Below are 57,054 nucleotides of genomic sequence, written 5' to 3'. Positions count from 1 at the left end.
TCCGTATTCACCAAAGGCATCACCGGGAATCACCACCAGACCGGCCTCGTCGATCAGGCGATTGCAGAATTCATCGGAGCACATATTGGCTCCTTTCATATTCGCAAAAGCATAGAAGGTTCCCTTAGGCGCTACACAGCTGATCCCTTTTATGGCATTAAGGCCGTCAACAATCATCCTGCGCCGTCTCGTATACTCTCCCAGCATAAAATCAACAACAGCCTGATCCCCTGTCAGCGCCTCAACAGCTCCCCACTGAGCAGGAACATTGGTACAGGAAGCTTCCAGCTCATGCAGCTTATTGCAGTATTTGATGATTTTAGCGTCTGACATGACATAACCGACGCGCCAGCCGGTCATAGCATAGGACTTTGAGAAGCTGTTGACCGTAATGGTCCTTTCCTTCATTCCCGGCAGAGAGGCCAGACTGACATGCTCGTTTCCGTCATATACCAGCTTCTCGTACACCTCGTCCGACATAACATAAAAATCACGCTCTTTTGCCAAAGCTGCAATTTCCTTCAGAAGCTGCAGATCAGCCATGCCGCCTGTCGGATTACAAGGGGTATTGAGAATCAGCAGCTTTGTCCTTGGCGTCACCGCCTTCCTCAGGTTCTCGATATTATACATGAACCCATCCTCTTCGAGCATCGGGACGACCACCGGCACCGCGTGCAGCAGTTTGACCAGAGACGGATACGGGGACCAATAGGGTCCGGGGACAAGCACCTCATCTCCCGGCTCTATGATTGCCTGCATCGACAGCCAGATCGCCTCTGTTCCTCCGTTCGCAACCATGATCTCTGTTTGGGGATCATAATATATATGATTGTCTCTCTGCATTTTATCCGAGATTGCTTTGCGAAGTTCAAAAATTCCTGCATTTGCAACATAATGTGTATGTCCCGCCTCCAGCGCCTTTTCCGCGGCAGCAATAATATTGGGAGCCGTATCAAAATTGGGTTCACCCAGTACAAATTTTACAAGCCCCTCTTTTCCGTCCACCTTGTTAAATACTGTTCTGATCTTAGAATTAGGGGCCGACAAAACATACGGATTTAAACTAGTAGCCATTGTGCTTACCTCTTTCTTTTAATAATATAATCAGCATCCCAGATATGCCGCGCGAATCGAGGGATCATGCAGCAGATCCTTTGCGCTGCCATCCTTGACGATAGTGCCTGTTTCCAGAACGTATGCTCTGTCCGCATTTTTAAGGGCGATATTTGCGTTCTGCTCCACCAGTAAAATCGTTGTCCCCCGTCTGTTAATGCGTTTGATGACTTCAAAGATCTCCTCCACCACAAGCGGCGCCAGTCCCATGGAAGGCTCGTCCAGGAGCATAGTCTTTCCATGGGTCATGATCCCCCTGGCAATTGCCAGCATCTGCTGCTCTCCGCCGGAAAGTGTTCCGCCAAGCTGTCCTGATCTTTCCTTAAGGCGGGGAAAAATGTCAAAGCAGTCCTCCAGATCTGCCTTAACCTCTCCGGTATCCTTTCGGAGATGAGCCCCCATTATCAGGTTATCGTATACGGTCAGATTCGAAAAGATCCTCCGCCCCTCGGGGATATGTACGATTCCCTGCTCCACGATCTTATGGGCCGGCAGCTTTGTAAGATCGGCGCCGCCGTACAGGATTGAGCCTTCCTTTGCCTTTTCCAGCCCGGAAATCGCACGGAGCATGGTCGTCTTTCCCGCGCCGTTCGCTCCGATCAGCGTCACGATCTCGCCCTCGTGTACTTCAAAGCTTACGCCCCTGACAGCATTGACACTGCCATATGATACATGGAGATTCTGGATTGATAAATCACTCATCCTCGTCCGCACCTCCTTTCCCGAGATATGCTTCAATTACCTTGGGATTGCCCTGAATCTCTTCCGGCGTCCCTTCTGCAATAGTCTCTCCAAAATCCAGTACCAGAATCCTGTCCGCGATCTTCATTACCATGCTCATGTGGTGCTCGATCAGCAGGATCGATACGTCGTACATTTTCCGAACCTTTGCGATGATGCCCATTACCTCCTCAATCTCCGTCGGATTCATGCCGGCCGCTGGTTCGTCCAAAAGTAGTATTTTAGGCTTCCCCGCCAAAGCACGGATAATTTCCAGTTTTCGCTGCTCGCCATAAGGCAGGTTCTTTGCCTGAAGACCTGCCACATCCTCCATCTCAAATAGCTTAAGAAGTTCCGTGGCTTCCTCATTGATCTGCTTTTCGGCCAGCTTATACTTTTTTGTTCGGAACAGCGCCTCAAAAAAGGAATATTTTGCTTCCCGCTTCATTGCGATCCGTATGTTTTCCATTACGCTCAGGCTGCTGAACAGCCGGATATTCTGGAAGGTCCTGGACAGCCCCATTTCATTGATCTCATAGGGCATTTTCCCCACCATGGAGATATCGTCCAGCGCCAGTTCTCCCTCCGTGGGCAGATACATCCCCGTGAGCATATTAAAGGTCGTCGTCTTACCGGCTCCGTTGGGGCCGATGATAGCCACCAATTCCCCGGATTCCATTGTGAGGTTGAAATCCTTTACAGCCTGTAAGCCGCCAAAGCGTATTCCCAAATGCTTCGCTTCCAGCTTGCTCATGATTTCGCCTCCTCTTTTTTTCTTTTAAGCCTCCTGCGTATCCATTTCCCCAGCTTGGAATCTGTCGCTTCGATGGTTTCCAGATTAAGGAATTTAAATTCCCTTCCTCCAAACAGTCCGTAAGGCTTCCAGATAATAATATAGAGCAGGAGCAGCGCGTATATAACGAGACGCCAGTCGTTCAAAAATCTCAGAAGCTCCGGCAGGATCGTCAGCACTACCGCGCCAAAGATGGAACCGCTGATGGTTCCTACACCGCCCGCATACAGGTAAACAATATAATCTGTCGACTTCGCGGCGGAGAAATTATCCGGCTGGATAAACTGGATCAAATGAGCGTAGAGGCCGCCGGCCACCCCTGCCATGAACGCCGCAAACACAAAAGCCAGCACTTTATAATTCCGGCAGTTAACGCCCATCGCCTCCGCGGCTATATCATTTTCCCTGACCGCAAGGCAGCTGCGCCCAAAAGAGGACTTGATAAAATTCCGGCTGGCATATATGGCGATCAAAAGGATGACAAACACCCAGGTAAAATTTGTTAATTTAGGAATACCGCTGAATCCCAGAGCGCCGCCTGTATAATCGACCACCCGCCATACCGCGCGGATGATCTCGCCAAAGCCCAGTGTAACGATGGCAAGATAGTCGCCTTTTACTTTCAGAGTGGGCATGGCGATGATAAAACCAAAGACCGCCGCAATGATTCCTCCTGCTATGACAGCCGCCAGCAAGATAAGGTTGTCCGTGAGCGCCGTTCTCTCCAGCACCTGAAAAGCCAGCCTTGTAACAATCGCGCTTATGTAAGCTCCTATGGACATAAAACCCGCGTGACCCATGGAAAACTGTCCCGTGATTCCGATGACCAGATTCAGGCTGATCGTCATGATAACGTTAATGCCGGCAATGGTGATCACCTGGAACAGATAAGCATTGATGACGCCCATTTTATTCAGGCCTGCAATGACCAAGTAAATAAGCAGAAATATAAAATATTCCGGCTTAAATATTTTTCGTACTGTTTTCATCCTGTTCCTCCTATACCTTTTCTCTGGCTGCCTTGCCGCCCAGCAAGCCTGTCGGTTTGTAGAGAAGAACCAGGATCAGGATAACAAAACACAAGCCGTAAGAAATACTTGCCGCAAAGGACTGTAAAAACACCTCCATAATACCGATGATCAAGCCTCCCAGCATGGCTCCCTTAATGTTGCCGATTCCTCCGATAACAGCTGAAATAAACGCTTTATTTCCAATCGTACCTGCCATATACACATAGATGGTCGGGTACAGGCTCCCGTACAAAATACCACAGATAGCCGCCAAAGCCGCTCCAAGAGAAAACGTAATGGAAATGACCCGGTTTACGTTGATCCCCATAAGCGAAGAAGCGTCTTTGTCCACAGATACCGCCTGCATCTGTTTCCCAAAATCCGAATGGTAGCACAGACGCTGCATAAACAGAAGCAGCAGCGCCGCAATCGCGATCACAATGATCTGAACCGATGAAATCTGATATCCCCCTATATTTACATTTACCTTAGGCAGCAGAGTCGGAAAATTTTTCGGCAGCGCTCCGACTCCGGGCAGGCAGCGCATTAAATTCTCAATAAAAAGCTGAACGCCGATCGCCGCCACCAGAGAAGCCACAGTCGTTCTGCCCCGCAGGGGTTTATATGCGAAGCGTTCTATTACAAAACCTACCCCCGCGCCGAAAAGCAGCGTTGCGATCATGATCAGCGGAACAAGTACGGCCATACTGCCGGAGCCGCCGAACCATTGAAACAGGAAATATGCCGCAAAAGCGCCGAGCATCATCAAATCCGCATGTGCCAGATTGATCATTCTGATGATACCAAAAACTAGTGTGTAGCCCATCGCCAGCAGCGCGTACAAGCTGCCCAGCTGCAAGCCGTAAATTAAAAGCTGAAACACATGGCCCATAAACATCACCCCTAATAGACTTAGACATTTTTTAAGTTAGGTGCCGGCACAAATGCCGGCGCCTAACCTAATCAACAGGAATCCTTCCGTTTTGTATGATAAAGCCTTCCCCTACGGCTGAACGCTTGTCACATAGTGTCCGACGCCGTCTTCATACTTCATGATGACTGCCGCCTTGTTGGGGTTGCCTCCCTCGTCAAAGGTAACTTTTCCAGAGGGAAGATTGAGGTCTGTGGCAGCGATATTGTCACGAAGCTCTTCCTCGCTGTAGGAAGTGAGATTTTCCAGACCGTTGATGACAATCTTCAAAGCTTCATACGCCAGGGTTGCATGCGCCGCAGGCTTATATCCGTTTACCTCTTCAAATTCCTTCACCCAAGCCTGCGCCACCTCGTTATCGCTTTCCGCGCTGAAGCAGGAGATATAGTAGGAGCCTTCCAGAGCCTCCGCACCGGCCGTCTCGGGAACTGTTGTAACATCCCAGGAATCGGGCCCCATCATGGTGGCGGTGATCCCCATGGCATCCGCCTGTTGAATCTGAAGCGGGATCTCGCTGGCCTGATTGGGCAGCCATAAGAGATCGGGCGTCTTTGCGTTAATATTCGAAAGCTGTGCATTGAAATCTTTGACATCTGAGCCGGCATAGGTTTCCACTGCCACTACCTCGCCGCCAAGAGCTTCAAAATTCTCCTTAAAGGATTCCATCAGGCCCGTTGCATAAGCGTCCGCATTGGAGTAGAGAACGGCTGCCGTTTTTGCGCCCAGCTCATTATAAGCATAGGTCGCCGCCACCTGGCCCTGGAAAGGGTCTATGTAACAAGCGCGGAAAATATAGTCGCCGATCTGAGTGACCTTTTCATTGGTCGCAAAGGTGGAGATGACCGGAATTCCCGCTTCCTGTGCCAGAGGCGCCCCCGCCAGAGTCAGGGAACTCTCATCAGGACCGACAATTGCCACCGCATTCAGGTCATTGATACACTTGGAGTAAGCATTGGCAGTCACATCGGCCTTGGAATCCGTATCCACAAACTCAACATTCACTTTGACCTGTTTGCCCATGATGGTGATACAGCCGTCTGTTGCCTCAAGCTCTTTCTGGATCACCGCCCAGGCATCCTTTTTGTACTGGCCTGCCTGTGCATTCTCACCGGACATGCTCGCCACAAAGCCAATGGTGATTTCATCGGGTACCTGGGAATTATCTTCCGAAGCGGCTTTCGTCTCTCCGCTCTGGGTTCCCGTTTCCTTTGCATCCGCAGGCTTTTCCTCTTTTTTGCCGCAGCCGGCCAACATACCGATCGTCATAGCAGCCGCCAGCAGAAGCGCGCACATTTTCTTCATTGTTTCTTCCTCCTTTTTAATCGTTGTTATTTTGTATGACATATGACATAGTACAATATTATCAGCTTTGTCTGTCTTTGTCAATCTTGATTCCAACATTTTGTACATTTAGGCCTCTCAAATATACAGGTTACAGGACATTTTACCCAAAATAAAGAAAGCCGCCGCAAGCCATTCATCCTAGGATTCTGGCTGCGGCGACATACGATCATTTTGTATGTATTAATTGTAAATTACAGCTTTCCCTGTTTTTTCAAAATAGAAAGGGTGACATCCATCTCCGCCTTGATCGCGGGAGCCAGGGGCCCTCTCGCCGGCCCCAGCTTCACGCCTGTTACCGCCTCGATGGCCGGACGAAGAATGGAATTGGGCAAGATTCTTCCGTTCTGTCCTGTGCTCTTGCAAAATTCATACATGGGCATGAAGAGCTCCTTTGCCTTCTCGTTCTCTCCATTTTCAAAGGCGTCAAAGATCGCACGGATCTCATGGCCGTAAATATGAGCTCCGCCGCTCACAATGCCCATGGCGCCCTGAACGATCGTAGGGAGCAGCATAACATCGTCTCCGTTATAAATGGCAAAGTCGGAATCGATATCCTTTGTCGCAAGGAAAAAATCGGTGACCTGAGTGGGATTTACGCCCGCCTCATCCTTTACGCCCACAATATTCTCGATGGCTGCAAGACGGCCAACGGTAGCAGGCTCCAGATTGATGCCGACAAAAATCGGGATATTATATAACAGAATATCGGCCTTTGTACTCTCAGCGATCCTCCTATAGTGTTCGTAAACTCCCTCCTGTGTGGGCTTATTGTAGAAAGGGCATACAATAAGGCAAAGCCCTATGCCAAGCTCCTCCGCTTTTTTCGTGAGGGCGATGGTCTCCTTTGTGGAGGCACAGCCAGTCCCGGCAATAACGGGCTTTCTGCCCGCCGCCGCTTTCACTGCGGTCTCGAACAGCTTCACGCGTTCGTCAAAGGTCAGCAGAGAAGCTTCGCCTGTCGTTCCGGTCACGATCAAGGAATCACAAACGTCCTTCTCGATCACATAATCGATCAGCTCTGCATATTTTCCATAATCGATTTCTTCATTCTCATCATAGGGAGTAATGAGCGGAAGTAAAATCCTTCCATACTTTTTAACTACGCTGTTCATTTCTTTTCGTTCCTTTCTTTCATAAAATTATACATTAAATTGGTTTGGTATATTGTATGATGTCGTATATCGTATCTTAAATGGCTTTTATCTTTTTGTCAAGCATTTTTTTGAGCAAAGATTTTGTAAACGCCTTTACAATCATTTAATTTTCTTTTATAATGTCCCATAATATCATATGATGTCATATAATAATTCATAGGAGTGTGTGCATGAAAGAAATCCAGAAAATATCCATTACTGATATGGCCGCTGAAAGCATTAAGGAACTGATCACCAGCGGAAAATATATTCCCGGCCAAAAGCTCCCTACAGAAGCCAGCTTCTGCCAAATGCTGGGCGTCAGCCGCACCAGTATCCGGGAAGCGCTCCGCGTTCTGCAGGCACTTGGCTTTGTGACCATTAAACCTGGTAAAGGTACCTTTGTCTCTCAGCAGGAGCTCCCCCTGAAGTCCGGCAGTAACTGGTACGATACCGAGGACGCCAAATTTTCCGACTTTATGGAAGTACGCTTCGCCATCGAGCCTCTGGCCGTGCGCCTCTCTGTAAAACGTGCTACTCCAAAAGAGGTGGCGGACTTGGCGGAAATCCATCAGTCTTTTTTAAACGCAAACAAAACCCATGACATGGCAAAGCTGATCATGCTGGATGAGCTCTTTCATACAAAGATCATGTCCTATACAAAGAATCCGCTTTTAATCAATATCAATAAACAGCTTTTAAACTGTTTCCGCGTCTACCGCGGCGAATCCTTTACCAGCGATCAAGTATATAACAACGCCGTACAGCCTCACGGACGGATCCTACAGTGTTTTTACAGAAAGGATCCGGAAAATGCTGTGCTGGAAATGCAGAAGCATCTGGAAATAACGGACTCCGATATGAAACGAATCCATAAAAAACATACGAAGCTAAAATCCTCTCTTGACATTGCTGATGAACCGTGATATTGTGTTTGTATGATTGTATGATGTCATATAATATTGACAAGGAGGGAGCAACATGTACGCAAAAAAATTAGAGGGTATTATCCCTCCGATCATTACCCCCTTTGATGAAAAGGGAAATATCGCTGAAGCATTGATTGCGAAAGAGATGAAGCTGGCGGTCGACTCCGGCGTCCATGGTCTGAGCGTCAGCGGAAGTACAGGCGAAGGGCCTACTTTAGGGGACGAGGAGCTGAAAACTCTTATCACCATCGCAAAAGATCATGTAAAAGAAGATCAGCCGATCGTCTGCGGAATCATGCGAACCTGCACAAGAGATGCCGTAAAAGCCGGCCTTGCCGCCAAGGACGCCGGAGCAGACGCCTTAATGGTAACCCCCACTGCATACAACGTTCTTGTACCGGACGAGGAGGGTATGTTTGATTTTTACAGCACCATTTCCAAAGAGTGCCAAATGCCCATTATCATTTATAATGTGGTCCCGCAGAATACGGTCACTCCTCAGCTTTTTAAACGGCTGATTGAGAACACAGAATATGTCCGCGGCATAAAGCAGAGTGTAGGAGGCGTTTCTGCCCTGTATGCCATGAAAATGATGTGCGGCAGCAAAGCCAAGGTTTATGCCGCAACCGACGATATGCTTTACACCTGCTATGATCTGGGGGCAGACGGCGCCATCTCCGCAATCCTCGCAGTATTTCCTAAGCTGTGTGTAGAGATGTGGGAGTGTTCCCAGAACGGCAATAAGGCCCGGGCGCTGGATATCCAAAATCAGCTGTATTACCGCTGGCAGGCCATAACCGGAAATCAGTTTCCTATCCGGTTAAAATATGCCTTAAAGCTCATGGGCCGTGAACCGGGCTTCTGCCGGAGTCCGATCACTCATCTGTCAGAGGAAGAAAAACGTCAAATCGAAAAGGCTTTTTCTTAAATATCCGCTTTCTGATAACTTATTTAAAAAGAGCTTTTTCATAAAAATGAAAAAGCTCTTTTGCTGTTCCTATTATTTTTCCCGCAGATACTGTAAATCTTCATAGGTAATGTCCAAATGTCGTTTCATCTCTGCCACAGCCTGTTCCGCATCCCGTTTCTTAAAGCAGGAAAGAATCGCTTCGTGAAGAGCTACCGCATTGCCATATACCTCATTGTCTGCAAAAGATTCTCCCCGGTAAGAGCGCAGGCGTTCCGTCAGCTGTTTATTAATCGCGATCAAAAGTGGATTTTTTGTATAAGATATAATCTTCGTATGGAAAAGCTCGTCCAGCATGATCAGCTTTGCCATATCATGAGTCTCATTTGCCGCGGCGAAGGATTCCTGAATTTCAGCCAGCTCTTTAATTTGTTCTGCCGACACGCGTTCAACAGCCAGGCGGACGCCCAAGGTCTCAACGGCATAACGTACCTCCTTAAAGTCCGAAAACTCCGCATTATCCGCCTCATACCATTGTTTATCCCTGCCGCCGTCTTTCCTTTTCTCTGCTGCAAATGCACCGAGCCCAGGCTTGATCACCACATATCCCAACGCCTGCAGCACGCGAAAAGCCTCTCTCACACTTGTCCGGCTCACGCCCATCATCTGACAGAGACTGGCTTCCGTGGGGAGTTTTTGTCCGGGTTCATATTCACCGGATTCAATTAACTCTTTCACGTTCTCTACAACAGCATCTGTAATGGAGATCCTTTGTATCTCTTTCATCCCTGTACATCCTCTCGAGAATTTGACAACATCTTTCAATATTATAGCTTATATATTGACTATAGTCAATCAATCACTCATATTCTATCATCAAATGAAGGAGTGTGCGGACCATGATTGTATATACACCATTTTGGCAAACCCTGGAGGCCTCCACTGAATCCACCTATTCTTTAATAAACAAACATGGAATTTCTTCCAATACCCTCAGCCGCATGAGAAAAGGTCTGCCGCTTTCCACTGTGACCATCAATGACTTCTGCAGAATATTCAACTGCTCTGTCGGCGATATCGTAGAATACATACCAAACGATGACGATCAGCTTCTCTGACCGCGTAAGGCAAACGCTTTCTCCTTTAAAGCTTACCCGCCGCTTTTTCCTTCTTTTCTTCCTTCAGGCGGCTTCGCAGTCCTTTAAAAAAATCCTTCAGAAGCTTCGAGCATTCCTCCTCCATGACTCCTCTGGTCACTTTAACCTGATGGTTAAACTCCGGCATTTCCAACAGATTCAAAATGGAACCGGCGCAGCCGGCCTTGGGGTTCATACACCCTATGACTACCTCGCTCATCCGAGCCTGCACCAGCGCCCCCGAGCACATCTGACACGGCTCCAGTGTCACATACATCGTGCATCCTTCCAGCCTCCAGTCCCCCAGTTTTTTGCTGGCTTTTTTGATGGCCTGAAGTTCTGCATGCGCCAACGTATTTTTATCGGCAGTTCTCCTGTTATATCCCCGCGCGATAATCTTGTCTTCCTTGACTATCACGCATCCGATGGGGACCTCTCCTATGGAAAAGGCTTTTTTGGCCTGCTTAATGGCTTCTTTCATATAGTACTCCTGGTCAGCCATGGTTCATACTCCCTTCTGTATGAATTTTATCCGCCTCCGGTCCGGGGTTGTGATCTCCCCGGAAATCAGCTACAATAACAATTAGAATATTTTTGCAAAACGATCAGGAGGCATGACTATGATCATTTCCGGTTTCCAAAAGACTACCTTGCTGGATTATCCCGGCCATCTGGCCGCTACAATATTTTTTAACGGCTGCAGTTTCCGCTGCCCCTTCTGCCACAACAGTGAACTTCTTACATCCGATACCTCGCCCCAGGCAATGACAGACGCTGAGGTCTTGTCCGTCTTAAAAAAGCGCGCCGGCATCCTGGAAGGAGTCTGCGTAACCGGCGGCGAGCCCACCCTGCAGCCGGAACTGCCTGAATTTCTGTCATCTGTCAAAGACCTGGGGCTCCTGGTCAAACTGGACACCAACGGATACCAGCCGGATGTTATGATTTCCCTCTGCGAACAAGGGCTTATTGATTACATCGCCATGGATATCAAATCCTGTCCGTCCCGTTATCCCATTGTATCTGGATTTCCCCATCTTGATTTTTCCCGTATTCAGAAAAGCGTCACTTATCTGATGCAGGGCTGTCTGCCTTATGAATTCCGCACCACCGTAGTTCAGGAGCTTCACTCCCCAAAAGACTTTGAGGAAATCAGCCGTTGGCTGCAGGGCTGCTCTGCTTATTATCTGCAGAATTATCAGGATTCGGAACATGTGCTGTGTCCTGGATTCCACAGCTGCTCCAAAGAGGAGCTTCTTGATTTTGCCTCTGTGGTAGAACCTCTGATTCCAAATGTGAACCTCCGGGGCATTGACTGAGCCTCCGCGAAAACCGTATCAGGATTTCCAGAATATCCCGTATCCTCTGCCTGATTGATTGTTCAGAATGGTCTGCATATCGTCATATGTAATGTCAGTGCTGATTCCGGGATTATTGACTATCACCTGTCCGTTCTCTGTCAGTCCTGCTAAAGTCACATAGTGGTAGACCGTTGCATAACGGCCTCCTTCCCCTTCCGGTGTCATGGACATGACAATCTTTGCTCCGGATTCCAGCGACCGGCGTATTTTATCCGCGGACAGTGACGCTGTCCCCGCCTCGACGCGAAGTCCATAGTCAACGCCTGCCGCCATACACATCTTTCCGCCATAGGAGCCCTGCTCAATATTCCGGTATCCATCGTTATCATATCTGGCCGCGACTTCGGCCGGAGTGATGCGCTCATCTTTAAAATACGACAATACCATGGCGATCGCCGTAGGACAGCAGGCGTCGCTGGCTATGGTGCCCCCTCCGAAAGCCTGGCTTCCCCACTCAATGGACCCCTGCTTGTAAAAAGGAACCGGCGAATCCAAGAGGCTCTCTTCCTGCCGCTTTAAGATGGTATCGTTGAACTCCTGTTCACTCATTTTCATAAGTTCTTCGCATTCTGCCCGGTTCTCTTCCGTCCATCCATCCCACTCTGACGGTATCGGAAATGTAAAAGAATCCGTGTTATAAATTTCATCCCTCGGCTTATTTTCCAGGATCACCACTACCTTATACTGAGAATCCAAAGCTGCCCCCGTCCCCTCAAATACGTTTGACAGGCTTATGCCCCCGGCCCCCAGCCAATCCGCCGCTGCCCCTGCCGATGGAAGAAGAAATTCTACTGCGGACTTCTGAAATTGAATTCCGGCAATTCGGTATGAATAAGTCTCATTCCATAGATTATCCGCATACCATTGGCAAAGAATCCGATTATAAAATGTATAATTTCGGCAGACAGCCGTCATAGCCAGCACTTGTCTGGACGCATCCTGAAAGCCCTTTCCATACACAAAATACTGCTTCTCCCTCGGCACTCCGGATTTTTCCAGCATCTGGGCCTGTTCTTCCTTCCAAACCTCCTCCTTGTTCTGGATAAACGCGTAAAGCGCTTCCAGGTCGGCCGTTCCATGAATCCCCGAAGCCTCATCCTCCCCTGACGCATCGTCTATTTCCTGCGGTCCTACGAGCATTTCCTGATAAGGCGCAATCTGCAGACCGTGTATTTCTGTCTCTGAGCCTTCTCCCTCCCCGCCGTCTGTATCCTCAGTTCTGTCCGTATTGAAAGTCTGCCCCTGCGGCGACGCAAAAACACGTTTTTCGGTAAGCAAAAGTCCACATATAAGAAATGTCAATATCAATATAACCGGCATTTCCGCCGTTTTCCTGCTTTTCTGCATCTATGCTCCTTCCAGAGAATTTCTTCTATCCTAAAACAAAGAGTCCGGTCTGCCGGACTCTTTTCTATTTCACATTTTTATAAATCTGCTGAGCCTCCGTAATGCTGGAAGCCAATCCCTGATTCAAAATGTCTATCAGCTTATCCAGCTTATCCTGGTGCATGAACTCCTGGCCGATATACGGACCATATTCGTCCGTGAATTCAATGGTCTTCTGCTGGACGCTGCTGCTCATTTCCTTATTGGCCGCATTTACCTGCTGAAGCTGTCTGGCCATCGTCTCCAATTTTTCCCTGTTGTTTTCAAGAATCTCCTGTTCCAGCTCCTGTTTTGTTTCATTCTCAAAAATGCCCAGGGCTTCCTGCTTCCGTTTTGCTATATCTGCCAGTTCGTTTTCAATTCCTGAAATTTCCCTGTCATACTTGCCCAAATTGTAGACCGAATCATTCTTATCCTTTTCAATCGCCTTGACAATAACCCGTATCTTCCGTTTATTGGCATCGATCATATCGCGGTTTTTTCTCGCATCCTTCATGATCTCCAGATGATTGACCTTAGTCCTGTTGTTCAATGCAATATATGTGCCGCAGAGGACAACGATGACAACGATATAAATCACGATCAAAAGCCACGGCTGATGGCCGGGCACCGCCCAGTAAATACCGCAGGGCAGTACCAGAAAACCGATCACAAAAGTCAAAAGCAAGATCAAGATTTCCGAAAATCCCTTGGTAAAATACAAGGAGTAATAAAATTTGGTATTGCAAAAAGACGGAATCCTGTTCTGATGGAAGGTAGTTGCGTTCTGGAGCTTCAGCTGCCTGTTTTCTTCCCGAAGCTGCGCCGTCTCATTATCGATACGCGCCTTTACCCCCTGATCCTTCGCCCTTTCTCTGTTTCCTCTGGCTTTTTTTAACTTGTCCTGTGTCTTGCTGATCTCTCTGTCATAACTTAAGGTGATCTCCTCTTTCCGTTTAGTGACGGTAGATTCAATCTCTTCTTCAACCGCTTTCTTTTCTGTGGCCAGGGAGCGTGTTAACCGTTTTTCTTCCGACTGCAGACGGCTGCTCTTCGCTTTCTCCGCCTCCAGTTCAGCAAGCGCTGCTTTCGCTTCCTGAAGAAAGCCCACATTATCCTTTATTTCCCGTGCCATGGTTATCCTCCTATGTATGACTTGCTTCCATGTTTTAGTTTACACTACTTTATCCCCTCCCGCAAGTATTTTTATATGGCAAAAAGCCCGGTAGTGGTTGCCCGTGCCCAAAATCGATGATATACTGAGCTTGAGGTGGTGAACCATCTGTATATTATTAAGGAGGGCTTCCTATGTTTCGCCTCTGGGGAAAAGAATTCCAGAATAATCATCTGATAAAGGACATTGTCATCTGCAACGATGACACGGAATTAAACCGGACCCGCAAAGTTTTCAAAAGTCTGGAGGAAATCTGCATGGCCTTTGATCTAAGCGTCCCAATCTGGCTGGACGCCACAGTGGAAGAATTCCGAGTCCACTCAAAATGCCGTTTCACACAGGACAGTTTCATTGAACATATTAACTTCGATTTTTTGGAGATTCAGGTAATTGAAGAAGATTAAGCAAGACAAACCATTCCGGCTGCGGCCGGCCAATCAAGAACTGCCCCGGAGCCTTTTTCATCTCAAAGGCCGGGGCAGTTTTTAATTCATATATCTATATACCATTACGCATCAAACGTTTATGATTTTCCACATATCAGAACCGCTGTCCGCAGACGGTCACTCATCGGCCGCCTTACCGTTCCCGCGAATCATAGCCTGGCAAGAAGGGTTTCCCTCTGTTCCTCATAGCCCGGCTTTCCAAGAAGAGCAAACATATTTTTCTTGTAGCTCTCAACACCCGGCTGATTGAAAGGATTTACACCCAGTATGTATCCGCTGACACCGCAGGCAAACTCATAAAAATAAAACAACTCTCCAAGGCAGAATTCATCCTGCTTCGGCACACATATTTTCATATTCGGCACCTGGCCGTCCGTATGTGCAAGCATCGTGCCATTCATGGCATTTTTGTTTACAAAATCCATGGACTTTCCTGCCAAATAGTTAAGACCATCCAAATCTTCTGCCTCTGCTTCGATCAGAATCTCTCCGCACGGTTCTTCTACCGAAATTACGGTCTCCATCAGATTCCTGGAACCGTCCTGAATAAACTGGCCCATGGAGTGAAGATCCGCCGTCAGGTCCACAGCCGCCGGGAAAATCCCCCGCTGATCCTTGCCCTCACTCTCTCCATATAACTGCTTCCACCACTCAGCCAGATAGTGGAGGCTGGGTTCATAATTCGCTGTAATCTCAATCCCCTTCCCTTTTCTCAGAAGGATGTTCCGAACTGCCGCATATTGAAGAGCGTCATTCGTCTCAAAACCGTTCTCCAAAGCACGTTTTCTTCCTGATGCAGCGCCTGCCATCAATTTTTCAATATCTGCTCCGCTAACCGCGATGGGAAGCAGGCCTACTGCTGTCAGGACGGAAAAACGTCCGCCCACATCGTCCGGAACCACAAAGGTTTCATAACCTTCTTTATCCGCCAGAGTTTTAAGTGCGCCCCGCGCTTTATCCGTGGTCGCATAAATCCTCTTTCCGGCTTCTTCCGCACCGTATTTATCAGTCAGCAGCTTTTTTAAAATACGGAAGGCGATCGCCGGCTCCGTAGTCGTTCCTGATTTGGAAATTACATTTATGGAGAAATCTTTTCCATTCAGCAGGTGAATCAGATCCTTCATATATGAGGTGCTGATGTTGTTTCCCACAAAATAAATCTCAGGAGTTTTCCTGTCCTCCTTTGACATGCAATTATAAAAATTATTTCTCAGGAACTCTATGGCCGCCCTCGCTCCCAGGTAAGAACCGCCAATACCGATGACAAGGAGTACGTCGGAATCCGATTGAATCTTAGCCGCTGCTTTTTGAATTCTTTTGAATTCTTCTTTATCATAATCTACCGGCAGGTCAATCCATCCCAAAAAGTCGTTCCCAGCCCCTGTCCTGGACACCAGCACTTCCTTCGCATCCAGCGCCAGCTTTTTCATATTGACGATTTCTTCTTCGGAAATAAAGGAAGCTGTCTTACTGTAATCAAACGTTACCTGCATATTTTTTCTCCTTTTTGTATTGTCCTCAGGTCCTGAGGTATTTGTAACAATTATACAAAATTCACGGTCTTTCCGCAAGGTCCGAACGGATTTTTATGCTATTCATACAAATATTCTTGGATAATATCCTCGATCAGGTGCTCTTCTTCATCCGTAAGCTTCCTCGCGTGGCCGCCGCCATGGCGGCCTGACGCAATCCGCTCCAAACGCTTTTTCAGAAATGCCGCATCCTGTTCTCTTCCCGCCGCTTCTTCGCTTTTTCTCAGCAGATCGGCAGCCTGTCCATCTAAAACACCTGGATTCTCACTAAATGAAGCGTCGCCTGATACGGCCGCTTCCATCACTCCTCCCGGTCCTCCGGATGCCCCTGCTCCTTCCATGGCCGGCGAAAGCTCAGCCGGCTGTCCCGATTCCAGCCGCTTGACCAGCGTGTTCTCAAAATAATCACGAATACAGAGCAAAAGCTGAGAGTATTTCCCAGGAGTATTGCACAACGTTTCCCATAATATCATGGCGCCGCCCAATGCGAAGCCGGAAAACACATATAATACTACGGTCTTGGTCACTCCCGCGTACCAATAGGTCATAAAGGAGGCCACCATGCCTCCCAGGCAAAGGAAAGCGGCCGCCAGACGGTTTAAACGCTCCAGCCGGTTCAGACGTACTCCCATAAACTTATACTGTCCCATATTTCTTTCCACATAGACAGGAATATTATTGACTCCGCTGCTTGACCGATATGTATTTTCAAATTTGACTTTCCATTGTTTCAAATACTTATCCTTGGCTGTTCCCATGTTCTCCGACTGCTTTATCAGCTTTCGGTATCTTCCGTTTACCAGGAATTTACTGAGTACGCCTAAAATGCTGAATGCCAGCATAATATAAAGCACCTTTCCTGTTTCTAAAAACTGTAACAACATAGTGATTCCCCTTTCTTTTCCGGACTCTGTCCGAATTGTTCAAACATGCTCCGGTGTATCCGCGCGCAACCTCCGGAGATTACACACATTGTATACCACAAAAAGTTTGGATGAGAAGGAAAATCGTTCGTTTTTTTCCGACAGGAATTTCCATGAGGAATATTAACTATTTACTCAAACCAGTTCAAGATGGCCCACCATATCTTTTACGAGAGCTACCGTGTGGGAAATCGCTTTTGCTTCAAACGCGGGGTAATCCATGGATGCACTGTCATCCGCTTTATCGGAGATCGCCCTCACGATCAAAAAGGGAATCCCGTTCAGATAAGAAGCTTGTCCGATGGCCGCGCCCTCCATTTCTGTGCAAAGCCCGCCGAATGTCTTTATAAGCCACTCTTTTTTTTCCTTGTCAGCCACAAACTGGTCCCCGCTCAGCACACGCCCCTTAAAGGTCTTGATGTCCGGGTTCACCCTCTGGCAGCATTTCTCCGCACAGTCTGCCAGATGCCTGTCCGCCTGAAAAGATAGAGACTCCATTCTGGGTATCTGCCCCACCGGATATCCAAAAGCCACCGCATCCACATCATGCTGAAGCACATCCGTGGACAGGACAATATCCCCGATATCAATCTGTGCGTGAAGAGAACCTGCTATTCCGGTATTGATAACCGCATTCACGGAATAAAGATCTGCCAGAATCTGAGTGCAGATGCCGGCATTTACTTTTCCGATCCCGCTCCGCACCACTACAATATCTTTTCCGCTGAGTCTGCCCCTGCAAAAATCCATGGAGGCCTTTGTCTCCACCGAAACTTCTTCCATCGCTGCCTTCAGCTGATTTACTTCTTCCTCCATTGCGCCGATAATTCCAATCATATGACTGTCCCTCCTATTGCCTGTTCTTGTTTCATTATACCTTCCGCCGGAAATCGTGGCAAGAACAAAGTAGGCAAGACCATTTCAAGCTCCCCTTACAGGGTGCACTTTCCTTCGAAATGAAAAACCTGGTACAATTTTCTTATTTTGTGCTATACTTGCGTAAAAGGAGGTAATATGATCATGACAAGTTATAAGACCCACGGCGTATGCAGCCGTGAAATCAGATTTGAGATTGAGGGAAACACGATCAAAACTGTCCAGTTCATCGGAGGCTGCGCCGGAAATACCCAAGGCGTAGCGCGGCTGATAGCCGGTATGGATGTGGATGAAGCCATACAAAAAATCGACGGCATTGACTGCGGCGGACGCGGAACTTCATGTCCTGACCAGCTGGCTAAAGCTTTGAAAGAATATAAAGCAACTCATTAATGTTCAGGAGCAGTTCACCATGAAAAAAATCATATTAACCGGCGGAGGAACTGCCGGACATGTTACACCTAACCTGGCTCTGATTCCTGCCTTAAAGGAACAGGGCTATGAAATACGGTATATCGGTTCTTACAACGGCATCGAAAAAGAACTGATCGAAAAGGCCGGAATCCCTTATGATGGTATCTCCTCCGGAAAGCTGCGCCGTTACTTCAGCTTCAAGAACTTTTCGGACCCTTTCCGCATATTAAAGGGGTATTTTCAGGCAAAAAAAATACTAAAACGTGAAAAACCTGACGTCATCTTTTCTAAAGGCGGTTTTGTAGCGGTGCCGGTAGTATTAGCCGCAAAGGGGCGCCATATCCCCGTCATCATCCATGAATCCGACATGACGCCGGGGCTGGCAAATAAGCTGTGCATACCGTCTGCCAGGAAGGTCTGCTGCAATTTCCCTGAAACGCTCAAATACTTGCCTGGGGAAAAAGCTGTCCTCACCGGTTCCCCTATCCGGAAAGAGCTTTTAAACGGTTCTCCCCTTTCCGGCCTCAAGTTTACCGGATTGTCTTCCAAAAAACCGGTGATACTGGTAATCGGCGGAAGCCTGGGATCCGTAAAGGTCAATTCGGCCGTCCGGAATATCCTTCCTGAGCTTTTAAAGTCCTATCAGGTCATTCATCTCTGTGGAAAAGGAAACCTGGATAAATCTCTGGATTCTCTGGAGGGCTATGTGCAGTATGAATATATCAGCTCTCAGCTGAAAGATCTGTTTGCTTTATCTGACCTTATGATCTCGCGCGCTGGCGCCAACGCAATCTGCGAGATTCTGGCGCTCCGAAAGCCGAATATCTTAATACCGCTGTCGGCAGCTGCCAGCCGCGGGGATCAGCTGCTGAACGCAGAGTCTTTCCGGAAACAAGGCTTTAGTGAGGTTCTTCTGGAAGAGGATTTAACGGATGACGCGCTGAAGGCGCTGATAGAAAAAGTATATGCCAACAGACAGGATTACATAAATTCGATGAATACCAGCAAAACAGCTGATGCCATCGGCACCATCACAGCTATGATGAATGAAATATGTCTCAAATAAAATCCGCAGCTGACGAGCTGCTGTAAGGCGGGCCAAATGCCCGCCTTTTTCTTTTCGTTCTCACAATTCCTTTTTAATACACTCCGCCAATTGGGCCAGTTCTTCCTGAGAAGGGCTCTGAGGTTCCCAGCTGACCATACGGGGGCCGCCTTCATAGCGGGGTATAATGTGAAGATGGAAATGGAATACAGTCTGGCCGGCGGCCTGGCCATTATTCTGAACTAAATTAAAGCCAGCGCAGTTTAGGCTTTTCTTCATGGCAGTCCCTATCTTCGCAGCCAGGGCCAGCACCTTGGAAGATGTCTCCTGATCCAGTGCACAGACATCCGCAAAATGATTTTTCGGCAGGATCAGCGCATGTCCTCTGGATGCCGGTCCCAGATCCAGTATCACGCGGAACAAATCGTCCTCGTACAGAGTCGCCGTAAAAATCTCTCCATTAGCAATCTTGCAAAAAACACAATTTTCGTCTTTCATTGACATCGCTCCTATTTCTTTATATCTGGTAATTTCCTATATATATAGTCTACAATCACCTAGTTTTTTTAGCAAGATGTTTCTATTGTCTTGTCTTTTTTTGTCGAACGAATTTGTTTGCCTTATTTTTCGGGTAATGTTACTCTCAAACTGATAACATGGTTTATACTGGAAAAATTCTGTTTAATTACCAAATTAGGATGTGACACTATGAATGATGAAAAAGAAGACTTATATCGGCCTCCAGCCGGCAGCATGGAACAGCTGATCAGAGAAAATAATAATCTGAAGGCTGAAAATCGTCGGCTGAATCAAAAGTTAATAGAGTTAGAGGAAGATACACAGGCATCTCTCTCCGCTATTTCCCACGAATTACGAAATTCGCTTACCCTGTTGGTCGGCTCCGTACAGCTCATGGAACAAGATTATCCCGATGTCGCCTCCACGCGGTATTGGAGCAGTATACATTCCGACCTGTCCCATATGCAGGCGTTTCTACAAGATCTATCATCATTTAAATCCCTTAAAGCACTTGTACCTCACCGCCGGCTATGTGATCTGACCGCCTTTTTGCGAGATGTCTACCATAATTGCCAAACATGGTTTGACGGAATCCATAGGCGGTTGATTTTATCATGTCCGAAAACTCATTCAATCCTATATGCCGATACAGCCAAGCTGTATCAGGCTATCACCAACCTCATTAAAAACGGACTGGAGGCTTTGGGACACGAAGGGACGGTCTCTCTTTGTCTGCGGGAAGCTACCGAAGATGAAACCCGGCTCCTCGGCACAGAAACTACCGTCATTGAAGTAAAGGATACCGGCGTGGGACTTTCCGCAAAGCAGCAAGAAGCCATCTTTCAGCCTTTTTTCACTGATAAGGCCAACGGGACTGGTCTCGGCCTGCCCATAGCTCGAAACATCGTGGAGTCTCATGGCGGCAGGCTTTGTATAAGCTCATGCCCCGGCAAAGGGTCCGTCTTTACGATCCTCCTGCCAAGCCTTCCAAATGCTGTTAAATAACAGGCCGCAGAGCGTCCCTGCCAGAAAACCGGCAACATGGGCAACTGTGTTGATTCCTGCGCTATTGTATCCGCTGTAAATAATCAGAAAAATCATAATCAGCATACGGCTCCTGCTGAAACCGGGAACAGATCCCCGGTTCCGGAAGATCAGACAGAACAAGGTCCCGACCAGACCGAAGACCGCGCCGGACGCTCCGGCTGACACAACTGTCTTCCCCAGCATGCAGTACCAAAGAATCGTAGCGGCATTTCCGGCCAGGCCGCTGACAAAATAGGAGAACAAAAACCGGACTCTTCCCAGCCTTTCTTCCAACATCGCCCCAATAATCACCATGATCAGCAGATTCCCGCCGATATGCTGAATATCAAAGTGCATAAACATAGATGTGAACAACTGGCTCCAGCCTCCGATATAAGTTCCCTTCACCACAAGCAGCGCTCCCTTGTCCACCATCCCGGACGTCGTTCCCAATGCCCCGATAAACAGAAGATAAAAAAAATATATCACATTGGCTGCAGCTATCGTGATCGTGGCATATGGAAGTCTCCTCTGTCTGGAAATATCTGTATGATTCATAGTTCTCCCTCTTTTCCTGAGGTCACATTAACATGATTTTTCTTTTCTGTCAAACTCCATGAATTCATATGTAAGCCCTGCGATCCAGATATGGTCACCATGGCGTATCTGCTTTTCTTCATTGGGTAAAAGCGGACTGCCGTTCAATTTCGTTCCATTTGTAGAATTCAGATCCATTATCCAGTACATTCCGTTTTTCTTCTCCAGCTTTAGATGCAGCCGGCTGACGCCATGAAATCCAGGATTATAATGAGCCCAGTTCTCCTGTGTCCCTACCAAAAACGGAAAATGTGTCAGCGAGACCACCTCCTGACTTTCCTGACAGCACAGGGTCGGTGACAGCATTGAATCTTCCTCCACATATAATACCTCCGTGGGGCGTTCTTCCGTAAAGCCTTGTGTCCGCTCTCCTCCGGTTCCGTTTGAAAATCGCCTATTATTCGGTTCCAGTTCATCCCACATAGTCTCCAGCCCATCCGGAGTCCGCCGGAAGATTTTGTGTAAAATGCCTCTGATACCCGCAGGGTATCTTTTTTTATCCTCCTTTTCTCCTGACCCCATATCATCAATCTGCTCTTCCCATTCCGCTTCTCCTCTCTCTGTATCCTCCCGCCGGCCATATCCTTCTCTTTCCTCGGTATTTTCCCCCTGATGTCTGAGTCTCCCCTCATTCAGACAAGCTGTCAGTGTTTCCGGTTCTGCTTCTCCCGAGGCGCACAAACGATACAACCGGAAAACCAGCCCTGCTGACTCTGCGTCCTCACCATCTGCCTTTTCCAGCAGATATTGGGACAACCGCTTCATATGTTCTCCATACTCTCCTTCTTGTCCCGGACAAATAAAGAAATAATACCGCGGCCCTTCCAGCCGCATATAAATATATTCTGGTTCCAAAACGAGGTCATCCCGGTCGAGCAGGAATTGTTCCAGCCTTAAGATCACATCTGCCAGCTGCTGCAGAAATTCTTTTATTTCATCTCCTGAGAGATCCCGGATATCCATCACCCTGGAGACAGGCTGCATTCCTGTAATATCGTACCCATAATACACCTTGTTGTCTTCCCATCGCATACTCAGCTGTGCCAAACCAGGAATTCTATTTCTCCTGACCATCTCAATTTGAGAATCCCAATGCTCTCGTTTCTCACCTCCGCAGGATACCGCTGCAGTTCCTGCCTGTTCTGATTCCGCCTGAAACATAATATAATTATGGCCATGTTCCCTTTTGTAAAACACTTCCACTCATTTCCACCTCTTTTAAAAGTTCATGTCTCTGATTACCTGTTCCCCATATAGCAATCCGATTTCCTCCCGTTTCTCGAGATACGGCTCTCTGAGAAAGAAAAGGGATTGGATGAGCCGTGACAAAAACTGGCTTTTTCCGCCGCATTTAACCGTGACCATCGTCTCTCCTCTACTGATCTGGATTGGAATATCCGGACACGACAGGGTTTCCAGATACTTTGTTTCTTTCTGATTGTTTCCTGTCTTTTGAAATGCCTCCCGTTCCGCCGCCTCGTGCACTCCGGCGCATATCGTAACCTTATCACGGAAAATAAAACTATAGGATACCACCAGGAGTATCAGCGCAAACCCCAAAGGGAGCAAAAATGCCGCCTCCACCGTATATCCCCCTTCTATCTTCCGGCTGATCAGCCATTTACCACCGTTCATTTACTCACTCCGTCCTTAGAAAAACAGCATTTGACATAGGTACCCTCCCAACATGAACGGAGCAAAGGGCAGTGTACGGTCCTTTTTCCTTTTGATCATCACGAAGAAAAAAGCTGCTGGGAACATAAAAAGCAGCCCGCCTTCCAAAAGCAATATACCTTCTTTCCATCCATATGCCGCCCCTGCTGCCGCTATCATCCATCCATCCCCCATGCCGATCTGGCCTGGAAGCAGCCATGCCGTCAGGCTCAGAAGAATTCCCGGAATCACATTCAGCAAAACTTCCCATCCGAACCCCTCCCGAGTCATCCAGATTCCCGTACCCAGAGCAATTCCCGCTGTCAGCAGCAAGATTGGTATTTTTCGATAACGGCAGTCCCAATAAGTACACGCTCCCAAAAAGACAACAAGAAACATGGTTCTGCCCGCCTCCATTCTTCACATAATTTTTGTTGTTTTCTAATTTGGAGGTATCTGCCCCACACCGGCTGCAAGGTCCTTTTCCTCCCACCTGTGACAGCGGAACCTTCATAATCCAGCGGTTCAGTCCGCTGCAGTTTCTTGTCCTGTGATATCGATCCCCGGTATCTGTGATATACACCGTTCCCGGCATCAAAACGTTTTTCATACATCTTTCGCACGGCCGGTATTTACTTCCTTCCTCATTTCTGAGGCCGCTCACAGAGTTCCCGTCCGCTGCTCTGATTGAGAGTTTCAAATATGTACACTCTCGTTTTCTGTGATAAACTGCTCCATTTTGCGTAATATAAACGTATTCTTCCGTTTCCCCTTCTTTCGTACTGTCCTGCCCTACAGACGCCTGACCAGTCCATCGCCTTCTCCTGCACCTCTGCACATAAGACCCTTTCAGCGGGCCAAACAGCAAAAGCTCCGGCCCCGCCTGGTAACAGACAAAAACATCCAGAATGTCCTCCTCTGACGGAAAGACACCTTCCGCATTGTATACCACCTTCAGGCTGTCCGAATTGATTCTCAGACCTTTTCCTGTCTTTGTAACTTCCTTTTCTATCCGGCCCCAGAAGCTTCTCTCTCCCAGAAAAGAACTGGTCTGACTAATGGCTTCTGCTCTCGCCGTCTCTTCCAGAGCAAACTGCAGCTGTATCTGAAACTCCATCAGGTGAAAAAAGTAAAACAGCAGACATATGGATAGCAAAAAAAGGCTCATTACAAAAGACGCTTCCACCGTAAGGCTTCCCACAAAGCTTTTTTGTGAGGCGGAGGCAGATGCCCTCTTCTCCAGACATTCGTTTAATTCTATATTCAGTTTTTTTGGTTTTTGACTTGGCTTACATTGTACTTGGAGAGGTTTTTGGAGCTTCGCTCTCAGGGGCAAATTATTGGGAGCGAAAGCTAGAGTTCGAAAATGAGAGTTCCTGATTACTTGTTGGATGATATGCCTTAAGGAAAAGGGCACCTGTCTCCACCTCCTTTCGCGGCAGATATCTGTTACCTGCGTTATTTCAATTCATTCTTCCCCAGCAGACCTAGGGTTTTGATACCCGTATGCTGCCAGTTTTCGGAATCTGTATTTTCCGGCCGAAGCGCCGCCTCTTTTCATAAACGGAATCTGAGTAAACCTGGCCTCCGCCTGAAACGTAGTTTCGACCGATATATGATAAACACAGTTTTCCATAAAAAATCCGGAATCCTTCTGTCTGAGGTTCGCTTCCATTAAATCCATGGCGCGAAAACCCTGTCTTTCTGTTTTCCCCAGCAAGAACAAAAGCTGAAGATATTTCTCATAGGTCCAAAAATCCTGCTGTCCTCTGGTCCTCTCCTCTTGTGTGCGGTTCTGGACTATCTGCCCTTCCGCTCTCAGGCTCTCTCCGGCGCCGGTCAAAGACAGGTTCCAGTCCGAACTGTTTTTTATAAGCGGGACCTCATCACCTTTTATCAGCCTCCTTACATCATTTACCGCCTCTGCCAGGGCCCATGCCGCGAGCAAAAGTTTCGCTGTCAGCCGAATCAGCGGATAGACTCCGGTAAAGCCGACCAGCGCTGCAGCCAGAGCCTCAGCCTCCAGGCTTTTTTCTCTATCCTGTAAAAGATACATGAAGTTCATCCCCGACCTCAGTCCTATCAGTTTTTCCACTGCCGCCGTGAGGTTCTCTTTGTCATTGTCGTATTTGCCGACGATATATTCCATTTCGTAGGACAGCACAGAGTCCTCCTCTGTCTCTCTAAAGGTCCCGAAATGCTCTGTCATATACAGAGCCGCCGTCCCCTTCTTGAACGCTGCCTCCACAGCACCGCCCTCAGATTGCTCTTCGAAGCTGCTCAGCTTAGAAGGATAGACGCTTTCTTTCAAATGCGCCTCTGAAACCGTTACTGTACCATCCAGAACAAGGGCAAGGATTCCCTGGTCTTTCCAATCTTTTACCGCTTTTAAAAGGGAACTTTCCTCTCTTTTTCCGTTCTGTCCTTTATCATAAGACAGATCTTTCAAGGCCTCCTTCCCTTGTTTCACCGCCTCTGAAAACGCATCTGTAATCTCTCCGTTTTCCCAAGGCTCGATATTTATAAGCCCGCCGGCCTGTTTTTCTAACAGCTCTTTCAGAGAATCGGCAGCCTTTCTTCTGCTTCCTTCCTCTTCCGTGTACTCCGTCAGATCCCTAAGCCCCTCTTCCATGATCTCATACGCTGTCTCACTGATCTTTTCCTGTTCCTCCAGCATCCGGGTCCTCTCCAGCTCCACGCCCTTTTTCAGCTGCTCTGTAAATGTCATGATCTTTTCATATTCCTGACCGGATATTCTCAAAGCTTCTGCTGCACAGGATACGGCCTTGTCAGTTATCTCACTCCCCACGGTCTCCGGCCATTCTTTAAGCTGCAAGGCCTCATTCAAAGCATCATATTGTTCTTTCAGTTTTTTTCCCTGCTCATCCATGAGAGCAAAGCTCTCTTCAATTTCGGTGACGGCCGTTCCATATTCGGACAGTTGTTCCATGTAGGATGAAACTGTTTCTGCTTCCTCTGCCAACTTGTCTTTTCCAGTCAATGCAGATAAAATATTTCCGGCGCCATGCTTTTTCATATCCTCGCTGATCTCCTCAAAAAAAGGGGCTCCGCCGTCGTCCATCACTGTTACGATCTCCACGGCCCGCGATTCCTCAGAGCGAAATCCGTACAAATTCGTTCCGTTTTTTACAACGCCTTTTCCCGGATTTTCATAGTAGGAAAGATAGTCTTCCATCGTAGAAATAAGACCGGGGCCATCCGCCACAAAAAACATATGATATTTTTCCCATAAAGGCCGGTAAAATCCGGCAAAGACAGATTCCAGGGCTGACTCCTGCGCCTGAGCGGTGAAATAGGAAAGGGCAGAATATCGGGCCGATTCCAGTGAGGTTATGACTATGGCAATCAAAACTGTCAGGATAAGGGCAAAAAACACGGTCAGGCTTCCTTGGTACCCTCTATGCTCCCATTTTCTCATCCATTTTTTAGTACACATTTTTCGCCTTGTCATTCACTTCAGAAAAAATACTTTTTACCAATGAAGTCAGCTGCTTTTTAAAGATTAACACAAGAGAGATAAGCACGACCAAGATTAATATGATCTCCACCACTCCAATCGCTGTTTCTTCATTCCAAAAATCTCTGGGTTCCAGGTCATATTCTGCCTGCCGGATTCTCTTCATACTGCCAGCTCCTTTCTTTTCCCGCTCCTTTTAAAATGATAAAAACGCAGGTACCATAATCACGGTCAATACCACAAACAACATCATAAACATCGGAAGCATCATCTTTGTTTCCGCTTCCTCTCCCAGCCTTCTGGCCACATTCTTTCTGTCCTCAAAGGCCTCCTCCGCTTCCTTTTTCAGCCTTGCCGCCAACCCTACCGTACCCTGGCGCAGATTCTGCTCCAGCAAAGCTCCAAACTTTAAGTAAGAATGCAGACCACACCTCCTCCCAAATTCTTCATAGGCAGCACTTTCATAAACCCCATTTTTCATCTGGTTCCAGGTAATCCTCATTTCTTCGTACGCATAGCGGGGCTTCTGTCCTTTTTCCGTTTTTCCTTCGTATTCCCTTACCATCCTTTCCCAGACATTTCTTGCCGTCATGCCAGCCTGTACCAGTACCGTAAATTTGGAAACCAGTTCTGGGTAATCCAAAAGCATTTCCCTTTCCCTGGCGCGAAGCTTTTCTTTCTGTCTCTGCTTTTTTCCCAAAATCAAAAGTATTACAGCTGCCGCAGGAAAAAACATGACGATATACCTTTTTTCTCCGCTCTCCTGTGTGTACCATTCAAGCGTTTCTCCCCCATACGCAATGGGAAGTTCCACATTCTCGTCACTTCTGGCCGCCTCCATCTTCTGCCTGATTTCTGCTTTCAGTCCTTCTAGAAATTTTTCCTCCTCCGTCTTTTCCATGGGATACACCATCAGAAAAACGTCATACTCACTGACCAGCTCCCCGTATGAGAGGGCCAGCCGGTATTTTCCCTCTTCTCCTGATTCTGGTATTTCATCCTGTGGCCTCACAATCTGGCCCCAGTCATCCAAGAGCTCCCGTGTCTCTGAGGTCCAGTCTGCCTCGATCAGCCCATTCAGCGCCTTTTCCGGTAATGTCAATGCAGTTTTTATCTGTTCCAAAGAGTCATTCTCTCCCAGCATGGTCTCGCAGACCTCCTCATAAGCTTCTTTAAACTTCCTTTCCATCTCCTGTTCTGTGTAGACCGTTTCTTCCACTGTGATTTCCACCGGAAGGCGCACCCCCCTTCCATCCTGTACCTCCATCTGGTAAACTGCCGGCCCCTTCCCTCCTTCCGGCCTTGTAAGGTCATATACTGGCTCAGGCGGTTTTTTGATCATAGCCGCTCCCACATACAAAAGAAATCCAGCCATTATGAGAAGCCCAATCTGTGATATCTGCCTGCCGTCCTGCTCCCTGAGATATCTTTCTGGGTCGGAAGCCGGATGAAGCTGGCGGCATCTGCGGATACGTTTCGCCGGAACTGCCGGTTTTCCACAGCTTTTTCTAAGTAAACGATATCTGTCCACAATAAAGAGACTTATCTTCCCCACTCTCTGACCCCCCTCCTCTTATTTCTGAGGTTTTCTACAGATAATCAGACTTTGATATCGGAAATCCTTTCCGCCACTATCCAAGCGGCCAGATAAAGGACAAAGCACCCTGTCATGATCAGCTTCCCAAACCCTGTATCATACAGGATAGAAAAGAAACCCGGAGAAGTTGCATCCATATAGATGAGCAGCAGAATAGGCACTGCTTTCATTACCCTCTGTTCATATTGTCTGCCTCTCAGCATCGTATAAATCTCTTCACAAACCTCCAGTCTCCCGCTTATGGTCTGAACTGTCTCCTGAATCATTTTTTCCAGTTCTCCTCCAGACCGCCTGGCAGAGGCAAATACCTCCGCGAAGTTTTGAATATCCTGGATTCCGCAGCGAGATGCCATCTCCTCCACTGCCTGTTCCAAAGGTACATTCATCTCCGTCCGCAGGGTCACCCTTTCAAACTCTTTTGTCATTCTTTCTTCTTTCCCATACAGCAAGGAAAGCTCTGACACCGCGTCCCGAAACGCATTTTCTGCAGAATGTCCGGCTCTCAATGAGGCTGACAACGCTAAAATGCCGTCCCGGAACTGACTGCTCTGTTTCTGTTTCCTTTTTTCTTTATCACGTTTTTCCATCCGGTCTGCCATATAAAGGGCCAGGGGTATCATGAATATAAAAGCAGCCTTGCTTCTGTAGAACAGATAGGCAAAAATACCGGTCAATCCAAGTCCCTTCACACAGTTCAAGATTCCTGGAAATTTCCACTTTTGCTTTTTAATCTTTTTTTCCCGATTTTCCGCATAGCTCACTGCCGGTGGAAACCAGTTCCCCCTCTGGACTTTTACGTTCATAGAGGACGTTGAAACGATATTCTCCTTTCCCCTGTTCATATTCATTCACCTCCAAAATAGTCTTCACCTTCCGGCTTCCGTCACGACTGCGTATGAGATGGACCATGATATCAATGGCAGAAGCAATCTGTTCCCGTATGGCCGCAAGCGGCAGATCACCTCCCATCATAGCCATGGTCTCCAGCCTGGCCATCATATCCATGGCAGAACGCCCATGGCCTGTGGAAAGCGATCCATCATGCCCGGTGTTCATAGCTTGGAGCATGTCCAGGCAGGCGCCGTCCCGAACCTCACCCACAATGATACGATCCGGACGCATCCTCAATGCCGTCTTTATCAGATCCCGGATGGTGATTTCCTTCTCCCCTTCCCCGCTGGCTCTTCTGGCTTCCAGCCGGACCAGATTCTTCACGTTTTGAATCTGCAGCTCCGCCGAATCCTCTATGGTGATTATTCGTTCGCCGCTTGGAATCCAAGCAGAAAGGGCGTTTAAAAGCGTAGTCTTCCCGCTGCCCGTGCCTCCTGAAACAAATATGTTTTTTCTGTCCCGGACACAGGCCTTTAAAAAGTCTGCCGCCTCCTGCGTTATCGTCCCTGCCGACACTAAATGATCCAGCGAGAAGCATTTCTTTCCAAATTTCCGAATCGTCACCGCCGGACCGTTAAGTGCGGCAGACCGCAGTACGACATTGACCCGGGAGCCGTCTTCCAGTCGGGCATCCACTATGGGATTGGCCTCATTGACGGTCCGGTTGACCCGGGATACAATCTGCTGTATGACATCTTCCAGCTTTTCCCGGGAAGAAAATTTCTTATCACTTTCCAGCAGCACTCCCTGCCGCTCCAAAAAAATGCAGTCCGCTCCGTTTACCATGATTTCTGTAACGGTCTCATCCTCCAGAAACTCTTGGAGCACATCCAGCCGTCTCAAGCTGTTAAATAAGCTTGCACGCAGCGGAATCCTCCGATCCAGCGGAATCTTATTTCTTCTGCTCTCCATGACGATTTCCTCGTCAATAAGCCCCAAAAGATGGCTGTCTTCCACCTGTCCCGCTCTCTCCAGACGGTCCAGCAGACGTTTACGCAGCTGCTGCTCCGTATCCTCTCCCAGTGATTCTTCCTGGCTTCCTTCCCTTAGCTCTGTTTTTTGTCTCTGCTCTGCCGCCTGTCCTGCTTGTGATCCACTCTTCATCCCTCCACCCCCTGGCCATACCCATATCTGTCAAGCAGCTCCCTGACATAGCTTCCCATCTGACCATGAAAAGCTTTTATGAGACTATATTTCCTGATATCTTCAGGTCCAGCCGGAATCAGGCATCGGACCGCATGCTCTCCCGCTCCTCTCTTCTTAAGCCATTCCAGAAACATATTGATCCTCATCTCATCCATCGGCGATTCACGCCCCGGGACAAACAGCCGGCTGCATAGTCTCATCAAATGTTCCTTTCCATAAGCATGTTCCCCCAGATCCAATACGGCCAGCTCATACCCTCCCCGTTCTGCCAGCTCCAGAAAAAATCCGGTTTTATATGGCATGTTATCCTGGTACAGATCCTCCGGAATCTTGACCGGGAAGATATATTCCGCCTGTCCCCATCGGCCGGCGGCGGCCTGGATTCTGGCGCCTGTCAGTTCTTTTTGGCTGTAATAATAAAAAAGCTCTGACAGCTCTGCCTCTTCCTGTCTTTCCTCTCCAACCAGAAAAGGCAGGCTTGAAAATTCATCCAACGTAAGGAACAGCACCTTTTTCCGTTCTGCCAGAATCCGGCTCATGATCAGTCCCAAGGAGGTCTTTCCACAACCATGTACCGGCGAACAGATGCCCAGGAAGGAAACCGTATTTCCATATCCCTGGTCACGTTCCCCCTCCCAAAACAGGCCTCCCTCCAATTTCAGGATCTGTTTCCAGATCTGTTCTGCCGATTGATACTTGTTTATCTGCGGAATGTTTGTTCCATCATCTGAAAAACCATTTTCGCCTCCTTCCTCCGTCAATACGGCAAACCATAGGCCCCTGCAGTTCCGGCACAGCTCTGCCGCTTCCTTCCCCACCAAGGCCATGTCAAGCATTTCGTCTCCAAGACAGCTTTCAAGCGTCTCCAATCTGGTAAAAATTTTAATCTCCAGCATATCCCCGCAGCGTCTGCGTAAATAACTGCCGAGTCTTCTTGTGTACTCCGCTTCTCTGTCGTAAATTCCAAATCTCCTGCGGCGCTCCTCCATATTATTCCTCCTGTCCGATTTGCAGCATTTCGCTTTTCAAATTCTTTCCGCCGCCTGCTCCTCTTTATCTAGATCACCGGAAAATCATCATCCACAGAATATAGCCCAGCAAAAGAGCGGCTGAAAACGGTATGGTGTTTCTTTTATCCGCTTCCTCCGGTTTAAGATAAACAATCCATTGTTTTTTGGAAATACATTGCCTGAACCAGGCTAGAAAATAAGAAAATCTTTGAAGAATGATGTGATGCCGGACCATGTGCAGGAGCGCCATGATTCCTCCTGAGATCAGGCTGCAAAAGAAACATCCGGCAAATTCCGATATTCCCATCCAGGCTCCCATGATACAGCATAGCTTAACGTCTCCCGCTCCTATCACACGAAGTTTCCACAAGGGATGAAGCGTCAGAAGCACCGCAGCAGCACGGAACAAATAACACAGGATTCCAGCTTCTGAGCCTGCCCGGGCAGCTATCCTGCCTAAAAAAGGTATTTGACAAAATAATGCCTCCGGAGAGCAAAAATCAGGCCATACTGTCCCAGAAAGAAGCATCCCGGTCAGGAACCAGGTCATCAGCCATAAATTTGGTATACGGCGTTCTATAATATCCGACAGCGCCGCCAGACCGCAGACTACCAAAAGCAGCCACTTCACCGGCAACCTCCATTCCATTATTCAATTAATCTACTTGGGGTATTCGCCCTGAAAACGGGCTGGTTTGAATTGGTGATTTAGATTATGCATGATAAAAAAAGATTTGTCAAGTATAATTTTCACCATAATCTGGCATACTTGGGGATGAAAGGAGAGACTGCCATGAAAAAACAATTAGTACGCCAAAACCGGTCCGGAGGCGCCCCGGAAAACCCAGCTTTTTCCATATCCCCCGATGAACTTCGGGAAGATATCCGCCGGACCAAGGACTCCCTCGACTATGCCCTGGATAATTTCAATCATGTGACGGACCCCGTATTGATTGATTATTACAGCTATACTCTGAAAGCCGCCCAGATCCGCTATCAGTTTCTGCTAAAACAGGCAAAGTATCTTGACCTTACTTCCTGCAATTGATAAAATGAAATCATGTCATAAAGAACGGGAGGTAACGTATGTCAGCCTGGTATGACAGCAGTGTCTTTTACCACATGTATCCGCTGGGGATGACCGGCGCACCAAAAGAAAATAGAGAAGAACAGACTGAGGGGCGCTTTGAACAGCTGGATGCGTGGATCCCCCATATAAAAGAATTGGGGGCTTCGGCCATCTACATCGGCCCTTTATTTGAATCCACTACCCATGGCTATGATACCCGGAACTACCGCCTGGTGGACAGGCGTCTTGGCACCAATGAGGACTTACGGAAATTTGTGGGCCTGTGCCATGAGTCCGGCATCCGCGTGGTGGTAGACGGCGTCTTTAACCACACGGGCCGAGAGTTTTTTGCCTTCCGGGACATTCAGGAAAAGCGGGATGGCTCTCCTTACAGAGACTGGTATAAAAATGTGAACTTTTGGCAGGGCAGCCCTTTGGGAGACTCTTTCACTTATGAAGCGTGGCAGGGACATTATGAACTGGCCGCCCTCAATCTGAGAAACCCTGCGGTGCAGGATTACCTCCTCAGTGCAGTCTCATTCTGGGTACAGGAATTTGATATCGATGGTATCCGTCTGGACTGTGCCAATGTCCTGGATTTTGATTTTATGAAAGCGCTTCGGTCCCACTGTGACCGCCTGAAACCGGAATTTTGGCTTATGGGAGAAGTCATCCACGGTGACTACAGCCGCTGGGCCAATGAATCCATGCTACATTCTGTGACCAATTATGAACTCCACAAAGGGCTTTATTCCGGTCATAATGACTATAATTGTTTCGAGATCGCTCACACCATCCGGCGCCAGTCCGAACAGAATGGCGGTATCTACCGGAATATCAATCTGTACACCTTCGTGGACAATCACGATGAGGACCGGATCATGAGCAAACTCAAAAACAAGAAACACATTGCCACTGTTTACACCATGTTATTTACTCTGCCTGGGATTCCTTCCATTTATTACGGCTCGGAATGGGGAATTGAGGGAGCGCGTACTCCGTATTGCGACGACATGCTTCGTCCTGCCATATCGCCGGACCAGTTCTCGGAATACCATACCGGGCTGACCGACTACATCGCAAAGCTGGCCCGCATACACAAAGCTCATCCCGCCTTGTGTATTGGAGCATACAGAGAACTGTTTCTGACCAACCGGCAGTATGCTTTCTGCCGTTCATCAGAGAATGAGAATATTATCACTGCTGTCAATATTGATGGCGGCGCGGCCGATTTGTCTTTCTCTCTTCCCATGGGAGGAAGCCGGGCCATCGATCTGCTGACAGGTGAGAATATGTTGATTGAAAACAATCACCTTTGTCTTCATCTGACTGGTTGTGAAAGCAAAATATTAGAAATTGTGGGGTAAATTTATGGGGAACACAACGGGGTTTATCACAGAGACCGACTGTTATCTGTTCGGAGAAGGCACTCATTATAATATCTACGAAAAACTCGGAGCACATCCGACAACCCGCAGCGGCAAAAAAGGCGTCTATTTTGCGGTGTGGGCCCCGCATGCCGTTTCTGTGGCCGTGTCAGGGGAATTTAACGGATGGGCCCCCGACGAGCATATCATGAATCCCATAGGCTCATCCGGAATCTATGAGCTTTTTACCGTTTCGGCAAAACCGGGAGATCTTTACAAATATGTCATTACCACACAAACAGGAGAGCTTCTCTACAAGGCCGATCCCTACGCTTTTCAAGCAGAGCTTCGTCCCGGTACAGCCTCCCGGATCTGCGGCTGCACAGATTATAAATGGACCGACAGCCGCTGGATGGAAAAGCGGAAAAACAGCCTTCCAACTCTTGGGCCTCTTTCCATTTACGAGATTCATCTTGGCTCCTGGAAAAGGCGCGGTGAAAACTTTCTTTCTTACAGAGAGCTGGCCCGGGAGCTGGCTGAATACATAAAGGATATGGGGTACACCCATGTGGAGATCATGGGACTTTTAGAATATCCCTTCGACGGCTCCTGGGGATATCAGGTGACCGGCTATTATGCACCTACTTCTCGCTACGGGACACCGGTAGACTTTAAATACTTCATCGACTATCTGCACAAAAAAGGCATTGGCGTCATTCTGGACTGGGTGCCGGCCCATTTTCCAAAAGATGCCCATGGATTGGCAAACTTTGACGGCGCTCCACTTTATGAATATTCCGATCCCAGAAAAGGGGAGCATCCTGATTGGGGCACGAAGGTCTTCGATTACAGCAAGCATGAAGTATCCAACTTTTTGATTGCAAACGCTCTTTATTGGATAGAAAATTTTCATGTAGACGGACTGCGCGTGGACGCGGTCGCCTCAATGCTTTATCTGGATTACGGTAAGCAAAACGGGCAGTGGGTCCCGAATATCCACGGCGGACACGAAAATCTGGAAGCCATTGAATTCTTTAAGCATTTGAACAGCATCATGAAACGCCGGAATCCAGGCAGCATGATCATAGCGGAAGAATCCACGGCATGGCCTCAGGTGACGGAGCCGCCGGAATACGGTGGTCTTGGCTTCACGTTTAAATGGAATATGGGATGGATGCATGATTTTCTGGAATACATGAAGCTGGACCCCTATTTCCGAAAGGACAACCACAGCAAAATGACCTTCGGCATGACCTACGCATGCAGTGAAAATTTCATCCTGGTGCTCTCCCATGACGAGGTGGTACATTTAAAATGCTCCATGCTGAATAAAATGCCTGGTGAGCTTCCGGATAAATTTTCCAACCTAAAGGCCGGGTATACATTTATGATAGGACATCCGGGAAAGAAGCTTCTTTTCATGGGTCAGGAGTTCGGACAGCTCAGAGAATGGAGCGAGGACAGGGAGCTCGACTGGTTCTTGCTGAACGAACCGCTCCACCAGGAGCTCAAGAACTATTTCCGTGACCTGCTCCATCTGTATAAAAAATATTCTGCGTTTTATGGAGAGGACTACGACTGGAACGGGTTTGAATGGATCAACTGCAATGACGCGGAACGGAGTATTTTCAGTTTTATTCGAAAAAGCCCTTCCGGACGGAACAACATATTGGTCATCTGCAATTTTACCCCGGTGGCAAGGCCGGAATATCGGGTCGGCGTACCGAAAAAGGGGAAGTTCACGCTATTGCTTGACAATGAACACGGTCTGCTCGGGAAAGAACAGCAAGCGGTTTATACTTCACAAAAAAAACCTTGCGACGACAGAGATTATTCCTTTGCATATCCACTGCCGGCTTATGGGGCAGCCATATTCAAATTCTAGAAAATATACCTTAAAATACCTTTTAAAAAACGATTTTCCGATTTATCAATAGATTAGAAAAGAGGAACAATCCGATTCCATCCAGGCGGCTCGCTGGCAGCCGTAACCAGAATCTTTGCGGCCTCCAGTCGGTCCTTTCCAACTGACATGGATAAATCGATATTTTTCCATGTCAGATTCCAATAAAAACCTGCATGAAATTCGGTTTTTACCTCCCTGCGGCCGGGAAGATTCTGCTAACGTCCTTGCGGCGCTTACCTTACGATGGAATCGGATTGTTCCTCTTGCACTTCTTCCCGCACCGAAATAAGCTCCCATTTGTTTTAAAAGCCATTGGGGCGGTCCACTGCGGCCCGCGCGCCTAAAGGCTGCGGGCCGTGTGGATATCCAATCCTTTTCTGGAATCTAAGAAGTGAAATTTGCCAAATACGGTGCGGCAGGCAGGGCGCTGGCAGAAAGATTCCGGGCCGGCCTAAAGGTGAGCGCCGCAGGGCAGAGGCCGGTGTTCCCCAGGCGGAGGAAGACAGAAACGGAAATACCGATTCCGTTTCTGAGCGAACAGGAGACAGGAAATCATAAAGATTTCCTGCCGACATGTGAGCGGTACTGCCGGAGCGGGGATAAAGCGGCCCCTGCATCGCCAGCGAACCGAAATTGTGACGGTCCGGAACTTCTGCCGATGCTAAGCTGGAGCTTGATTGTAGTTAACTAAAAATGATTCCAGAACGTGTTTTGTATCATACCCAAGGGCACTCCTTAATTCATGCCCTCCGGGCAGGCGCACTTCGTGCGGTAAGGTATACTTTTCCACAGAAATTTTCAGCCGCAGCAGCATGGATTTTTCCATCTGCGGCGGCTGTTCATATCTTCTCTTTATATTCTTCGAAAAATTCCTTCAGATTGGTCATTGCCCGAACAAGAAGCCTGCTCTCCTCCGGATCCATGTCCCGCACAAGGGCTTCCGTCATTTTCTTATGAAATTCCTCGTGATGGCGGTATGCCAGCTTTCCTTTAGCCGTCAGCATAATGTATACCACCCGGCGGTCCTGTTCACTTCTCTCTCTTTTCACATACCCCTTTTTCACCAGGCTGTTCATGGAAATCGTAAGCGTACCGGTTGTCACACGAAGCTGCTTGGCGATGGATGACATGTTTTTAGGCGCGCCGATGCCAATCGCTTCAATTACGTGCATATCGTTGTTGGTAATATCTTTAAACGTATCCGTAATAATCGCCTTCTGCTCAATATCCATGATATCATTGAACAGCTTTACCAATATATGATTAAATGTATCATAACTGTCCATGACGCCTGCCTCCCTGCATCTCACGGCCCTTCCCTTTTTCCTCTTGTATATTGCATTAGTTATATTATACACAATCCCCGGGAAATCACAAGGTCCGGGGGTATTTTTGCCGCCTTCCGTTCCATCTCGTAATCACCATAGGAACAAGACGGGACATCAACATCAGAAACGGATAAGATGCTCCCATGATCACCAGCAGAATCAAAAGCTGGGAAAACGTTAAAAGGACCAGGGAATACAGCTTTCCAAGCAAAACCACATTCAGGACCATGGCGGCAGCCATAGATGCCCATATAGCAAATCGCTTTCCGTCAAAGGGACAGCAGACCTGCGCCAGCACTAAAATACCCACGAACCCCACAGTTATGCCCGCCATGGTATTCATGACCTCCACCGGATATCCCATAATCTTACATGCGACGGAGACTGTAAGCACTGCGCACACATTGGTAAGGCCGCCGGGAAATGCCTTCGCCAGCACATTATATATAAATTTTCCCCTTATCAGCCCTTCGTTCGGCTCCAAAGCCAGAAAGAAGGATGGAATCCCAATCGTGAACCCGCTGATCATAGTCAGCTGTATCGGCGTCAGAGGATAGGGGAGCGGAGCAAACAAAAGGACGATAGTAACAAAAAAAGAAAAAATATTTTTCACCAAAAACAAGGAGGCCGCCCGCTCGATGTTGTTGATTACCCTTCTTCCTTCTGCCACCACTTTCGGCATAGACGCAAAATCCGAGTCCAACAGAACCAGATGGGCCGCGTGACAAGCCGCATCGCTGCCGGAAGCCATGGCCACGCCGCAGTCCGCATCCTTCAGGGCGAGCACATCATTTACTCCGTCCCCGGTCATCGCCACTGTATGCCCGGCCTTCTTCAGCGCTTTGATAAGAGAGCGTTTCTGCTCGGGTGTCACCCGGCCGAATACCGTATAACGTTCTGCTGCTTTTTCTATGGATTCTTCTGTCTCCAGCGTTCTGGCATCAATATAATTTTCTGCACCCGGTATCGCCGCCCTCTGTGCGACTTTAGAGACTGTCTCCGGATTGTCTCCGGAAATCACCTTGACAGCAACTCCCTGTTCCCGAAAAAAACGAAAGGTCTCCGCCGCGTTTTCCCGGATATTATTGGCAATAACAATATACGCCGCCGGCCGGAATGTACCGGTCAGCGGCCGGCCTTCCTCTAATTGCCCGCGATACTCTCCCGCAAGAATAATCCGTTCTCCCCGGCGGGAATGTCGTCCGATACGTTTTGAGAGTTCGGGAAAATTCCCTCTCAGCAAAACCTCTGGGGCTCCTACCACAAAGGTGCCTTTTCCCCGAAACGTGACGGCGCTCCATTTCGACGAGGACTGAAATGGAATTTTACCGGAAATCTCCCACGGTATCTGCTTCCCATAATACCGGCGCATGGCCATGGCTGTCTCATTGTCGGCTTCCATCTGTGTATAAAAAGCGTTCAGCATCTCCGTAACATACGCCTGGCTGTAATGTTCCTCATCCAAATAAACCACCTGATGTACCCTCATGGAAGGTTCTGTGATAGTACCGGTTTTATCCACACACAGCACGTCCACCCTGGCAAGCGTCTCTATACAGCTCATCTCATGTACCACAGTTCGGTTCTTCCCGAGACGCATCACACTGAGCGCCAGAGCTACGCTGGTCAGCAGATATAGCCCTTCCGGTATCATACCCACCAATGCCGCTATCACCGCAACCGCAGACCGCGGAATATCCAGCGCCATGATCCAGTGCTGTTTCCAAAACAACAAAAGGCCAAGGGGAACTAAGAGTACGGCAATGACATGAAGAATCCGGTCAAGGGAGTCCATCATTTCCGATTTTTTGCCGAATCCTTTCTTCTTTGCTTCCATCGTCAGCCGGGAAACATAGGAATCCTCACCCACATGGCTCAGCCTGGCCCGGCACTTTCCGGAGAGGACAAAGCTGCCGGATTTAAGCGCCGATTTCTTCTGCTTATAAACGGCGTCTGCTTCCCCGGTTATCAGCGCTTCACTGACCCTGACTTCCCCGTCCAGTACCACCGCGTCTGCCGGTATCTGGCAGCCGGCCTTGAATATCACCACATCATCCCGCACCAATTCATCGGATGCGAGCTCCTTTTCCTTCCCGTCCCTGATCACATGGAATCTGGAGGCAGAAAGAAGCGAGAGCTGGTCCACCACACGTTTGGAACGCAGCTGCTGGATGATGCCGATCACCGCATTGACCACGACCGCAATTAAAAACAGCATCTGCTTATATCGCCTCACCAGAATCAAGCAGACTGCCAGAACCGCGAATATTAAATTAAAAAATGTAAACACATTTCCCGCTATGATCTGCCCGGCAGTTTTAGAGGGTGCTTCCACCGGCAGGTTTTGCAGGCCTGCCCGTTTCCTTTCCTTTACTTGTACGTCAGTCAGTCCTCTGTCCGGCTCCGAATATATCACCGGCAGCTTTTGAAAATGTGCTTTTCCCCTGTCCTCATGCCCCATATGGGTCCCTCCCCCAATTCCAACGCTTTATCAATAAATACCTCGCCGTTCAGATGATCGATCTCATGGCAAATACATTTCGCCATTTCATCTTCTCCTGCCAGGATGATGGTTTCTCCTCTTTCATTCATGGCCTTTATGGTGACCTTCTGCGGCCGTATGGTCCTTCCCGCCGCTCCCGGAAAACTGAGACAGGCTTCCATACACTCCTGAGTACCGCTCTCTTCCAATATCTCCGGATTTACCAGCTTAAGACAATAGCCGTCATAGGTACCCGATCATCGACCTCTGCGACCTCTTTACACCGTTTTCGTAAAATAGAATCATTCTGCATCCGCAGCTGCCGTACTGCCATCTATATCCCTCCTGCTTTTTTCCGCCCTGGATTTCCTTTCACTCTCAGGGAACAAAAAAACTTCTTCAATGGAATACCCAAATACCTGTGCGATATCATAGGCCAGCCAGATCGACGGCTCAAATTTTCCCGTCTCCACCGCATTAATCGCCTGTCTTGAGACTCCTGTCAGCTTTCCCAGCTGTTCTTGAGTAAACCCCCTGGCTTCCCGAAGAACTCTGACTCTATTTTTCATATTATCTTCCCTCTACCGAATGCAATCACTTATACCCGACGGATAGCCCTGGGTATGATACAAAACACGTTCTGGAATCATTTTTAGTTAACTACAATCAAGCTCCAGCTTAGCATCGGCAGAAGTTCCGGACCGTCACAATTTCGGTTCGCTGGCGATGCAGGGGCCGCTTTATCCCCACTTCAGGAGTACCGCTCACATGTCGCCGGGAAATCCGGATGATTTCCTGTCTCCGGTTCGCTCAGAAACGGAATCGGTATTTCCGTTTCTGCCTCCCTCCGTTTGGGGAACACCGGCCTCTGCCCTGCGGCGCTCACCTTTAGGCCGGCCCGGAATCTTTCTGCCAGCGAGCCGCCTGGATGGAATCGGATTGTTCCTCTTTTCTAATCTATTGATAAATCGGAAAATCGTTTTTTAAAAGGTATTTTAAGGTATATCCTAGGGCATCCCTTAATTCATGCCCTCCGGGCAGGCGCACTTCGTGCTATAAGGCATAATTTTCTCAATTTTATTTCGTAAAGTATACCTTACTTCATTATAAAGAGCGGCCTTACTCTTGTCAATCGAACCGAGACTATTATATGTCTAAAGATGAAATGGTACTGTTTTTTCTTGCTAGAGATATTAAATGACAGTATAATATCCCTATAAAATTAAAAGTTGCGGGAGTTAATGTACGGAAATCGTAAAAATTAGGGAACACAATGAAACAGCGGATAAAGCTTCCCTGTTGTTCCATGTTAAATGGAACATACCTGTAGATGCATATAAAGTAAGTATACTGGAATATCTGAAAAATGAAGACAGTGATCCACAAAAGATATGAATGGAATTTTTTGTGTATGGTTCAAGGAGATGAAGAACCAGATATGATAAGAATGTATATTCGCAAACAAAGCTTGAGCTGATTGCAGCTGAGGATAAGAAAGGAACTATATTGGAAATAAAGAAGAAGAAAAATCATCTGTTTCGGATTCGAGTCTATTTCATTATATATCTTTTTACTGTGTGTTTAACTATGAATGTGTTCTTTTGCAGATTTTATAATGTTAATGAATTATTAGATAAAATAACTGTAATTGAGACACTGACAATTTTAGAGAATAGCGCTGCCAATGGTGACGGTGATAATGAAGCTACATCGAAAAATGCATGCACAACATCCATAACTGCAGTTGTCCCAAAAGAAATCATTCTGCATCTTTTTCTTATTGTCACCTTCTTTTTCTTCGTGACTTTATTTATATTATTGCCTGATGGATGGACATTGATTAATCATAAAATACGTCTTGACAATTGAACCGCTTCCTTTTCAATCTTTAAACAAAGCAGAAATTGAGTCGGAGGTATTTTATTGAAAGAAAAGATATATAAATTTTTTCTCACCCTTATGGTAAGCCTGTCTTTGGGCTCAGGTCCCATAGGTCAAAATGAAATAGTCAAGATGCTTGAAGCCCTTTCCGGAACAGGTGACGCACAGATCCAAGAAAATGATGAGGAAGAGAAAGAATGTGAATCATTATTGCGTAAGTTTTAATGATAAAACGGTATCAGAGATTTCTCTGATACCGTTTTATCTGTCTTCCCTAAGGTTACTTCCTCGCCTGCATCATCTGCTTATCGAATTCCGGATTAAAATAGTAATAGTTATTTGAATCGAGACTGTCTTTGATCTGCTCCAATGCCTCTCCGAAACGCTGGAAGTGGACGACCTCCCTTGCCCTGAGAAATTTAATGGGTTCCCTGATCTCTGGATCGTCGATGATCCTCAGGATATTGTCATACGTTGTCCTGGCTTTCTGTTCCGCCGCCAGGTCTTCAAAAAGGTCTGTGATGGCGTCGCCTTTTGACTGAAACTCACAGGCGTTAAAAGGGATGCCTCCCGCCGCCTGCGGCCAAAGTCCGGAGGTATGATCGATATAATACGCGTCAAACCCGGCTGTCTTTGCATCTTCCGGCTTCATATCCTTCGTCAGCTGGTAGATGATCGCACATATCATTTCCATATGCGCCAGCTCTTCTGTACCGATATCCGTCAAAAGTCCCGCCGTCTTTTTGCATGGCATCGTATATCTTTGGGAAAGATATCTCATAGAGGCTGCCAGCTCTCCATCCGGTCCTCCGAACTGACTGATGATCAGCTGAGCGGATTTGGGGCAGGTTTTCGTGATCTTAACTGGAAACTGAAGACGTTTTTCATAATTCCACATGGGCTCTTCCTCCTTCCTGACAATCCCAGGGAAGAGGTCCGTCTACCCAGGTAAAATGTGGTTCTTTCTCTGGATGTTCTGTACACACACAATCAATGGTCAGAGGATTATAATTTTCTTCAAACTTCTTCAGAAGGTTCTTCCTCTCCGCGCTGTATTTTCCAAACCATCCGAGAGCTTCCTTATCAGTCGGATGAGTATCCAGATAAAGAGTTAGATCATTCAGCATAAAGCTAACCTCATTTATCTGTTCCAATGCTTCACATCTACCTCCCAAGAATCTCACCTCCCTTGAAAAAAGGCAGGTCAAGATTCCGGAACATCGTTCCCTGTTTTAACGCTTCCTTCGGCTCATAAATTTCACCGAAAGGCTGCATCGGAACGGTTCCCATGGCCAGCACACAGGTACATTCCTGCTTAAAGCCCTCCATATGAGGCTTACCATTACAAGTACATTCCATAGCTAATCTCCTTTCACCGCATAATGACGATACGTTCGTTCATAACGAATCATCATTTTTAGTATGCCGCTTTTACTGTGGTTCAACCGAAAACAAAATTGGCTGGCGTGGAGAAAGCTGTCAGCTCTGGAGAGAAAATTTTTTATTTTATAAATTTTTATTCCTGAGACGCAGTTTCACCCTCTGCGGCCGTCTCATCCTCGGCGGTTGTCTCTTCCGCCTCTGTTTCCTCCAGCGTATCCAGAGCGGCAGAAAACTTGGACGGAAGGGAAGAAGAGATTAAATAAACCTTGTCTTCACCGTTTATCATAGCATAATAACCATCGGCCGCCTCGTTTTTGTTCCCGATGATGAGCTCCTTTGTTCCCTCCTTTGCCTTGATAGAAATCGTATTGGACGGCGTATCCAAGCCATATTCCGAAAGCTCCTCGTGATCGTCCAGTGCCTGCATCGCCTGAATTTCTGCCAGCGCGGCCACCATAGAGGTTATCGAAGTCTGGTTCATGGATAGCTGCTGGTCCCCATCATAACGCCAGGTGTCTCCGTCCTTGGAAAAACTAAGTGTGTCTTCTCCGCTCACATAAGAAAAGCCGGTGATTTCGCCTGCTTCCATCTGATTGACGTAAACCGTCTCTTCTTTTCCACTGTCCGTTTTATCCAGATCCAGACGCTTTACCACAAAATAAACGCCGATACATATAGCCAGAAGTATCAGTACGAAAATCAGTTTTTTCCCTTTCATCGTTTCCTCCTCCTATACCAGATAACGCCGCCGGAGGCCACTGCTGCGATGGGAAGCGCCGCCACCATGATAATGCTCCACAAGTTGACGTTTGCAGCTGTCATGGTCAGGTACTCCGTCTCCAGGCTTTTAGCGGGAATCGCCACTGTCGTCTCGTGATCCACAAGGCTGCTCAGACAATTCATGACCAGTTCGTAATTTCCTCCAGAAACAATGCTGTCCATCTGTTCCTCCAGGAGATACCCGGAACCGAAATAAACAATCTTCGTCTCTGCTGCCGTATCTTCTCCGCCTGGCTCATTGGACGAACCGTCTGACGATTCCTCTGTCGATTCCTCCGACGATCCCTCGGAACCGGACAGTTTCTCTGTAATCAATACGCCCAGGTCAAAAGGACCGTCAATATCTCCTTTTTCCTTCTCTGTCGTCGTCATGTTGACCGCATCGACTTTAGCGTAAGCAGAATCAGAGGTCTTCAGCAGACTTGTGATGTCCAGCGTATCTCTTCTGGAATCCAATGTTTCAATTCCCTGAGAGATGAACGTGAACACTCTGCGGTTTGCAGAGGTTAGAGAAGAGGTCAGCGCACTGCTCTGGATGCTCGGAAGCAGATAAAAAGAGCTCTGCGGATGATAGTAATTGGAATCTCCTTCACCCACCATGCTGTCCATGGGGGCTACCCCATAATATTCCAGGATAGAATTGAAGTTAGGGAGAACCTCTCCGGTATAAGTGCTGGTAATAAAGGCCTTGCCGCCTTTTTTTAGGTAGTCTAGGATCATGGCAGTTTCTTCATCGGAAAAATCCTTCTGCGGAGAATTGATCAAAAGTGCGGCAGCATCCTCAGGAATCGAGGTGCGGGAGACGAGACTTAAGGATTCTACATCGATATTCTCCTTTTCAACCTGTCCGGTCAATTCTGTGCTCAGTTCTCCTTCACCGTGCCCTTCCAGTACATAAATCTTTGGAATCTCTTCGGAGGTTACGTATGCAACGGCGCTGGTGATCTGTCCCTCTCCATCAAATCCGGAGGTATATGCCTGATACGTGGAAGAGTCGTAAGAAGTCTCATACAGATCGGAAGAGGAAATCACTCGGCTCTTTTCTCCGCATTCTACTATAAGACTTCCGGCTTTTAGAGTATCAGATGTGTAATTCCCGGCAAAGGTGGGATATTTCACCAGGTCCTTCTCTACAACCTTAATATGGCCGGAATAGCTTTTGTACTGCTCCAGCAGGTTCTCTACCATATTATCTGTGGAGCCGTCGTCTGTCAGCTTATAGATCGTCACATCCTCGGATACGTTCTTCAGCATATCCTTTGACTGATCCGACAGCGTATAATATTGGTTGGCCGTCATATCCTTGCTGGTGAACCTGGACGGAAGCTCCGCTGCGATCAGGTTGAGGATGATAATAATGGCGATGACTGCCGCCGCCCATACGAGACTGTAGGAGCCATGCTTGATATTCTTCTTATTCCATTTTATATTCGGTCTTTTCATTTTGGCTCCCTCCTAACTCCACCGGCGCTTCTGGATAGACTGTACAGAAAGACAGCCGCACACAGCGATCACCGATATAAAATACAACACCGACCTCAAATCTAATATCCCATTCAGAAACTTGCTGAAAGGAGAGCCGAAATCAAATATCCCGATGATTTTCTGGATGCCTCCGGCCAGCCAGGAGGATTTGGCGAAATAGCACACGGTCAGAAGAATAACACAAAGCAAAAACAGGCCTCCTGAGATCACAGAGCTCTTTGTCATAGCGTATACCAGCAGACAGATGAGCGCCGCCGCCACGATCAGCGCGATATACGTGGCAAACGAGGTCCCTGATATGAAGCTTCCCAGAGAATTCGCCATATAACACAGAAAGCAGGCTCCAAAGGTAAGAACTGCGGCGAGCACAGGGCTTTCTGTAGTTGAGGACAGAAAAAGGCCCAGGGCCAGATAGGCACAGCCTGCAAGGAAATACCCAAGAAGCGCTGTATAATCCGTTTTCAGGGGCACTGAACCGAAAGACGACAGAACCAGAGGATAGCATCCAATGATCACCATGGGAATCAGAAAAATCGTGACCAGAGCCAGGTATTTCCCCAATACAATCTTCCCCGGGCTGACCGGAGAAGTCAGAAGAAGCTGGTCCGTTTTCTGCCGGCGCTCCTCAGCCAGCACCTTCATGGTCAGAATAGGAGTCGTGACGAGAAATACAAAGCTGACTCCGGACAGTGTGTAATCCAGATATGGATACCCGTACTGCAGATTGTAAAATGTAAAATAGATACCCACTAAAAGCAGGTTCAAGGCTATGAACACATAGCCCAGCATGGAGGTGAGGTAAGATCTGACCTCCCTCTTATAAATCGCCAGCATGATTTTCCTCCTCTTCTAATTTTTCTGATTCCTCGCCGCCGTCTGTCAGTTCCAGGAACACGTCTTCCAGACTCATGCTGGTCGTCATCATCTCAAGAATCGGAAGCTTTCTGTCAGCCATAGCAAAAAATACCTCTTCTCTGACGTCAGCTTCCTGTTCTGCTTCCAATGATACTTTAAGGACTCCTTCCTGTTCCGATCCTTCACAGCAGAAGGAAGATACCTGGCGGATACACCCGATGGCGGTCTCCACCTCCTGGGTGCTCCCCTTTACTAAAAGAGACAGCTTCTGTGCTCCTGCCATCGCTTTGCTCAAATTCTCGGGGGTATCGCTGGCTACCAGCTTTCCTTTGGATATGATCATAATGTAATCGCAGACTGCACTGACCTCCGACAGGATATGAGAGCTCAGAATAACAGTATGATTCTTGCTGAGTGATTTAATGAGCTCCCGTATCTCGATCATCTGCTTCGGATCCAGCCCCACCGTCGGCTCATCCAGAATCAGGATTTCCGGGAACCCGATCAGCGCCTGGGCAAGGCCGACTCTCTGGCGGTATCCTTTGGAGAGGTTTTTGATAACACGGCCGCTCACATCTGTGATACCGGTCATCTCCATGACCTCTTGTATCATCTCTTTTCTCTTAGGTTTCTCCACTTGCTTTAGCTCTGCTACAAAGCTCAGATACTCTGTCACCGTCATATCAAAATACAGCGGCGGCTGTTCCGGCAGATAACCGATACATTTTTTTGCCGCCTCCGGCTCTTCCAGGATATCATGCCCATCCACCGTCACTGTCCCTTCCGTGGAGGCGATATAACCGGTGATGATATTCATCGTCGTCGATTTGCCTGCGCCGTTTGGCCCGAGAAAACCATAAATCTGGCCCTTCTCAACCGTGAAGTTCAAATTATCCACGGCCAGATGGCCGCCATACTTCTTCACCAGATTTCTTACCTCAATCAAAGCTGCTCCTCCTTTAGACATTAATCTTTTACCATCGTAAAAAAAATTTGTGCCTATTATGAAACCATTGTGTGAAAGTTCTGTGAACATCCGTATCCGATTCCATTGAAAACGAAAAAAGAGCCTGCATGTGCAGACTCTTTTCCCGTATCCTGGTGCATCCCCGCCCGATTCCGCTTATTTGTCCAAAATCCCGGATTTTCCCATGAGATAAAAAACAGCCAGCTGCGTCCTGTCCCTCAGCTCCAGCTTATCCAGGATCGTGCTAAGATAGTTTCGAACAGTCCCCTCGCTCAGGTACATCTCATCGGCGATCTCCTTATTGCTCAGCCCTCTGGCAACCAGCCGTATGACTTCTAATTCCCGTTCCCCTATGGCATAAGCAGACAGATCCACATTCTGCTTCTTTTTCATCAACTCCGGAAGCCTAGTCACAATCTCGCTGCCGAATACGCTCTGGCCGGACATGACCGCTTCGAGGGCCGGGGCAATGGAGGCGATATCCTGCTTGATCAAATATCCCTTCGCGCCGATACGGAGCGCTTTTACTATATATTCATCATCAGAAAAGGTGGTGAGGAACAGTATCCTGGCATCAGGATGCCGGCTCAGGATCTCCTCCCCGGCATCCAGCCCGTTTCCTCCTCCCATTTGAATGTCCATCAGCAGGATATCCGGCCGGTACCGCTCATACAGTTCCACTGCCTCCGGTCCGGTCCCTCCTGTGGCCAATACCTGTATTTCCCCGTCCGCCTGCAGGATCGTCTTCAATGACATGCAGACCAGCTGGTCGTCATCTACGATTATAATATTCATCTGCTCTTTACCGTCCTTTCCGCCTGGCTCCTTTTAAAGCTTCTCCTTCCGCGCTTCCTGCTGCGCCGGTACGGAAATGAACAGCCGGAAGCCATTGTCCCTTTCCACCCGGAATATCCCGCCAAAAGCTTCCACACGGTCACGGATATTCTGCAGCCCGATTCCTCCGCTTCCATCCAGCAGCTCCTGTCCGTCTCCATCCTTCTGCAAGCCGTTGTCCCGGATGATCAGCTGGTACAGCGCGGGATGCTCTACAACTGTCACCTCCGCCTGAGTGGCGTCGCTGTGCCTGGCTATATTGGAAAGGCCCTCCTTGACAATGGAAACAAAACAGTATTTTAATTCCCTTGGAAGCTCGCCCGCCTTATAAGTAAGCTTCACCGGACAGAACTGATACTCCTTAATCAGCCTCTCCAGCTGGAGCCGAAGATCCATCGCCCCCTCATGGAGATCATGAACGCTGCTCCTCACGCTGTCCATGGCATCTGATAAAGTATTCTTTACCTGTTCCAGCTGATCCCTCAGTTCTTCCTCCTGCTTATGGACCACCAGGAGGGCGCTCACCTGCAAAAGCGACCTGGTCAGCAGGTGTCCCACATTATCGTGGATTTCTCTGGCAATCCGATTCCGTTCATCCAGAGTAGCAAGCCGTACCTCATAATCCTGTTTTTCCATGAGCTCCACATTCTTTTTTTCGAGATGGAGCGCTGTCTCCCTCGTCGTGTCCTGCATATCGTAGTACGCTTCCATGGCTGTCTCAAAAGATTCTGTCCGTACCTCCAACAGGAACGCGAGGGCACAGAAGGCGGTGACAGACAAAAACCCCGTCAAGTCTCGTTCTCCCACAAAAACCAGCAGGGAAAGGACCCAGGGGAACCGGAAATACCATTCCTTCTGTCCCGCACAGTCATAGACTACCGGCGCCAGAAATGTAAGGAGTCCTGGCCTCCAAATACAGAGAAGGCTGTAGACCAGGCCGCCGGCGCCGGCTCTCTTTCCCCGAAAATAGCTGTTGAGAGATGTGATGATCACAGCCGTCAGGAACCCGGTCACAGCGTCCATATTCGTCTTTCTGAGTATCAAAAGCAGAAAAGATACCGCAAATAAAATCAGTTTATCAATCAGCTTCCGCACATTCCCCTCCTTCTCTCTCTGTCACTTCGGCCACAATTGGCAGAGAATAATCGGTATAAAAGGCGTCAGCAGATAATTGGCTACCTTTATCTTAGTCAGCTTCATCATATTAAGCCCCAGCATAATAATCAGCAGGCTGCCCGCGCAGGCCATCTCGTTTATAACATTCTCTGTCAGATACACTGCGACAAAGCTGGACGCCAGCGTGATAACGCCCTCATACAGAAAGACCGGTATGGCTGCGAATCCGACTCCGATTCCCAAAGCAGCCGCCATCACCACAGCCATCACCCCGTCGATCAGAGCCTTGGAAAACAAAATCTCATGGTTATTGTTCATTCCACTTTGCATGGAACCGACAATCGCCATTGCCCCCACGCACACCAGCAGGGAATAACTCACAAATCCCTCGGCAAAGCGGCTGCTCCCGTCGCCTTGTCTCAGCTTTTTCTGTGCATAAATGCCCAAATGCTCCATATGTCTGTCAAAGTCAAGGGAATGCCCCAGTATACCTCCGATTACCATGGATAATATGGTAATCATGGTATTTTCCCCTGCCAGAGAACCTTTTATTCCCACATAGATTACACAGATTCCCAATCCCTGACCCAGAAAATCGCCCAGCTCCGATGAGATCCTTTTTCGCAGTAAAATGCCTGCCAGCGCTCCAATAACTATAGCTGCCGTATTTACGCCTACACCTGTCAATATCATGTCTTTCCCCCCCAGAAACATCATACCCTGTTCCGAAACATTTGTAAACGGCTGTAATGTGACATTTGTCATGAGCGAACCATGACAGAGCTCACTGTCTTTTCCGGCTTTCATTTTCTATAATAAAGCTAAGATCAAGGAATTCAGAAAGGACATTAATTATGATAGAAGTTAAAAATCTGGTAAAACGATATGGCAGCCTGGTGGCCCTGGATCATTTTAACCTGGAAGTCCGGGACGGAGAAATCTTCGGCCTGCTCGGACCCAACGGCAGCGGCAAAACCACCGCCATCAACTGTATGCTTTCTCTGCTGAAATATGATAAAGGAGAGGTTTCCCTGTTCCAAGAGCCCATGTCTCCGACCAACTATGAGAGTAAAAGGAAAATTGGGATCGTCCCTCAGAACGTAGCCGTATTCAACGAACTGACCGTCTATGAAAACATCGATTATTTCTGCGGCCTTTATATTCCCGAAAAAAACAAACGCAGGCCTCTTGTGGAAGAAGCCATTGAATTTGCCGGGCTCAAGGAATACCGGAAGTTTCTTCCAAAGAAACTTTCTGGCGGTCTTATCCGGCGTTTGAACATCGCCTGCGGAATCGCCCATAAACCCCAGCTTATTTTCTTGGATGAGCCGACCGTAGCCGTAGACCCCCAGAGCAGGAACAACATATTAGAGGGCATCAAGGCGCTCAATGCCGGCGGCGCTACCATCGTTTATACCTCTCACTACATGGAGGAAGTGGAACAGCTCTGTTCTCGGATCATGATCATGGATAAAGGACGGGAAGTGGCTACCGGAACGAAAGAGGAGCTGACCGCCATGATCAACACCGGTGAAAAGCTGACCGTAGAAATCTACAGTCTGCCCCTCCGGATCCTGGAGCAAATTCGTTCACTGGAAGACGTAATAAAAGCAGAATATTCCGACAGCCATCTGTCCGCCGAGTGCAAAAGCGGAGGTCACGCCATCATCGAGGTCCTGGACCTGCTGCGGCAGAACAATCTGAAATTCGGACAGATCTATTCTGAGCCGCCCACGCTGAATGATGTGTTCCTGGAAATAACCGGAAAACAGCTTCGGGATTAGAGAAGGAGGTTCTCATGTTTATCAATATATTTGGAAAACGGATCAAAGCCGCGCTCCGGAACTGGAGCACCCTCATATGGACCTGGATCTTCCCCATAATGCTGGCCACTCTGTTCTTCTTCGCTTTTTCCGCCCTCGACGAGGCGGACCTTCTGACTGTGATTCCAATTGGAATCGTGGATAACAAGGAATACGGAGAGGATACCGTCTTTCGCTCTGCGCTGGATTCCCTGTCCGCGGATGGAGATGATAAGCTTTTCGAAGTAACGGTATATCCATCGGCAGAGGACGCTGGAAAGGCCCTGGAAAACCAGGATATCGACGGCTATATCACTTTGGAAAACACTTCTCCGAATCTCACCGTGTCCGACAGCGGACTCAACCAGACCATTATCAAAAGCTTTTTAGACCAGTACAGTCAGACAGAGCATGCGATCACTGACATTCTCGCAGAAAATCCGGGAAAAGCCTCAGAGATCTCAAAGCTTTTTGACAGAGAATCCTTCACCAAGGAAATCTCTCTGACTAAGAACCCTCCCTCCCAGACGGTCAACTATTTTTATGCTCTGCTTGCCATGGTCTGCATGTACGGTGCTTTCCAGGGACATGAAAGTGTGTCCTATCTGCAGGCCAACCTGTCTCCTTTAGGCGCCAGGCGGACCTTGTCGCCGGCAAAGCGGCTTCCTATGGTGGTCTATGATCTGCTGGCGTCCTTCGCCGTGCATGTTCTCTGTCTGATGATGCTGGTCGCCTATATTGTACTGGTGCTCGGAGTGGATTTCGGATCCAATCTGTGGATGGTGATCCTCACCTGCGGCCTGGGAAGCCTTCTGGGCATCGCCTTCGGTGCGCTCATATCCGCCGCGACAAAATTCAAGGAAGGCATGAAGGTGGCGCTCATCATTACCATCACCATGGTCTGCAGCTACGGCGCCGGTCTGATGGTCTCCGGTATCAATTATACGATCGCCCAGAAGCTTCCTGTGCTGTCCTGGCTGAATCCTGCAGCCCGAATCGCGGATTCCTTCTATTGTCTGTATTATTACGACGATCTCAGCAAATATTTCCTGAACCTGGGAATCCTGGCCGCCATGACTTTCACCATGTTCATCATCACCGCATTTTTCCTGAGGAGGCAGCGTTATGAAAGTATTTAAAGCATGTTTGCTGATCATGAAACGTCACAAAGGGCAGATACTGACCTATCTGATCCTTTTCATGGGAATCTTCATAGTCATCTCCGCTTTTATGTCCACAAAGATCACGCCGGACTTCTCCGAGACCAAACCGGAGTTCACTATCATCAACCGCGATAAAGAAACGGCACTCACCGAAGGTCTCAGAGGCTTCCTTTCCGACCACGGCACGGAGGTGAATTTGGACGATAAAAAAGACGTCCTTCAGGACGCCATGTTTTATCATGCTACCGAATATATTCTGATCATCCCGGAGGGCTTTGATGCCTCCCTTGAGGCCGAATCGCCGATTTCACTGGAAACGGCTTCCGTTCCCGGCACCGGCGACAGTTACTACCTGGATAACCTGGTAAATCAATACTGGAGCTTCATAAACACCTATCAAAAGACCGGCCTCCAGATGGACGACGAGGTCCTGGCCGCCAAGGCCCTGGAGTCACTCGCCCTGGAGACCTCAGTGGCGACAATGCGTTTCTCTGCCGGGCAGCCGATGGATGACGCATATTACGCTTACAATAGGGTACAGAGCTACATCCTCCTGGTACTGATCCTTCTCTGTGTGAGCTCTGTGACCCTGTCCTTCAAGCGGCCCGAACTTCAGATGAGAAACCTATGCGCTCCCACCACCGTCCGGGCCAAAAATTTCGGACAGTTCCTTTACTGCGGCGTAGTCAGTCTTTCCGTATGGCTCCTTTTGAGCGTTATGGGAATCATCCTGTCCGCCGGCAGACTGGCCGGCACGGACTGGCGGCTGATAGGGCTGATGCTCTTAAACAGCTTCCTCTTCTCCGTGACCTCACTGGCGATTTCCATGCTGGTCAGCCATTTTATCAAAAACTCCAATACCCAGAATGCTTTCGCCAACTTCCTGGGCCTCGCCCTGAGCTTCCTGGGCGGAGCTTTTGTCCCGCTGGAATTTTTGAGTCAGAGCATCCAAGCCTTTTCAAGATTCACCCCGGTATACTGGTATTCAAAGGCCGTCACGGACATTTACAGCCTGACCTCGCTGGACAGCATTTCCCTTCGTCCGATCTGGCAGGCTTTCGGCATAGAGCTCGCCTTTGCCGCTGCCATCCTCTGTGTCTCCCTGGTTCTGGGAAAATACAAAAGCAAGGCGGAGAATTCCTTTGGAAGCATCCGAACAGAACTGGATTCCTGATCATATGGCGAAATCAGAATTTCACGCCCTTGCTCACATTGACGACAAAATCCTGTACATTGGTCACGATTCCCTTGGCAGACAGACTTCCTCTGTCTGCCAATTTATTTACCGCAAACTCGGCGATGTCCACACAGTAGAAATATACCTGGCGCACCGTACCGTCGGGCAGCACCCGGAAGGACGGTGTCATATTCCCCACGGCGATGGAATGAAGGGTGGTGGCCATACAGATTACCGTCGTCGCCTTACGCACACAATCCCTCATGGCATTCTGTCCGTCATAAACATTCGCATAGACCTCCGGGAGAGGGCCATCGTCACGGATGGAACCCACCAGAACAAACGGCACATCCTTTTTCACACAGCTGTATATAATGCCGTCCTGAATGTTTTCCCCTTCGATGAATTTGGGAATGGAACCATAATATTTCACCCGGTTTATGGTGTCCAGATGATTGTAGTGCCCCATAGGACGGCTCTCCTGGGTATAGATATCCTGGCCCAGGGCTGTCTTCAGATAGGCGCCCTCCAGATCGTGAGTCGCCAGGGCATTACCCGCAAGAAGGCCGTGGACATATCCGCCCATGACCAGCTTGGAAAAAGCCGCTCTGGAATCGGCGTCAAAGGCGCATGCCGGCCCCATCACCCACAGAATATTTCCATGCTCTCTCTCATATTCCAAAAGCTCATATAAATGGTCATAGTCCTTGGAAAACGCAGTTTCTCTGGAGCGGCCGAGGCGGAATGCGAAAGAATCGTCCAGACTGCTGCCCCTTTCATTAAAACCATTGGTATATACATATATGCCGTCCTCACAGTTCTCTGTCCTGCCTACAAAGACAAGATCGCCTTGTTTCAGGTTTCTGAACTCACGGACATAAATCTTTCCATTTTCATATACCGCCACACAATCCATCCTGCTCTCTTCTGCCAAAAGCCAATTTCCGTTCACCTTGAAATACTCCGGAAAAATGGTGGTGGAATGGTATGTTACCGGCGCCACCTTATCCTTTGGAGCGGGCTCCCATTTCGCATCCGGAGCCTCCGTGAACATCTTCTGGGTAAAATCGGGCGCCGTATACTTAAGCAATTCAAAACTCATGACTTTCCTCCTTATTTATCTCCTCATTATTAATTCCTGGCATGACCAGCGGAAGCCGACAGTTTCCATCGAAACCGCCAGCTCCATTTATAATAAGCATATCAAAATCCATGATAAAATGCAAAGCCTTTATTTCATGACTTTTTTCAGAGTCCTGATCAGCTCCTCAATGTCGATCGGCTTGGCCAGGTGTCCATTCATCCCGCTTTCAATGGACTTTTTCATATCTTCATCGAAAGCATTGGCCGTCATAGCGATTATTGGCACGGTACCTGCATCCGGCCGGTCCATGCGCCGAATGACTCTTGCCGCTTCCAGCCCGTCCATGACCGGCATCCGGATGTCCATGAGGATTGCGTCATAATAGTCCTCGTCATGCCCTGCAAACCGTTCAACAGCTATTTTCCCGTTTTCGGCAGTCTCTACCAGGAACCCGTTCATTTCCAGCAGCACCTTGGCAATCTCCATGTTCAGTTCATTGTCCTCTACCAAAAGCAGGCGTTTTCCTTCGCAGCTCACATTGTCTGTATTTTCTTTCTCCGGATTTTTAGTTTCCTCCTGCCCGGTCTTCAGACATATCTTAAAATAGAAATTGCTCCCTTCCCCCGGACGGCTGTTCAGGCTGATATTCCCTCCCATCATCCGGATCAGGCTGCTGCTGATGGCAAGTCCCAGCCCGGTTCCTCCATATTCTTTCGTGGTATCGTCCCCGGCCTGCTCAAAGGCGTTAAATATTCTCTTGAAATTTTCCCTTTCAATGCCGATTCCAGTATCCTTAACAGAAAAGCGGATGCCCGTGCTGTTTCCCCGCACCTCTTCCTGTTCCACCGTAAGAGTCACGGTTCCTCCCTCCGGAGTGAATTTCACCGCGTTCCCCAAAAGGTTCACAAGTACCTGGCTTAAATGGAGAGGATCTCCCATCAGCCATTTATGCGTCAGGCTCACGCGGCGCACGAACTGAATCCTTTTGGCCTCTGCCTGCGGTTCAATAAGGCCGGCTACGCTCTCTGCCAGCTCCTCCATGTCAAAGGTCCTGATATCCAGCTTCATTTTTCCGCTCTCAATCTTTGACATATCCAGAATATCATTGATCAGGCTCAGTAAAAACTGGGAAGAACGGTCAATCTTATCAAGACATTCCTCCAGACGCTCCGGTTTCTTCACCTCATGGCGGGCAATGTCCGTCATGCCGATGATCGCGTTCATGGGAGTACGGATTTCATGAGACATGCGGGACAGAAAATCACTTTTTGCTCTGCTCGCCATATCGTAGCGCTCCCGGTTGATATTGGTCTCTATGATCTTCGTGATCTCCTGGAGGTCGCTCCTGTCTTTTTCCGCCCAAAGAGGCTGGTTCTCCCGGCATACGTACGCGATCGCGCCGATATAGTTTCCGCTGTCGTACATCGGGACGCAAATACCGTTCTTCCCGGATACCAGGCCGAAGAAGCGGCATTCATCCCTGCTCAGGGCATTTTCTCCGCCAAACTCTCTGCTCCCATCGGAGAAGAAACCTGTCAAAACCTCAAACTCCTGCCTGCTGAACCGGCGGACTCCAGTGCCCTGCCGGTCCCCCTGCACGTCATGCCATTGATATTTCACATAAGACGTACAGAAATCCATATCCACCAAGGTCAGCACAATATCCGACGCGCCATAGAAACGTCCCAGCTTCACAAACAGGACAGGGAGAATGTTGGAAATGTCTCCTCCCTTGTCGAAAAAGGTAAAAACATGAGAAACCATGTTCCTGGCATCTGAATAGGGAAGTGCCGCGATCTCATTGATCTCCCGGCGCTCTGCCTTTATTTCATCTGCGCTCAGCTCCTCAAATACAGCCATGCCTTTCCTGACGCCGGCTTTTACTGCGGCCAAAGCCCGCCCGGCTTCATACAGACAGTCCTTAAATTCTTCTCCGTCCTTCCTTCTGCTGATTCCGGCAGAAAAGCTTAAAGGAAAACGCCTGCCATCATATATTTCATCTATACGGGAAATAAGCTCTTTGAGGAATACCTGTGCAGTTTCCGGCCTTATTTCAGAAAACCATATGAGGATCTCATCTCCGCCCATGCGAAGAGCGGTAATGCGCTTCTGCTCCAACTCATTCCGTTTCTGAACCTCTTTCTTCATCAGAAGAATCTGACGTCCGGTCTCCTCCAGGACCGCATTCCCAAAGACCATCCCATAGCGCTCATTCAGCTCTCTGAAATGATCAAAATCCAGGAGCACAAGACATCCTGTCTTTCCTTTCTCGAATTCCAGCCGTATAATATCCTCTCCGACACTTCGCTCATAAAGGCCGGTAACACGGTCTCGGCGGGCAGATTCCAGGCGCATCAGCTCACGCACCTTCTGTTCATGGATGTTCTTCAGGCTGCCAATAATCTTTGTCTTTTCTCCATTTGAGTCACTGATGACCTTGCCGTTTAACTCCATCCACTCATAGTCCACATCCTGTTCAAAGAACCGGCCCCGGAACACCAGAAATACCGACTCCTCAGGATTTTCCAATATCTGCAGGAATTTCTCCAGATCCTCTCTGTATATCCAGCCGCTGTTCAGCCTCTCCTTCAAGTTTTCCAGGTGGAATTCGGCCTGTCCGCTTTTTTCATCCATGGCAAAATTCGATACGTCTATGGTGTCCTGACGGATATCATAGGAAAACAAAAGATCCGTGCTGCTCTTTAAAGCGATCAGATACCGTTCCTTTTCCTCCATCAGACGGAATTCTGCTTCTCTCTGTTTTTCTGTCAGGTCAGAGACCACCTCATACAATTCATCTACCTCGACGATATTGCTCTCTTTAAAGCTCTTCAGCTGGTGCTCAGAGCTTCCCCGGATACATTCCGCCAGACTCCGGATGGGCTTTGTCACAAATCCCACAATGAGGACTGTGCCCACAAACCCGAACACCAGAGAAAGAAGAATCGCCATGGACAGGTTCCTAAGTACGGCGCTTCCGATCCCGAACAGTCCGGATTCTTCCATGACGCCGGCCAGGACCCATACTCTCTCTGAAAACGGAGCATTGGTATTGTAAAGGTGCATTTCCCGCACAGAAGCATACAACTTTTCATCGTCTGACTCAATCGCATACAGTCCGTCATATTTCGTCTCCTCCAGGCTGATGCTCTCCGGCTTTTCATCTCCGAGGGATACGATCGTCCCGGTGGAAACCAGTGGAATATAAGAGCCATCCTCTGTCCGTTCCGCCAGCAGGTAGCTGCTGTACTGGTTCAGTTCTGAATATGGCATCAGATCCTGTAAATATTTGGTGGAAATATCAATTCC

Annotated in this window: 59 protein-coding genes (2 of these 59 only partly in view); 16 read left to right on the top strand and 43 right to left on the bottom strand. The window is 48.3% G+C overall.

The features are described 5' to 3' along the window. From H9Q78_RS08880 to dapA, 7 genes are all read right to left on the bottom strand, one after another. Positions 1 to 1,074, bottom strand: the 5' portion of a protein-coding gene (locus tag H9Q78_RS08880; RefSeq protein ID WP_249301096.1) for a pyridoxal phosphate-dependent aminotransferase. Its footprint begins 96 nt before the window's first position; the window shows 1,074 of its 1,170 coding nt (coding positions 1–1,074); its start codon is at positions 1,072 to 1,074; the stop codon falls past the left edge of the window. Positions 1,075 to 1,104: 30 nt separating this feature from the next. Then, positions 1,105 to 1,815, bottom strand: a complete 711-nt coding sequence (locus H9Q78_RS08875) for an ABC transporter ATP-binding protein (RefSeq protein WP_249301094.1) — start codon at positions 1,813 to 1,815, stop codon at positions 1,105 to 1,107. Continuing rightward, complete coding sequence (locus H9Q78_RS08870) at positions 1,808 to 2,587, bottom strand: ABC transporter ATP-binding protein (RefSeq protein ID WP_249301092.1); 780 nt, start codon at positions 2,585 to 2,587, stop codon at positions 1,808 to 1,810. Before H9Q78_RS08870 ends, H9Q78_RS08875 begins: the two co-directional genes overlap by 8 nt. Next, on the bottom strand, positions 2,584 to 3,615 hold the full coding sequence (locus H9Q78_RS08865; RefSeq protein ID WP_249301090.1) for a branched-chain amino acid ABC transporter permease: 1,032 nt from the start codon (positions 3,613 to 3,615) through the stop codon (positions 2,584 to 2,586). Before H9Q78_RS08865 ends, H9Q78_RS08870 begins: the two co-directional genes overlap by 4 nt. Before the next feature lie 10 nt (positions 3,616 to 3,625). After that, on the bottom strand, positions 3,626 to 4,528 hold the full coding sequence (locus tag H9Q78_RS08860; RefSeq protein WP_249301088.1) for a branched-chain amino acid ABC transporter permease: 903 nt from the start codon (positions 4,526 to 4,528) through the stop codon (positions 3,626 to 3,628). A 111-nt stretch (positions 4,529 to 4,639) separates the two neighbouring features. After that, the gene (locus tag H9Q78_RS08855; protein ID WP_249301086.1) at positions 4,640 to 5,869 is read right to left on the bottom strand and encodes an ABC transporter substrate-binding protein; all 1,230 of its coding nucleotides are present in this window, start codon (positions 5,867 to 5,869) and stop codon (positions 4,640 to 4,642) included. Between the two features lie 233 nt (positions 5,870 to 6,102). Then, the gene (gene dapA, locus H9Q78_RS08850; protein ID WP_249301084.1) at positions 6,103 to 7,023 is read right to left on the bottom strand and encodes a 4-hydroxy-tetrahydrodipicolinate synthase; all 921 of its coding nucleotides are present in this window, start codon (positions 7,021 to 7,023) and stop codon (positions 6,103 to 6,105) included. Between the two features lie 212 nt (positions 7,024 to 7,235). On the opposite strand from dapA, the gene H9Q78_RS08845 reads away from it, so the two are divergent. Both H9Q78_RS08845 and H9Q78_RS08840 read left to right on the top strand, forming a co-directional pair. After that, a complete protein-coding gene (locus H9Q78_RS08845; RefSeq protein WP_249301082.1) occupies positions 7,236 to 7,970 on the top strand; it encodes a FadR/GntR family transcriptional regulator in 735 nt (244 codons plus the stop codon). Positions 7,971 to 8,025: 55 nt separating this feature from the next. After that, the gene (locus tag H9Q78_RS08840; protein ID WP_249301080.1) at positions 8,026 to 8,901 is read left to right on the top strand and encodes a dihydrodipicolinate synthase family protein; all 876 of its coding nucleotides are present in this window, start codon (positions 8,026 to 8,028) and stop codon (positions 8,899 to 8,901) included. 72 nt (positions 8,902 to 8,973) lie between these two features. Here H9Q78_RS08840 and H9Q78_RS08835 read toward each other — a convergent pair whose 3' ends face one another. Further along, positions 8,974 to 9,666, bottom strand: a complete 693-nt coding sequence (locus tag H9Q78_RS08835) for a FadR/GntR family transcriptional regulator (RefSeq protein ID WP_249301078.1) — start codon at positions 9,664 to 9,666, stop codon at positions 8,974 to 8,976. 113 nt (positions 9,667 to 9,779) lie between these two features. Here H9Q78_RS08835 and H9Q78_RS08830 point away from each other — a divergent pair, with 113 nt between their 5' ends. Beyond that, on the top strand, positions 9,780 to 9,998 hold the full coding sequence (locus H9Q78_RS08830) for a helix-turn-helix domain-containing protein (RefSeq protein WP_147597726.1): 219 nt from the start codon (positions 9,780 to 9,782) through the stop codon (positions 9,996 to 9,998). Positions 9,999 to 10,023: 25 nt separating this feature from the next. Here the strand turns inward: H9Q78_RS08830 and tadA are convergent, their stop codons facing one another. After that, complete coding sequence (gene tadA, locus H9Q78_RS08825; protein ID WP_249301077.1) at positions 10,024 to 10,518, bottom strand: tRNA adenosine(34) deaminase TadA; 495 nt, start codon at positions 10,516 to 10,518, stop codon at positions 10,024 to 10,026. Between the two features lie 118 nt (positions 10,519 to 10,636). Between tadA and H9Q78_RS08820 the strand changes: the two genes are divergently transcribed. Next, positions 10,637 to 11,332, top strand: a complete 696-nt coding sequence (locus H9Q78_RS08820) for an anaerobic ribonucleoside-triphosphate reductase activating protein (protein WP_249301076.1) — start codon at positions 10,637 to 10,639, stop codon at positions 11,330 to 11,332. Between the two features lie 18 nt (positions 11,333 to 11,350). Here H9Q78_RS08820 and H9Q78_RS08815 read toward each other — a convergent pair whose 3' ends face one another. Together H9Q78_RS08815 and H9Q78_RS08810 are read right to left on the bottom strand one after the other, a co-directional pair. Beyond that, on the bottom strand, positions 11,351 to 12,721 hold the full coding sequence (locus tag H9Q78_RS08815) for a C39 family peptidase (RefSeq protein ID WP_249301075.1): 1,371 nt from the start codon (positions 12,719 to 12,721) through the stop codon (positions 11,351 to 11,353). A gap of 64 nt (positions 12,722 to 12,785) precedes the next feature. Further along, entirely contained in the window at positions 12,786 to 13,874 is a 1,089-nt protein-coding gene (locus H9Q78_RS08810; RefSeq protein ID WP_249301074.1) for a hypothetical protein, read from the bottom strand. Between the two features lie 173 nt (positions 13,875 to 14,047). Between H9Q78_RS08810 and H9Q78_RS08805 the strand changes: the two genes are divergently transcribed. Then, complete coding sequence (locus H9Q78_RS08805) at positions 14,048 to 14,317, top strand: hypothetical protein (RefSeq protein ID WP_249301073.1); 270 nt, start codon at positions 14,048 to 14,050, stop codon at positions 14,315 to 14,317. Positions 14,318 to 14,508: 191 nt separating this feature from the next. Here H9Q78_RS08805 and H9Q78_RS08800 read toward each other — a convergent pair whose 3' ends face one another. The 3 genes from H9Q78_RS08800 to H9Q78_RS08790 form a co-directional block, all read right to left on the bottom strand. Then, positions 14,509 to 15,852 (bottom strand): glucose-6-phosphate isomerase, encoded by a 1,344-nt coding sequence (locus H9Q78_RS08800; protein WP_249301071.1) that lies wholly within the window; start codon positions 15,850 to 15,852, stop codon positions 14,509 to 14,511. 98 nt (positions 15,853 to 15,950) lie between these two features. After that, positions 15,951 to 16,775 (bottom strand): hypothetical protein, encoded by an 825-nt coding sequence (locus H9Q78_RS08795; protein ID WP_249301068.1) that lies wholly within the window; start codon positions 16,773 to 16,775, stop codon positions 15,951 to 15,953. Positions 16,776 to 16,949: 174 nt separating this feature from the next. Next, a complete protein-coding gene (locus H9Q78_RS08790; protein ID WP_249301066.1) occupies positions 16,950 to 17,651 on the bottom strand; it encodes a 5'-methylthioadenosine/adenosylhomocysteine nucleosidase in 702 nt (233 codons plus the stop codon). Positions 17,652 to 17,834: 183 nt separating this feature from the next. Between H9Q78_RS08790 and H9Q78_RS08785 the strand changes: the two genes are divergently transcribed. Together H9Q78_RS08785 and H9Q78_RS08780 are read left to right on the top strand one after the other, a co-directional pair. Continuing rightward, positions 17,835 to 18,083, top strand: a complete 249-nt coding sequence (locus H9Q78_RS08785; RefSeq protein ID WP_249301064.1) for a TIGR03905 family TSCPD domain-containing protein — start codon at positions 17,835 to 17,837, stop codon at positions 18,081 to 18,083. Positions 18,084 to 18,102: 19 nt separating this feature from the next. After that, positions 18,103 to 19,170: an undecaprenyldiphospho-muramoylpentapeptide beta-N-acetylglucosaminyltransferase gene (locus tag H9Q78_RS08780; protein WP_249301062.1), complete on the top strand. Its 1,068-nt coding sequence runs from the start codon at positions 18,103 to 18,105 to the stop codon at positions 19,168 to 19,170. A 60-nt stretch (positions 19,171 to 19,230) separates the two neighbouring features. On the opposite strand, the gene H9Q78_RS08775 is transcribed toward H9Q78_RS08780, so the two are convergent. Next, positions 19,231 to 19,647: an HIT family protein gene (locus tag H9Q78_RS08775; protein WP_249301060.1), complete on the bottom strand. Its 417-nt coding sequence runs from the start codon at positions 19,645 to 19,647 to the stop codon at positions 19,231 to 19,233. 210 nt (positions 19,648 to 19,857) lie between these two features. Here H9Q78_RS08775 and H9Q78_RS08770 point away from each other — a divergent pair, with 210 nt between their 5' ends. After that, on the top strand, positions 19,858 to 20,673 hold the full coding sequence (locus H9Q78_RS08770) for a sensor histidine kinase (protein ID WP_249301058.1): 816 nt from the start codon (positions 19,858 to 19,860) through the stop codon (positions 20,671 to 20,673). Here H9Q78_RS08770 and H9Q78_RS08765 read toward each other — a convergent pair. From H9Q78_RS08765 to H9Q78_RS08715, 11 genes are all read right to left on the bottom strand, one after another. Beyond that, positions 20,608 to 21,252 carry a rhomboid family intramembrane serine protease gene (locus H9Q78_RS08765; protein ID WP_249301056.1) on the bottom strand — a complete coding sequence of 215 codons (645 nt, stop codon included), beginning with the start codon at positions 21,250 to 21,252 and terminating at the stop codon, positions 20,608 to 20,610. The two genes, H9Q78_RS08770 and H9Q78_RS08765, sit on opposite strands and share 66 nt — an antisense overlap. A 27-nt stretch (positions 21,253 to 21,279) precedes the next feature. Further along, entirely contained in the window at positions 21,280 to 22,494 is a 1,215-nt protein-coding gene (locus H9Q78_RS08760) for a DUF6382 domain-containing protein (RefSeq protein ID WP_249301054.1), read from the bottom strand. 15 nt (positions 22,495 to 22,509) lie between these two features. Then, the gene (locus H9Q78_RS08755) at positions 22,510 to 22,926 is read right to left on the bottom strand and encodes a TadE/TadG family type IV pilus assembly protein (RefSeq protein ID WP_249301052.1); all 417 of its coding nucleotides are present in this window, start codon (positions 22,924 to 22,926) and stop codon (positions 22,510 to 22,512) included. A gap of 4 nt (positions 22,927 to 22,930) precedes the next feature. Then, entirely contained in the window at positions 22,931 to 24,130 is a 1,200-nt protein-coding gene (locus tag H9Q78_RS14660; RefSeq protein WP_249301050.1) for a hypothetical protein, read from the bottom strand. Between the two features lie 282 nt (positions 24,131 to 24,412). Next, positions 24,413 to 26,401 (bottom strand): DUF5702 domain-containing protein, encoded by a 1,989-nt coding sequence (locus tag H9Q78_RS08745; protein WP_249301048.1) that lies wholly within the window; start codon positions 26,399 to 26,401, stop codon positions 24,413 to 24,415. Continuing rightward, positions 26,391 to 26,588, bottom strand: a complete 198-nt coding sequence (locus H9Q78_RS08740) for a Flp1 family type IVb pilin (protein WP_249301046.1) — start codon at positions 26,586 to 26,588, stop codon at positions 26,391 to 26,393. The genes H9Q78_RS08745 and H9Q78_RS08740 overlap by 11 nt, the downstream gene beginning before the upstream one ends. Positions 26,589 to 26,618: 30 nt before the next feature. Continuing rightward, positions 26,619 to 27,977, bottom strand: a complete 1,359-nt coding sequence (locus H9Q78_RS08735; protein ID WP_249301044.1) for a type II secretion system F family protein — start codon at positions 27,975 to 27,977, stop codon at positions 26,619 to 26,621. 44 nt (positions 27,978 to 28,021) lie between these two features. Then, positions 28,022 to 28,708: a type II secretion system F family protein gene (locus H9Q78_RS08730; RefSeq protein WP_249304798.1), complete on the bottom strand. Its 687-nt coding sequence runs from the start codon at positions 28,706 to 28,708 to the stop codon at positions 28,022 to 28,024. A gap of 37 nt (positions 28,709 to 28,745) precedes the next feature. Then, positions 28,746 to 30,014 (bottom strand): CpaF family protein, encoded by a 1,269-nt coding sequence (locus tag H9Q78_RS08725; protein WP_249301042.1) that lies wholly within the window; start codon positions 30,012 to 30,014, stop codon positions 28,746 to 28,748. After that, positions 30,011 to 31,045 carry a P-loop NTPase family protein gene (locus H9Q78_RS08720; RefSeq protein ID WP_249301040.1) on the bottom strand — a complete coding sequence of 345 codons (1,035 nt, stop codon included), beginning with the start codon at positions 31,043 to 31,045 and terminating at the stop codon, positions 30,011 to 30,013. Before H9Q78_RS08720 ends, H9Q78_RS08725 begins: the two co-directional genes overlap by 4 nt. Before the next feature lie 73 nt (positions 31,046 to 31,118). After that, positions 31,119 to 31,697, bottom strand: coding sequence for a prepilin peptidase (locus tag H9Q78_RS08715; protein ID WP_249301039.1), 579 nt, complete (start codon positions 31,695 to 31,697; stop codon positions 31,119 to 31,121). Between the two features lie 162 nt (positions 31,698 to 31,859). On the opposite strand from H9Q78_RS08715, the gene H9Q78_RS08710 reads away from it, so the two are divergent. The 4 genes from H9Q78_RS08710 (at position 31,860) to H9Q78_RS08695 (ending at position 36,099) form a co-directional block, all read left to right on the top strand. Further along, positions 31,860 to 32,114 (top strand): YaaL family protein, encoded by a 255-nt coding sequence (locus tag H9Q78_RS08710; RefSeq protein ID WP_249301037.1) that lies wholly within the window; start codon positions 31,860 to 31,862, stop codon positions 32,112 to 32,114. A 38-nt stretch (positions 32,115 to 32,152) separates the two neighbouring features. After that, complete coding sequence (locus tag H9Q78_RS08705; RefSeq protein WP_249301035.1) at positions 32,153 to 33,502, top strand: alpha-amylase family glycosyl hydrolase; 1,350 nt, start codon at positions 32,153 to 32,155, stop codon at positions 33,500 to 33,502. A gap of 4 nt (positions 33,503 to 33,506) precedes the next feature. Beyond that, positions 33,507 to 35,387, top strand: coding sequence for a 1,4-alpha-glucan branching protein GlgB (gene glgB / locus H9Q78_RS08700; protein ID WP_249301033.1), 1,881 nt, complete (start codon positions 33,507 to 33,509; stop codon positions 35,385 to 35,387). A 412-nt stretch (positions 35,388 to 35,799) separates the two neighbouring features. Then, positions 35,800 to 36,099, top strand: a complete 300-nt coding sequence (locus H9Q78_RS08695; protein WP_249301031.1) for a hypothetical protein — start codon at positions 35,800 to 35,802, stop codon at positions 36,097 to 36,099. A 148-nt stretch (positions 36,100 to 36,247) separates the two neighbouring features. Here the strand turns inward: H9Q78_RS08695 and H9Q78_RS08690 are convergent, their stop codons facing one another. The 5 genes from H9Q78_RS08690 to H9Q78_RS14495 form a co-directional block, all read right to left on the bottom strand. Continuing rightward, positions 36,248 to 36,694: a MarR family winged helix-turn-helix transcriptional regulator gene (locus tag H9Q78_RS08690; protein ID WP_147597170.1), complete on the bottom strand. Its 447-nt coding sequence runs from the start codon at positions 36,692 to 36,694 to the stop codon at positions 36,248 to 36,250. A gap of 85 nt (positions 36,695 to 36,779) precedes the next feature. Continuing rightward, on the bottom strand, positions 36,780 to 39,197 hold the full coding sequence (locus H9Q78_RS08685) for an HAD-IC family P-type ATPase (RefSeq protein WP_249301029.1): 2,418 nt from the start codon (positions 39,195 to 39,197) through the stop codon (positions 36,780 to 36,782). Beyond that, the gene (locus H9Q78_RS14535) at positions 39,149 to 39,400 is read right to left on the bottom strand and encodes a peptide deformylase (RefSeq protein WP_330595116.1); all 252 of its coding nucleotides are present in this window, start codon (positions 39,398 to 39,400) and stop codon (positions 39,149 to 39,151) included. Before H9Q78_RS14535 ends, H9Q78_RS08685 begins: the two co-directional genes overlap by 49 nt. 120 nt (positions 39,401 to 39,520) lie before the next feature. After that, positions 39,521 to 39,787 (bottom strand): helix-turn-helix transcriptional regulator, encoded by a 267-nt coding sequence (locus tag H9Q78_RS08675; protein WP_249301026.1) that lies wholly within the window; start codon positions 39,785 to 39,787, stop codon positions 39,521 to 39,523. A 182-nt stretch (positions 39,788 to 39,969) separates the two neighbouring features. Beyond that, entirely contained in the window at positions 39,970 to 40,104 is a 135-nt protein-coding gene (locus tag H9Q78_RS14495; RefSeq protein WP_283245045.1) for a hypothetical protein, read from the bottom strand. A gap of 1,037 nt (positions 40,105 to 41,141) precedes the next feature. On the opposite strand from H9Q78_RS14495, the gene H9Q78_RS08670 reads away from it, so the two are divergent. Continuing rightward, a complete protein-coding gene (locus tag H9Q78_RS08670) occupies positions 41,142 to 41,324 on the top strand; it encodes a hypothetical protein (RefSeq protein ID WP_249301024.1) in 183 nt (60 codons plus the stop codon). Between the two features lie 55 nt (positions 41,325 to 41,379). Here H9Q78_RS08670 and H9Q78_RS08665 read toward each other — a convergent pair whose 3' ends face one another. The 10 genes from H9Q78_RS08665 to H9Q78_RS08620 form a co-directional block, all read right to left on the bottom strand. Further along, entirely contained in the window at positions 41,380 to 41,997 is a 618-nt protein-coding gene (locus H9Q78_RS08665) for a manganese catalase family protein (RefSeq protein WP_249301022.1), read from the bottom strand. After that, on the bottom strand, positions 41,984 to 42,274 hold the full coding sequence (locus tag H9Q78_RS08660; RefSeq protein ID WP_249301020.1) for a spore coat protein CotJB: 291 nt from the start codon (positions 42,272 to 42,274) through the stop codon (positions 41,984 to 41,986). The genes H9Q78_RS08665 and H9Q78_RS08660 overlap by 14 nt, the downstream gene beginning before the upstream one ends. Continuing rightward, the gene (locus H9Q78_RS08655; RefSeq protein ID WP_330595115.1) at positions 42,264 to 42,458 is read right to left on the bottom strand and encodes a spore coat associated protein CotJA; all 195 of its coding nucleotides are present in this window, start codon (positions 42,456 to 42,458) and stop codon (positions 42,264 to 42,266) included. Before H9Q78_RS08655 ends, H9Q78_RS08660 begins: the two co-directional genes overlap by 11 nt. A 157-nt stretch (positions 42,459 to 42,615) precedes the next feature. Beyond that, positions 42,616 to 43,200, bottom strand: a complete 585-nt coding sequence (locus H9Q78_RS08650; RefSeq protein ID WP_249301018.1) for a DUF4340 domain-containing protein — start codon at positions 43,198 to 43,200, stop codon at positions 42,616 to 42,618. Then, positions 43,197 to 44,705, bottom strand: a complete 1,509-nt coding sequence (locus tag H9Q78_RS08645) for a GldG family protein (RefSeq protein WP_249301016.1) — start codon at positions 44,703 to 44,705, stop codon at positions 43,197 to 43,199. The genes H9Q78_RS08650 and H9Q78_RS08645 overlap by 4 nt, the downstream gene beginning before the upstream one ends. A gap of 12 nt (positions 44,706 to 44,717) precedes the next feature. After that, a complete protein-coding gene (locus H9Q78_RS08640) occupies positions 44,718 to 45,581 on the bottom strand; it encodes an ABC transporter permease (RefSeq protein ID WP_249301014.1) in 864 nt (287 codons plus the stop codon). Continuing rightward, on the bottom strand, positions 45,565 to 46,548 hold the full coding sequence (locus H9Q78_RS08635; protein ID WP_249301011.1) for an ABC transporter ATP-binding protein: 984 nt from the start codon (positions 46,546 to 46,548) through the stop codon (positions 45,565 to 45,567). Before H9Q78_RS08635 ends, H9Q78_RS08640 begins: the two co-directional genes overlap by 17 nt. Before the next feature lie 177 nt (positions 46,549 to 46,725). Beyond that, positions 46,726 to 47,364, bottom strand: a complete 639-nt coding sequence (locus H9Q78_RS08630) for a response regulator transcription factor (RefSeq protein ID WP_249301009.1) — start codon at positions 47,362 to 47,364, stop codon at positions 46,726 to 46,728. 33 nt (positions 47,365 to 47,397) lie between these two features. Then, the gene (locus tag H9Q78_RS08625) at positions 47,398 to 48,498 is read right to left on the bottom strand and encodes a sensor histidine kinase (RefSeq protein ID WP_249301008.1); all 1,101 of its coding nucleotides are present in this window, start codon (positions 48,496 to 48,498) and stop codon (positions 47,398 to 47,400) included. A gap of 21 nt (positions 48,499 to 48,519) precedes the next feature. Further along, entirely contained in the window at positions 48,520 to 49,212 is a 693-nt protein-coding gene (locus tag H9Q78_RS08620) for a DUF554 domain-containing protein (RefSeq protein WP_249301006.1), read from the bottom strand. A 161-nt stretch (positions 49,213 to 49,373) separates the two neighbouring features. On the opposite strand from H9Q78_RS08620, the gene H9Q78_RS08615 reads away from it, so the two are divergent. The 3 genes from H9Q78_RS08615 to H9Q78_RS08605 are packed head-to-tail and all read left to right on the top strand — an operon-like array spanning position 49,374 to position 52,658. Next, on the top strand, positions 49,374 to 50,303 hold the full coding sequence (locus tag H9Q78_RS08615) for an ABC transporter ATP-binding protein (protein ID WP_330595113.1): 930 nt from the start codon (positions 49,374 to 49,376) through the stop codon (positions 50,301 to 50,303). A gap of 14 nt (positions 50,304 to 50,317) precedes the next feature. Beyond that, positions 50,318 to 51,460 (top strand): ABC transporter permease, encoded by a 1,143-nt coding sequence (locus tag H9Q78_RS08610; protein WP_249301004.1) that lies wholly within the window; start codon positions 50,318 to 50,320, stop codon positions 51,458 to 51,460. Further along, a complete protein-coding gene (locus H9Q78_RS08605) occupies positions 51,447 to 52,658 on the top strand; it encodes an ABC transporter permease (protein WP_249301002.1) in 1,212 nt (403 codons plus the stop codon). Before H9Q78_RS08610 ends, H9Q78_RS08605 begins: the two co-directional genes overlap by 14 nt. Positions 52,659 to 52,671: 13 nt before the next feature. Here H9Q78_RS08605 and H9Q78_RS08600 read toward each other — a convergent pair whose 3' ends face one another. Both H9Q78_RS08600 and H9Q78_RS08595 read right to left on the bottom strand, forming a co-directional pair. Then, a complete protein-coding gene (locus H9Q78_RS08600) occupies positions 52,672 to 53,763 on the bottom strand; it encodes a putative NPN-dependent ornithine cyclodeaminase (protein ID WP_249301000.1) in 1,092 nt (363 codons plus the stop codon). Between the two features lie 129 nt (positions 53,764 to 53,892). Further along, positions 53,893 to 57,054 carry the 3' portion of an ATP-binding protein gene (locus H9Q78_RS08595; RefSeq protein ID WP_249300998.1) on the bottom strand. 762 nt of this gene lie beyond the right edge of the window, so only the last 3,162 of its 3,924 coding nucleotides appear in the window; the start codon falls outside the window, past its right edge; it ends in the stop codon at positions 53,893 to 53,895.

Origin of the sequence: Qiania dongpingensis (genome assembly GCF_014337195.1) — a bacterium.
Classification (GTDB): Bacteria; Bacillota; Clostridia; order Lachnospirales; family Lachnospiraceae; genus Lientehia; species Lientehia dongpingensis.
The sequence above is the reverse complement of the archived record's forward strand: the minus strand, read 5'-3'. Positions and strand labels throughout refer to the sequence as shown.

Bases quoted from the DNA above. Each gene is read 5' to 3' on its own strand.
- H9Q78_RS08600 (WP_249301000.1), bottom strand. From the start codon at position 53,763: ATGAGTTTTGAATTGCTTAAGTATACGGCGCCCGATTTTACCCAGAAG.
- H9Q78_RS08790 (WP_249301066.1), bottom strand. From the start codon at position 17,651: ATGATTGGAATTATCGGCGCAATGGAGGAAGAAGTAAATCAGCTGAAG.
- H9Q78_RS08640 (WP_249301014.1), bottom strand. From the start codon at position 45,581: ATGCTGGCGATTTATAAGAGGGAGGTCAGATCTTACCTCACCTCCATG.
- H9Q78_RS08800 (WP_249301071.1), bottom strand. From the start codon at position 15,852: ATGCAGGTAACGTTTGATTACAGTAAGACAGCTTCCTTTATTTCCGAA.
- H9Q78_RS08770 (WP_249301058.1), top strand. From the start codon at position 19,858: ATGAATGATGAAAAAGAAGACTTATATCGGCCTCCAGCCGGCAGCATG.
- H9Q78_RS08820 (WP_249301076.1), top strand. From the start codon at position 10,637: ATGATCATTTCCGGTTTCCAAAAGACTACCTTGCTGGATTATCCCGGC.
- H9Q78_RS08765 (WP_249301056.1), bottom strand. From the start codon at position 21,252: ATGAATCATACAGATATTTCCAGACAGAGGAGACTTCCATATGCCACG.
- H9Q78_RS08855 (WP_249301086.1), bottom strand. From the start codon at position 5,869: ATGAAGAAAATGTGCGCGCTTCTGCTGGCGGCTGCTATGACGATCGGT.
- H9Q78_RS08685 (WP_249301029.1), bottom strand. From the start codon at position 39,197: ATGGGGCATGAGGACAGGGGAAAAGCACATTTTCAAAAGCTGCCGGTG.
- tadA (WP_249301077.1), bottom strand. From the start codon at position 10,518: ATGGCTGACCAGGAGTACTATATGAAAGAAGCCATTAAGCAGGCCAAA.
- H9Q78_RS08665 (WP_249301022.1), bottom strand. From the start codon at position 41,997: ATGTGGAATTATGAAAAACGTCTTCAGTTTCCAGTTAAGATCACGAAA.
- dapA (WP_249301084.1), bottom strand. From the start codon at position 7,023: ATGAACAGCGTAGTTAAAAAGTATGGAAGGATTTTACTTCCGCTCATT.
- H9Q78_RS08840 (WP_249301080.1), top strand. From the start codon at position 8,026: ATGTACGCAAAAAAATTAGAGGGTATTATCCCTCCGATCATTACCCCC.
- H9Q78_RS08745 (WP_249301048.1), bottom strand. From the start codon at position 26,401: ATGTGTACTAAAAAATGGATGAGAAAATGGGAGCATAGAGGGTACCAA.
- H9Q78_RS08615 (WP_330595113.1), top strand. From the start codon at position 49,374: ATGATAGAAGTTAAAAATCTGGTAAAACGATATGGCAGCCTGGTGGCC.
- H9Q78_RS08860 (WP_249301088.1), bottom strand. From the start codon at position 4,528: ATGGGCCATGTGTTTCAGCTTTTAATTTACGGCTTGCAGCTGGGCAGC.
- H9Q78_RS08785 (WP_249301064.1), top strand. From the start codon at position 17,835: ATGACAAGTTATAAGACCCACGGCGTATGCAGCCGTGAAATCAGATTT.
- H9Q78_RS08605 (WP_249301002.1), top strand. From the start codon at position 51,447: ATGAAAGTATTTAAAGCATGTTTGCTGATCATGAAACGTCACAAAGGG.
- H9Q78_RS08645 (WP_249301016.1), bottom strand. From the start codon at position 44,705: ATGAAAAGACCGAATATAAAATGGAATAAGAAGAATATCAAGCATGGC.
- H9Q78_RS08870 (WP_249301092.1), bottom strand. From the start codon at position 2,587: ATGAGCAAGCTGGAAGCGAAGCATTTGGGAATACGCTTTGGCGGCTTA.
- H9Q78_RS08610 (WP_249301004.1), top strand. From the start codon at position 50,318: ATGTTTATCAATATATTTGGAAAACGGATCAAAGCCGCGCTCCGGAAC.
- glgB (WP_249301033.1), top strand. From the start codon at position 33,507: ATGGGGAACACAACGGGGTTTATCACAGAGACCGACTGTTATCTGTTC.
- H9Q78_RS08740 (WP_249301046.1), bottom strand. From the start codon at position 26,588: ATGAAGAGAATCCGGCAGGCAGAATATGACCTGGAACCCAGAGATTTT.
- H9Q78_RS08630 (WP_249301009.1), bottom strand. From the start codon at position 47,364: ATGAATATTATAATCGTAGATGACGACCAGCTGGTCTGCATGTCATTG.
- H9Q78_RS08720 (WP_249301040.1), bottom strand. From the start codon at position 31,045: ATGGAGGAGCGCCGCAGGAGATTTGGAATTTACGACAGAGAAGCGGAG.
- H9Q78_RS08830 (WP_147597726.1), top strand. From the start codon at position 9,780: ATGATTGTATATACACCATTTTGGCAAACCCTGGAGGCCTCCACTGAA.
- H9Q78_RS08725 (WP_249301042.1), bottom strand. From the start codon at position 30,014: ATGAAGAGTGGATCACAAGCAGGACAGGCGGCAGAGCAGAGACAAAAA.
- H9Q78_RS08780 (WP_249301062.1), top strand. From the start codon at position 18,103: ATGAAAAAAATCATATTAACCGGCGGAGGAACTGCCGGACATGTTACA.
- H9Q78_RS08805 (WP_249301073.1), top strand. From the start codon at position 14,048: ATGTTTCGCCTCTGGGGAAAAGAATTCCAGAATAATCATCTGATAAAG.
- H9Q78_RS08675 (WP_249301026.1), bottom strand. From the start codon at position 39,787: ATGAAAAATAGAGTCAGAGTTCTTCGGGAAGCCAGGGGGTTTACTCAA.
- H9Q78_RS08810 (WP_249301074.1), bottom strand. From the start codon at position 13,874: ATGGCACGGGAAATAAAGGATAATGTGGGCTTTCTTCAGGAAGCGAAA.
- H9Q78_RS08650 (WP_249301018.1), bottom strand. From the start codon at position 43,200: ATGAAAGGGAAAAAACTGATTTTCGTACTGATACTTCTGGCTATATGT.
- H9Q78_RS08655 (WP_330595115.1), bottom strand. From the start codon at position 42,458: ATGGAATGTACTTGTAATGGTAAGCCTCATATGGAGGGCTTTAAGCAG.
- H9Q78_RS14535 (WP_330595116.1), bottom strand. From the start codon at position 39,400: ATGGAAGCCTGTCTCAGTTTTCCGGGAGCGGCGGGAAGGACCATACGG.
- H9Q78_RS08755 (WP_249301052.1), bottom strand. From the start codon at position 22,926: ATGAACGGTGGTAAATGGCTGATCAGCCGGAAGATAGAAGGGGGATAT.
- H9Q78_RS08710 (WP_249301037.1), top strand. From the start codon at position 31,860: ATGAAAAAACAATTAGTACGCCAAAACCGGTCCGGAGGCGCCCCGGAA.
- H9Q78_RS08620 (WP_249301006.1), bottom strand. From the start codon at position 49,212: ATGATATTGACAGGTGTAGGCGTAAATACGGCAGCTATAGTTATTGGA.
- H9Q78_RS08775 (WP_249301060.1), bottom strand. From the start codon at position 19,647: ATGAAAGACGAAAATTGTGTTTTTTGCAAGATTGCTAATGGAGAGATT.
- H9Q78_RS08705 (WP_249301035.1), top strand. From the start codon at position 32,153: ATGTCAGCCTGGTATGACAGCAGTGTCTTTTACCACATGTATCCGCTG.
- H9Q78_RS08835 (WP_249301078.1), bottom strand. From the start codon at position 9,666: ATGAAAGAGATACAAAGGATCTCCATTACAGATGCTGTTGTAGAGAAC.
- H9Q78_RS08845 (WP_249301082.1), top strand. From the start codon at position 7,236: ATGAAAGAAATCCAGAAAATATCCATTACTGATATGGCCGCTGAAAGC.
- H9Q78_RS08815 (WP_249301075.1), bottom strand. From the start codon at position 12,721: ATGCAGAAAAGCAGGAAAACGGCGGAAATGCCGGTTATATTGATATTG.
- H9Q78_RS08865 (WP_249301090.1), bottom strand. From the start codon at position 3,615: ATGAAAACAGTACGAAAAATATTTAAGCCGGAATATTTTATATTTCTG.
- H9Q78_RS08875 (WP_249301094.1), bottom strand. From the start codon at position 1,815: ATGAGTGATTTATCAATCCAGAATCTCCATGTATCATATGGCAGTGTC.
- H9Q78_RS08795 (WP_249301068.1), bottom strand. From the start codon at position 16,775: ATGTTGTTACAGTTTTTAGAAACAGGAAAGGTGCTTTATATTATGCTG.
- H9Q78_RS08690 (WP_147597170.1), bottom strand. From the start codon at position 36,694: ATGGACAGTTATGATACATTTAATCATATATTGGTAAAGCTGTTCAAT.